The organism is Micromonospora sp. NPDC049114 (assembly GCF_040648635.1).
In the GTDB taxonomy this organism is placed as follows: domain Bacteria; phylum Actinomycetota; class Actinomycetes; order Mycobacteriales; family Micromonosporaceae; genus Micromonospora.
In genome coordinates this window covers 701-42,186 of the sequence record NZ_JBEZEA010000023.1, presented here as the reverse complement: position 1 = coordinate 42,186, position 41,486 = coordinate 701, and the positions used below count along the sequence as shown (strand labels likewise).

At 71.9% G+C, this 41,486-nt stretch carries 38 protein-coding genes and 1 pseudogene; 7 read left to right on the top strand and 32 right to left on the bottom strand.

Features of this window, described 5'->3' with window-relative positions:
* Positions 1-131: 131 nt before the first annotated feature.
* The 19 genes from AB0B39_RS32365 to AB0B39_RS32275 all read right to left on the bottom strand — a co-directional run bounded on the left by AB0B39_RS32365 (position 132) and on the right by AB0B39_RS32275 (position 18,676).
* On the bottom strand, positions 132-1,199 hold the full coding sequence (locus AB0B39_RS32365; protein ID WP_357496343.1) for a polyprenyl synthetase family protein: 1,068 nt from the start codon (positions 1,197-1,199) through the stop codon (positions 132-134).
* A complete protein-coding gene (locus AB0B39_RS32360) occupies positions 1,196-2,611 on the bottom strand; it encodes a nucleotide pyrophosphatase/phosphodiesterase family protein (protein WP_234584382.1) in 1,416 nt (471 codons plus the stop codon). The genes AB0B39_RS32365 and AB0B39_RS32360 overlap by 4 nt, the downstream gene beginning before the upstream one ends.
* Positions 2,608-3,807 (bottom strand): metabolite traffic protein EboE, encoded by a 1,200-nt coding sequence (eboE, locus tag AB0B39_RS32355; protein WP_357576179.1) that lies wholly within the window; start codon positions 3,805-3,807, stop codon positions 2,608-2,610. Before eboE ends, AB0B39_RS32360 begins: the two co-directional genes overlap by 4 nt.
* Complete coding sequence (locus AB0B39_RS32350; RefSeq protein WP_234584380.1) at positions 3,807-4,661, bottom strand: TatD family hydrolase; 855 nt, start codon at positions 4,659-4,661, stop codon at positions 3,807-3,809. Before AB0B39_RS32350 ends, eboE begins: the two co-directional genes overlap by 1 nt.
* Positions 4,662-5,270, bottom strand: a complete 609-nt coding sequence (locus tag AB0B39_RS32345; RefSeq protein ID WP_357496337.1) for an EboA domain-containing protein — start codon at positions 5,268-5,270, stop codon at positions 4,662-4,664.
* Positions 5,271-5,343: 73 nt separating this feature from the next.
* Positions 5,344-6,423 (bottom strand): sugar phosphate isomerase/epimerase family protein, encoded by a 1,080-nt coding sequence (locus tag AB0B39_RS32340; RefSeq protein WP_357576178.1) that lies wholly within the window; start codon positions 6,421-6,423, stop codon positions 5,344-5,346.
* Positions 6,420-7,412 (bottom strand): SCO3242 family prenyltransferase, encoded by a 993-nt coding sequence (locus AB0B39_RS32335; RefSeq protein WP_357576177.1) that lies wholly within the window; start codon positions 7,410-7,412, stop codon positions 6,420-6,422. Before AB0B39_RS32335 ends, AB0B39_RS32340 begins: the two co-directional genes overlap by 4 nt.
* Positions 7,396-8,562, bottom strand: coding sequence for an inositol-3-phosphate synthase (locus tag AB0B39_RS32330; protein ID WP_357576176.1), 1,167 nt, complete (start codon positions 8,560-8,562; stop codon positions 7,396-7,398). The genes AB0B39_RS32335 and AB0B39_RS32330 overlap by 17 nt, the downstream gene beginning before the upstream one ends.
* A 620-nt stretch (positions 8,563-9,182) precedes the next feature.
* The gene (locus AB0B39_RS32325) at positions 9,183-10,391 is read right to left on the bottom strand and encodes a Gfo/Idh/MocA family oxidoreductase (RefSeq protein ID WP_234588915.1); all 1,209 of its coding nucleotides are present in this window, start codon (positions 10,389-10,391) and stop codon (positions 9,183-9,185) included.
* 20 nt (positions 10,392-10,411) lie between these two features.
* On the bottom strand, positions 10,412-11,464 hold the full coding sequence (locus AB0B39_RS32320; protein WP_357576175.1) for a substrate-binding domain-containing protein: 1,053 nt from the start codon (positions 11,462-11,464) through the stop codon (positions 10,412-10,414).
* A 119-nt stretch (positions 11,465-11,583) separates the two neighbouring features.
* The gene (locus AB0B39_RS32315; RefSeq protein WP_234588911.1) at positions 11,584-12,708 is read right to left on the bottom strand and encodes an ABC transporter permease; all 1,125 of its coding nucleotides are present in this window, start codon (positions 12,706-12,708) and stop codon (positions 11,584-11,586) included.
* Positions 12,705-14,342, bottom strand: a complete 1,638-nt coding sequence (locus AB0B39_RS32310; protein WP_357576174.1) for a sugar ABC transporter ATP-binding protein — start codon at positions 14,340-14,342, stop codon at positions 12,705-12,707. Before AB0B39_RS32310 ends, AB0B39_RS32315 begins: the two co-directional genes overlap by 4 nt.
* Entirely contained in the window at positions 14,339-15,517 is a 1,179-nt protein-coding gene (locus AB0B39_RS32305; protein WP_357496324.1) for an ROK family protein, read from the bottom strand. Before AB0B39_RS32305 ends, AB0B39_RS32310 begins: the two co-directional genes overlap by 4 nt.
* Positions 15,518-15,749: 232 nt before the next feature.
* Positions 15,750-16,022 carry a hypothetical protein gene (locus AB0B39_RS32300; protein ID WP_234588906.1) on the bottom strand — a complete coding sequence of 91 codons (273 nt, stop codon included), beginning with the start codon at positions 16,020-16,022 and terminating at the stop codon, positions 15,750-15,752.
* A gap of 29 nt (positions 16,023-16,051) precedes the next feature.
* Positions 16,052-16,405 (bottom strand): hypothetical protein, encoded by a 354-nt coding sequence (locus AB0B39_RS32295; protein WP_357576173.1) that lies wholly within the window; start codon positions 16,403-16,405, stop codon positions 16,052-16,054.
* A gap of 35 nt (positions 16,406-16,440) precedes the next feature.
* On the bottom strand, positions 16,441-17,028 hold the full coding sequence (locus AB0B39_RS32290) for a hypothetical protein (protein ID WP_234588902.1): 588 nt from the start codon (positions 17,026-17,028) through the stop codon (positions 16,441-16,443).
* 82 nt (positions 17,029-17,110) lie between these two features.
* Positions 17,111-17,428 carry a hypothetical protein gene (locus AB0B39_RS32285; RefSeq protein WP_234588899.1) on the bottom strand — a complete coding sequence of 106 codons (318 nt, stop codon included), beginning with the start codon at positions 17,426-17,428 and terminating at the stop codon, positions 17,111-17,113.
* 70 nt (positions 17,429-17,498) lie between these two features.
* Positions 17,499-18,044, bottom strand: coding sequence for a hypothetical protein (locus AB0B39_RS32280; RefSeq protein ID WP_234588897.1), 546 nt, complete (start codon positions 18,042-18,044; stop codon positions 17,499-17,501).
* Between the two features lie 35 nt (positions 18,045-18,079).
* A complete protein-coding gene (locus AB0B39_RS32275; protein ID WP_357576172.1) occupies positions 18,080-18,676 on the bottom strand; it encodes a MauE/DoxX family redox-associated membrane protein in 597 nt (198 codons plus the stop codon).
* A 145-nt stretch (positions 18,677-18,821) separates the two neighbouring features.
* Here AB0B39_RS32275 and AB0B39_RS32270 point away from each other — a divergent pair, with 145 nt between their 5' ends.
* Complete coding sequence (locus tag AB0B39_RS32270) at positions 18,822-19,592, top strand: AfsR/SARP family transcriptional regulator (protein WP_234588893.1); 771 nt, start codon at positions 18,822-18,824, stop codon at positions 19,590-19,592.
* On the opposite strand, the gene AB0B39_RS32265 is transcribed toward AB0B39_RS32270, so the two are convergent.
* The 5 genes from AB0B39_RS32265 to AB0B39_RS32245 form a co-directional block, all read right to left on the bottom strand.
* The gene (locus AB0B39_RS32265) at positions 19,558-20,568 is read right to left on the bottom strand and encodes a YihY/virulence factor BrkB family protein (RefSeq protein ID WP_357496316.1); all 1,011 of its coding nucleotides are present in this window, start codon (positions 20,566-20,568) and stop codon (positions 19,558-19,560) included. The two genes, AB0B39_RS32270 and AB0B39_RS32265, sit on opposite strands and share 35 nt — an antisense overlap.
* Positions 20,569-20,632: 64 nt before the next feature.
* Positions 20,633-21,442, bottom strand: a complete 810-nt coding sequence (locus AB0B39_RS32260; RefSeq protein ID WP_357576171.1) for an ABC transporter permease — start codon at positions 21,440-21,442, stop codon at positions 20,633-20,635.
* Positions 21,443-21,451: 9 nt separating this feature from the next.
* Positions 21,452-22,249: an ABC transporter permease gene (locus AB0B39_RS32255; protein WP_357576170.1), complete on the bottom strand. Its 798-nt coding sequence runs from the start codon at positions 22,247-22,249 to the stop codon at positions 21,452-21,454.
* Between the two features lie 247 nt (positions 22,250-22,496).
* Positions 22,497-22,688: a DUF397 domain-containing protein gene (locus AB0B39_RS32250; protein ID WP_357496310.1), complete on the bottom strand. Its 192-nt coding sequence runs from the start codon at positions 22,686-22,688 to the stop codon at positions 22,497-22,499.
* Positions 22,679-23,482 (bottom strand): helix-turn-helix transcriptional regulator, encoded by an 804-nt coding sequence (locus tag AB0B39_RS32245; RefSeq protein WP_357496308.1) that lies wholly within the window; start codon positions 23,480-23,482, stop codon positions 22,679-22,681. Before AB0B39_RS32245 ends, AB0B39_RS32250 begins: the two co-directional genes overlap by 10 nt.
* A gap of 254 nt (positions 23,483-23,736) precedes the next feature.
* Between AB0B39_RS32245 and AB0B39_RS32240 the strand changes: the two genes are divergently transcribed.
* Entirely contained in the window at positions 23,737-23,973 is a 237-nt protein-coding gene (locus AB0B39_RS32240) for a flavin reductase (RefSeq protein WP_357496306.1), read from the top strand.
* A 65-nt stretch (positions 23,974-24,038) separates the two neighbouring features.
* Here AB0B39_RS32240 and AB0B39_RS32235 read toward each other — a convergent pair whose 3' ends face one another.
* Positions 24,039-24,578 carry a hypothetical protein gene (locus tag AB0B39_RS32235; protein ID WP_357496304.1) on the bottom strand — a complete coding sequence of 180 codons (540 nt, stop codon included), beginning with the start codon at positions 24,576-24,578 and terminating at the stop codon, positions 24,039-24,041.
* A gap of 131 nt (positions 24,579-24,709) precedes the next feature.
* The gene (locus AB0B39_RS32230; RefSeq protein WP_357576169.1) at positions 24,710-25,642 is read right to left on the bottom strand and encodes an ABC transporter ATP-binding protein; all 933 of its coding nucleotides are present in this window, start codon (positions 25,640-25,642) and stop codon (positions 24,710-24,712) included.
* Between the two features lie 122 nt (positions 25,643-25,764).
* Between AB0B39_RS32230 and AB0B39_RS32225 the strand changes: the two genes are divergently transcribed.
* Positions 25,765-28,008: a TRAP transporter fused permease subunit gene (locus AB0B39_RS32225; RefSeq protein ID WP_357576168.1), complete on the top strand. Its 2,244-nt coding sequence runs from the start codon at positions 25,765-25,767 to the stop codon at positions 28,006-28,008.
* Complete coding sequence (locus AB0B39_RS32220; RefSeq protein ID WP_357496300.1) at positions 28,005-29,024, top strand: TAXI family TRAP transporter solute-binding subunit; 1,020 nt, start codon at positions 28,005-28,007, stop codon at positions 29,022-29,024. Before AB0B39_RS32225 ends, AB0B39_RS32220 begins: the two co-directional genes overlap by 4 nt.
* A 7-nt stretch (positions 29,025-29,031) precedes the next feature.
* Here AB0B39_RS32220 and AB0B39_RS32215 read toward each other — a convergent pair whose 3' ends face one another.
* Both AB0B39_RS32215 and dnaG read right to left on the bottom strand, forming a co-directional pair.
* Entirely contained in the window at positions 29,032-29,568 is a 537-nt protein-coding gene (locus AB0B39_RS32215) for a hypothetical protein (protein ID WP_357496298.1), read from the bottom strand.
* A pseudogene (gene dnaG / locus AB0B39_RS32210) lies at positions 29,569-31,474 on the bottom strand (DNA primase).
* A 114-nt stretch (positions 31,475-31,588) separates the two neighbouring features.
* Between dnaG and AB0B39_RS32205 the strand changes: the two are divergent.
* The gene (locus tag AB0B39_RS32205) at positions 31,589-32,791 is read left to right on the top strand and encodes a low temperature requirement protein A (RefSeq protein WP_357496296.1); all 1,203 of its coding nucleotides are present in this window, start codon (positions 31,589-31,591) and stop codon (positions 32,789-32,791) included.
* 3 nt (positions 32,792-32,794) lie between these two features.
* Here the strand turns inward: AB0B39_RS32205 and AB0B39_RS32200 are convergent, their stop codons facing one another.
* Genes AB0B39_RS32200 through AB0B39_RS32190 form a run of 3 tightly spaced genes read right to left on the bottom strand, consistent with a single transcriptional unit; the run spans position 32,795 to position 35,237 of the window.
* Complete coding sequence (locus AB0B39_RS32200; RefSeq protein ID WP_357496294.1) at positions 32,795-33,625, bottom strand: siderophore-interacting protein; 831 nt, start codon at positions 33,623-33,625, stop codon at positions 32,795-32,797.
* Between the two features lie 14 nt (positions 33,626-33,639).
* Positions 33,640-34,893, bottom strand: coding sequence for a deoxyguanosinetriphosphate triphosphohydrolase (locus AB0B39_RS32195; protein WP_357496292.1), 1,254 nt, complete (start codon positions 34,891-34,893; stop codon positions 33,640-33,642).
* A complete protein-coding gene (locus AB0B39_RS32190; RefSeq protein WP_357496290.1) occupies positions 34,890-35,237 on the bottom strand; it encodes a VOC family protein in 348 nt (115 codons plus the stop codon). The genes AB0B39_RS32195 and AB0B39_RS32190 overlap by 4 nt, the downstream gene beginning before the upstream one ends.
* 249 nt (positions 35,238-35,486) lie before the next feature.
* Here AB0B39_RS32190 and AB0B39_RS32185 point away from each other — a divergent pair, with 249 nt between their 5' ends.
* Positions 35,487-35,987 (top strand): roadblock/LC7 domain-containing protein, encoded by a 501-nt coding sequence (locus AB0B39_RS32185; RefSeq protein WP_357576167.1) that lies wholly within the window; start codon positions 35,487-35,489, stop codon positions 35,985-35,987.
* 115 nt (positions 35,988-36,102) lie between these two features.
* Here AB0B39_RS32185 and ppdK read toward each other — a convergent pair whose 3' ends face one another.
* Positions 36,103-38,811, bottom strand: coding sequence for a pyruvate, phosphate dikinase (gene ppdK / locus AB0B39_RS32180; RefSeq protein ID WP_357576166.1), 2,709 nt, complete (start codon positions 38,809-38,811; stop codon positions 36,103-36,105).
* A gap of 259 nt (positions 38,812-39,070) precedes the next feature.
* On the opposite strand from ppdK, the gene AB0B39_RS32175 reads away from it, so the two are divergent.
* Positions 39,071-40,792: a beta-N-acetylhexosaminidase gene (locus AB0B39_RS32175; protein ID WP_357576165.1), complete on the top strand. Its 1,722-nt coding sequence runs from the start codon at positions 39,071-39,073 to the stop codon at positions 40,790-40,792.
* Positions 40,793-41,486: the final 694 nt, after the last annotated feature.

Sequence of the window (41,486 nt, the reverse complement as noted above, 5' to 3'; positions counted from 1 at the left end):
TGCCGAAGAGCCGACGGACTTGTTGCTGGACCATGTGGTCCTGTTCCTCAGACGCCGCTGCCGGCGCCGGAGGGGTCAGGCCGTCGCCCGCTTGGCGCACGCACCGAGGGGCGGCACGCGACGCCGACACGTCAGGACTGCCGACCGGTCACCTGACTGGCCAACCCCACCAACGCCGCCCGTACCGAATCCGGGAGCGGGACCGCCGCCAGCGCTCCCGTCGCGGCTTCCTTACGAATCCTGATCATCTGCTCGATCCGGTCCCGCGCGCCGGTGGCCTCGATGATCTCGCGCAGCTCGACCGCGCCGTCCGCGTCCAACTTCGGATTGCCGAACAGCTCGCGCAGCCGGACGGTCTGCGACCGGTCGGCGGCGCTGCGGGCCAGCGCCATCATCACCGTGGGCTTACCCTCGCGCAGGTCGTCCAGGACCGACTTGCCGGTGACCGCCGGATCACCGAAGACGCCCAACACGTCGTCGCGGAGCTGGAACGCGTCGCCCAACGGATCACCGAACTCGCCGAGAGCCGCGATCAGCTCCGGCCCCGCCCCGGCCAGCGCCGCGCCGATCTGCAACGGCCGGGTGACCGTGTACCGGGCCGCCTTCATCCGGATCACGGTGAGCGCGCTGGCCACCGAACCGTCACCCACCCCGGAGACCAGGTCGAGGTACTCCCCCGCGATCACCTCGGTACGCATCAGCGCGAACACGGCGTAGCCCCGGTGCACCTGCTCGGTGGCCAGCCCGCACTCGTGGAACATCTGATCCGACCAGGCCGCGCAGAGGTCCCCGCAGAGCAGGGCGGTGTTGCGCCCGTACGCCTCGGGGTCGCCACGCCACGACGAGCGGGCGTGCAGGTCGGCGAAGAGGCGGTGCACCGACGGTTCGCCCCGGCGGCGGTCGCTGCCGTCCAGGATGTCGTCGTGGATGAGCGCGAACGCGTGGAACAGCTCCAGCGCCGCCGCGGCCACCACGATCGGGCGGCCGTCGGCGGCCCCGGCAGCGCGCCAGCCCCAGTAGCAGAACAGCGGACGCAGCCGCTTCCCGCCGGCCAGCACGAACCGTTGCAGCGCGGTGAACACCCCGCGCGGCGCTCCGTCGGGCCAGTCGGGGCCCTGCCGTTCGAGGAAGGCGGCCAGCTCCGCGTCGAAGCGCGCCCGCAGCCTGCTCGCGTCCGCCGGAGCGACGGTGGCCGTCACGATCCCACCCCGGACCGGCCACCGTCACCGTTGGCCAACCCGGCCAACTCCAGCAGCAGCGCCTTCACCTCGGTGGCCGCCACCCGGTCCCGGGCAGCGGACCTGTCGGAACAGAGCAGCACCGGGGCGTCCGCCGGGTCGCTGGGCAGCCGCCCGTGCGAGCCGCGCACCGCCCGGGCGCCGGCGTCCAGGCCGACGGCGCTCATCAGGTAGCGCATGCCGAGCTTCTTGCGGGCCAGCGCCACCCCGGCCCGAGCCTTCGCGGCGCCGGGGTTGGCCGGGTCGAAGAACAGCTCGGCGGGGTCGTACCCCGGCTTGCGGTGGATCTCGACCAGCCGGGCGAAGTCCGGCGCGCGGGCGTCGTCGAGCCAGTAGTAGTAGGTGAACCAGGAGTCCGGCTCGGCCACCAGCACCAGCTCGCCGGCGCGCGGGTGGTCCAGCCCGTACGCGGCCTTGCCGTCGGCGTCCAGCACCTCGGCCACCCCGGGCAGCCCGGCGCAGAGCTTCGCCACCGCCGGCACGTCGGCCGGATCCTTGACGTAGACGTGCGCGACCTGGTGGTCGGCGACCGCGAACGCCTTCGACGTCCACGGGTCGAGGTACTCCATGCCGGCCTGGGTGTGCACCCGCAGCAGCCCTTCGGCACGCAGCAGCCGGTTGACGTCCACCGGCCGGGACACGTCGGTGATGCCGTACTCCGAGAGCACCACCACTGTCGCGTCGCGGGCCCGCGCGGCGTCCAGCAGCGGGCCGAGCACCGCGTCCAACTCGGCCGCGGCGGCGGCGGCCTGGGCCGACGAGGGGCCGAAGCGTTGCAGGTCGTAGTCCAGGTGGGGGACGTAGACCAGGGTCAGGTCGGGTGACACGTCGGCCAGGATCTGCTCGGCCGCCTGGCAGATCCACTTCGACGACGGCAGCCCGGCGGTCGGCCCCCAGTAGGTGAACAGCGGGAAGGTGCCCAGCCGCCCGGTGAGCGCGTCGTGCAGCTCCGGCGGGTCGGTGTAGCAGTCCGGCTCCTTGCGGCCGTCGGCGTAGTACACCGGTCGCGGCGTGACGGTCCAGTCGACGTCCGCGCCCATGGCGTACCACCAGCAGACGTTGGCCACCGTGTAGCCCGGTTCGGCCCGCCGCGCCGCCTGCCAGAGCTTGTCCCCGCCGACCAGCGCGTTGTGCTGGCGCCACAGGAACACCTCGCCCAGCTCCCGGAAGTACCAGCCGTTGCCGACGATCCCGTGCCCGCTGGGCTGTTCGCCGGTGAGGAAGGTGGACTGCACCGAGCAGGTCACCGCCGGCAGCACGGTGCCCAGTTCGGCCCGGAAGCCGCCGTCGGCGACACCGCGCAGCCGAGGCATGTGCGCCAGCAGGCGGGGGGTCAGCCCCACCACGTCGAGTACCACAAGTCGTCGGCTCATCGCGTCTCTCCCGCGCTCACTGTGCGTTCCGGGGTCAGCCCGAGGCCGACCAGTTCGTCTCGGGCGAAGGCCAGCTCGGCGGCGATGCCGGCGGCCAGCTCCGCGTCGGTGCCCGGCCGCCGCGCGGCCGGTAGAACCCCCCAGGTGTACGTCTCGACGTCGAGGTGGTCGCACCCGGCGGTCGGCCCGCTGTAGAGCGCTCTCAGCGCGGCGCGCAGGACGGGCAGGGTCGAGCCGAGCGGTTCCTCCGGTGGGGCGTGCAGCGGCACGTGGTAGTGCACCCGCCACGGGCCGGGCAGCGCCCGGTCCAACGCCTCGTCCAGGTCGTCGGCCGCGTACGCCGCGTCGGCCGGGTCGGCCAGACCGGCGCAACCGGCGCTCCGGGTCTGGTGCAGGAAGCGCGGCTCCACCCAGCGGCGCAGCGCGTCCGCGCCGCCGGCCGGGTCGGCCGCCTCGACGGCGGCGGAGACCTGCACCTTCACCACCGGCAGCCCCGCCGTCCGCAGTCGTTCCAACGCCTCGGCCGGCTCCTCCCAGGCGCACGCCAGGTGGGCCAGGTCGACGCAGACACCCAGCCGGTCGGTGTCGATGCCGTCCAACAGCGCGGCCGCCTGCCCGGTGCTCTCCACCACGCAGCCGGGCTCCGGTTCGAAGGCGACCCGCACCTCGCGGCCGGTGTCGCGCTGCACGGCGGCCAGACCGGCGGCGAGCTGGTCCAGCCGACGGCGGGCGGCGTCGGCCCGCCCGGTGTCCCAGGGCCGCCGCCAGGCCAGCGGCAGGGTGGAGATCGAGCCCCGGGCCGCGTCGTCGGGCAGCAGGTCGGCGAGCACCCGGGCCAGATCCAGCGTGTACGCCAGCCGCTGCTCGGTGGTCCAGTCCGGGTGGTACACGTCCTGCTTGACCACCGGCGCCTGGAAGGCCGCGTACGGGAAGCCGTTGAGGGTGACCACCTCCAGACCGCGCGCGTCCAGCTCGGCGCGCAGCCGCAGGCGCAGCGCCGGGTCGGCGGCCAGCTCGGCGGCGACCGGGGCGGCCAGCCACAGGCCCAGGCCGAGCAGGTCGCTGCCGAGCGCCTCCCGCACCGGCACGGCGTACGTGTCCAGTTGACCGAGGATGCCGGCGAGGTCCTCGGCGGGGTGCACGTTGGTGCAGTAGCCGAGATGGACGGTGTCGCCGCCGGAATGTCGCAGCCGCATCAGCTGCCGCCGCGCAGGATCGAGTTGCCGGTCTGCGGGTCCACGGCGGTGACGTCGAGGTCGCTCAGGTCGAGCCGACCGGACTGGCCGTAGAACTCCACGGGGTTGCGCCACAGCACCCGGTCGACGTCGTCGTCGCTGAACCCGGCGAGCAGCATCGCCTCGCCGGTTGCCCGGGTCAACAGCGGATCGGAGCGACCCCAGTCGGCTGCCGAGTTGACCAGCATCCGTTCCGTGCCGTACTCGCGCAGCAACTCGACCATCCGCTGCGGCGTCATCTTCGTGTCCGGGTAGATGGAGAAACCCAGCCAGCAGCCGCTGTCCCGCACGAGCTTGACGGTCACCTCGTTGAGGTGGTCGACGACCACGCGACCGGCGTCGATGCCGGATTCGGCGACCACGGCGAGGGTGCGCTCGCAGCCGCGCGCCTTGTCCCGGTGCGGGGTGTGCACCAGCGCCGGCAGGTCGTACGCCACGGCCAGGGCGAGCTGCGCGGCGAACGCCTCGTCCTCCTCCGGGGTCATCGAGTCGTACCCGATCTCGCCGACCGCCACGACCGCGTCCTTGTCCAGGTAGCGGGGCAGCAGGTCGAGCACCGGGCGGCAGCGCGGGTCGTTGGCCTCCTTGGGGTTGAGCGCGATGGTGGCGTGGTGCCGCACCCCGAACTGCCCGGCCCGGAACGGCTCCCAGCCGATGAGCGAGTCGAAGTAGTCGACGAACGAGGCGGCGCTGGTGCGCGGCTGGCCCAGCCAGAACGCCGGTTCCACCACCGCGCGGACCCCGGCGGCGGCCATCCGTTCGTAGTCGTCGGTGGTGCGTGAGGTCATGTGGATGTGGGGGTCGAAGATGCGCATTCACGCCTCCCGGGGCAGTGCGGCGGTGAGCCGGTCGAGCAGGTCGGTGGCGTCGGCGGGCATCTCCCGGCCGGCGGCGTGCCGCTCGGCGGTGAGCGCGGCCAGCATCGCGGCCAGCTCCCCGTCGGCGCGGGTCTCCAGGTCGGCGACCACTGCCAACGGCACGCCGCTGAACACGCACTTGAGCACCGCCTGCCGCCAGGCGGCCTCATCGAGGTGCCGGGCGTACGGGCCGAGGGCGGCGGCGACCAGCCGGGTGTCGTTGGTCCGGATCGCGTCGTGCAGCAGCGGCACCCCGGCGGCGCCGATCGGCAGCAGTGGCAGGGCCCGCAGCACGGCCCGCCGCTCGGCCGCGTCACCGTGCTGGTAGAGGTTCTCGGCGTACGAGGCGTGCTCGCCGGGCAGGGCGGTGAGCAGCAGCACCCGGGCCGCGTCGTCGGCGGTCCAGCCGGGGGCGTCGGGCAACGCGGCCCGACCGCACCGCCGACCGACGGCGGGAAAGAGCCGGGCGATCGCGGTGGGCTCGGCCGCGACCTGCCGCAGCGCCTCGTCCAGCCAGTCGGGATCGGGTACGCCCCGCAGCGCGGCCCGTAGTGAATCCGGTGTCATCCCGTCTCCTCCCCTTGTGCTGCTGGTCCCCTCGTGTGGCTGACGGGCACCCTGGCACACCCTTTGCTCTGCTTCACTCCACGCGACGGTCGGTGTCCGGATATCGGACGCCCGCTGTCGCCTCCGTTGAAGCAGAGCAAAGGGCGTCGGCGGGTGCCTCGTCCTCGACGCGCCGCGCGCCGGTCTTTGCCGCGGCGGTGGCGGCGGCGCGCAGGAACTCGATCGAGCGGGCGGCGACCGCCGGTGCGGCGTGCGAGTCGCGGGGCAACTCGACGGCGACCAGCCCGCGGTAGCCGGCCTCGGCCAGGGCCGCCAGCACCGGCGGGAAGTCGATCTCACCGGTGCCGAACTCCAGGTGCTCGTGCACACCCCGGCGCATGTCGTCGATCTGCACGTTGACCAGGTGGTCGGCCACCTCGGCGACGCACCGCGGCACCGGCCACGGCTCCAGGCACCGGCAGTGGCCGATGTCGAGGGTGATGCCGAAGCGGGCCGGCGCGTCGAGCGCCGCGTGCAGTCGACGCCAGTCGGTGATGCTCTCGACCAGCATGCCCGGCTCCGGCTCGAAGCCGAGGGTGACGCCCGCGCTGTCGGCGGCGTCGACCACGCTGGCGCAGCCGGCGACCAGCCGGTCCCAGGCGCACTGCTGTGACACCGTCTCGGGCCGCACACCGGCCCAGAACGAGACCGCCTCGGCTCCCAGGTCGGCGCCGATCCGCACCGCCCGGCGCAGGAACTCGATCCGCCGGGTGGGGTCGTCGTGCAGCAGCGTCGGTGCGTGCTTGTGCCACGGGTCGAGCAGATAGCGGGCACCGGTCTCGATCACCACCCCCAGACCCAGCGCGTCCAGCCGCCGGGCGACCGCCGCGATCCGGCGGGTGAGCCCGGGTGCGAACGGGTCCAGGTGGTCGTGGTCCAGCGTGAGCGCCACGCCGTCGTAGCCGAGGTCGGCGAGGACGGCGAGCGCGTCGTCGAGCCGGTGGTTGGCGAAGCCGTTCGTGCCGTACCCGAGGCGCAGCGCCGTCGCGTCGGCGCTCGACGGCTCGACAGTCCAGTTGCCGGACTGCGCGGTTCCGGGCTGCGCGGTTCCGGGCTGCGCGGTCTCGGGCTGCGCGGTTCCGGGCTGCGCGGGTCGGGGCCGGGGCACGGTCATGTCGGGGAGACCTTCCGGGCCAGCCGACGGCCCAGCGGCGCCGCCGCCGCGACGGCCAGCCCGAGCAGACTGGCGCCGCCACGTGCGGTAAGCGCCCCCTGCAGGGCGGGCAGGCCGGTGATCCCCGCGCCGACGGCCGCGCGGACCTTCCCGGCCGAGGGATCCCGGACGACCTGGGCCTGGGCGGCGCCGTAGCGGGCGGCGTACCACCCGGCCAGCAGCGCGGGCAGTGCGGCGGCGACTCCCGCCGCCCGGGCCCGGCCCGCGCTCACCTCGGCCCGCCCGTCGGCGCTGGCAGCACTGGCAGCCCCGCCAGCGCTGGCAGCTTCGGTGCCGGGGACGGCAGCGCGACGGGCGCCGGGGACGGCAGCGCGACGGGCGCCGGGGACGGCGACGGCGGCGCTGGCGGCGACCAGGGCGGTGCCGGCCAGTGTGCGCATCGGCAGGGCCGCGTCCGCGCCGGTGACCTCGCGCCGGGACAGGGTGGTGACCGTCCAGGTGTGGGCCGCCACGGTCGCCGCCGAGGGAAGCGCCCGCCACAGGTGGCCGCCGGAGGCGCCCAGCAGCACGTCCAGCCCTCGGCAGGCGGCCATCACGGCGGGGCCGGCGGCGGTGTTCTTGGCCAGCAGGTCGTACCCCCAGATGCTGGCGGCCAGCGGCACCGCGAGCGCGGCCGCGCGGCGACCGCCCACGGCGGCGGCCAGGCCCACGCCGGCGGCGGTGAGGCCGGCCGCGAGGCCCAGCGCGGCGGCCGGGGTGACCCGGCCGCTGGGGATCGGTCGCTCGGGGCGTTCGACGGCGTCCAGCTCCCGGTCGGCCCAGTCGTTGGCGGCCATGCCGGCCCAGTAGAGCAGCACCGACGCGCCGGCGAGGGCGGGGGTACGCGGGCCCAACGCGCCGGCGGCCGCCGCGCCGGCAACCACGTCACCGGGGACCGAGAGCGCTGCCGGTGCCCGGACCAGCTCGGCCACGTCAGCCAGCGTGGTCATGGCCACCGTCCAGGCCGGCGTGCAACCGCTGGGTGAAGTCGGTCAGCCGGGCCCACTGCTCGGCCAGCGAGTGGGTGGGCGCACCGAGCGGGTCCTTGAAGAAGAAACCCAGGTCGGCCAGCGGCCCCACCTGCCCGGCGGCGTGCGCGGCGGCGGTGAGCCGCGCCAGGTCGAGCACCAGCGGCGCGGCCAGCGCGGAGTCGCAGCCGTGCCAGGTGAACTCCATCCGCATCCCGGTGCCGAGGAAGCCGGCGAACGTGATCAGATCCCAGGCGGTCTTGAAGTCGCCCAGCTCCTCGACGTACTCGATGCGGGTGTTGCCCTGCGGGACGTAGCCCAGCGTCTCGCCGAGCACGCGTTGCTTGCTCTGCACCTTGGCCGCGTTGGCGGCCGGGTCGGCGAGGGTGGCGCCGTCGCCGCCGCCGAGCAGGTTCATCCCGGACCAGGAGCGCACCGCGAGGTTGCGCATCGCGAACATCGGCGCGAGGACCGACTTGACCAGGGTCTCACCGGTCTTGCCGTCGTGCCCGGCGTACGGCAGGCGCAGCTCTTCGGCCAACGCGGCCAGCGCCGGCAACCGCAGCCCGGTGGACGGGGTGAAGTCGACGTACGGGCAGTCGGCCAGCAGCGCCGCGTACGCGTACAGGGAGCTGGGCGGCAGCACCTCGTCCGGTCCGGCGAGCGCGGCGCGCAGCGCGACCGGGTCGGCGTGCCCGGGGTGCGGTCGAGGCGCTGGTTCGGTGGCGGAGACGTTGACCACGACCACGCGGTCCAGACGGTTGCGCTCCCGGAAGGATGTGAGGTCACCCACGGTGGTCGCGACCCGGTCGGCCTGGGTGCCGCCGAGCGGGGCCGGACGCAGTTCCTGCTCGACGGCGGCCAGCTCGTCGGGGAGCGCGGCGACCAGCCGACCGGGTATCACACCGGTGTCGGCGAGGGCCTCGGCGCGCTTGCTCAACGGGGTGGAGGCCACGTCGTGGCCTCCGAAGACCAGGTCCGCGAAGGACGGGAGGGCGGGACCGCGCAGATCCGGCAACTCGGTGACGCAGCCGGTCGGCCCGGCCAGGCCGGCCCGCAGCGCGAGCCCTCCGACGATGCTGGTGGTCGCGACCGAACCGCGTGCTCCTACCAGCCAGACACCCGTTCGCATGGTGCTCCTTCCCATCCAGGAGGAACCGTCGGTTCGATTTAAATATAGGAATATCAGAATATTTTTCGAAAAGCTACGGCCTTGAGCGGATGGGCCCCGCCCGCCCGACCCGTACCGGAACGACACCGGATCCGGCGTCGGCGTCGGCGGCGACGACGACGGACCGGTTACCGGTACGGGTGCGGGCAGACGGGGCTGGCAGGCAGGGTCGGTCGGCGTCTCGACCCTGCCTCCCCCGCATCCGACTGGGGCGTTGGCGTGCCCCGACCGGACGTCTCAGGTTGCCGTGCCCACCGGATCGTCGACCGAGGTGCGGTCCGTCGCAGGGCGGCGTACCGAGGCGGGACGGGTGGGGGCAGCGGCGGGCGGTGTCATCGGGTCCTCCGGATCGCCGGGGATGGTGGCGGTCCTCCGGTGCGGCCGGGGAATCCCGGTCCGGTCGCACCGGACGACCGTCCTGCTCGTGCGCCACCGGGCCACACGGCCCGGCTGCACACTCTCCGGAGCCGACCTCGTCCCGACCGCGGGGCGCAAACCGCTGTCGGTCCCTCGCCGGTCGGCTCCGGAAAGCCGGTCGGGCGACGGCGGCGCGAGCACCGCCGTCGCGGATGGTCAGGGGGTCAGACGGCCACCGCGGTCAGCGCCGGTTCCACGTCGGTCCAGGAGGAACCGACGTCCGCCGAACGGGTCACCGCGTCCAGCACGAGCTGAACCTGCAACGCGTCGGCGAAGGAGGGCGCCGGGTCGGTGCCGGTGGCGATCGCCTCGATGAGATCGCGCATCTGGTGGGTGAAGGAGTGCTCGTAGCCGATGATGTGGCCGGGCGGCCACCACGCCGACATGTACGGGTGGTCGCCCTCGGTCACCAGGATCCGGCTGAAGCCCTGTTCCAGGGTAGGCCGGGTGGCGTCGTAGAACTCCAACTCGTTGAGACGCTCCAGGTCGAAGACCACGCTGCCCAGCGAGCCGTTGATCTCGACTCGGAGGGCGTTCTTGCGGCCCGTGGCGAAACGGCTCGCCTCGTACGTCGCCAGGGCGCCACCGTCGAGCCGGGCCACGAAGATCGCGGCGTCGTCGACGGTGACCGGCCCGGTGGGCGCCGAGCCGCCGTCCACGGTGGCCGCGAGACCGCTCGACTCGGCCGGCAACGGCCGCTCCTTGACGAACGTCTCGGTGACCGCGCTGACGCCGGTGATCCGCTGGCCGACGACGAACTGCGTCAGGTCGATGATGTGCGCACCGATGTCACCGAGCGCGCCGGAGCCCGCCCTGTCCTTCTGCAACCGCCAGACCAGCGGGAACTGCGGATCCACGATCCAGTCCTGCAGGTACGTCGCTCGGACGTGCCGGATCACCCCGAGTCGTCCGTCGGCGACCATCTGGCGCATCATCGTGACCGCGGGGACCCGGCGGTAGTTGAACCCGCACATCGAGCGCACCCCGGAGGCGCGGGCGGTGTCCGCCGCGGCGGTCATCGCCCGTGCCTCCGCCACTGTGTTGGCCAGCGGCTTCTCGCACAGGACGTGCTTGCCGGCGGCGAGTGCGGCGAGGGCAATCTCGGCGTGACTGTCGCCGGGTGTGCAGATGTCAACCACGTCGATCTCGTCGGAGTTGATCACGTCGCGCCAGTCCGTCGTGTACGCGTCCCAGCCGAGCCGGTCGGCGGCCTCGGCCACCTTCGGTGTGTCGCGGCCGCAGATCAGCGACATCCTGGCTCGTGCCGGCAGGTCGTAGACGCGGTTCACCGTGCGCCACGCCTGTGAGTGCGCGGCGCCCATGAACGCGTATCCGACCATGCCGATCCGCAGTTCTCTGTCTGTCGTGGACAAGGTGGGTCTCCCCCCGTGTATCAGAACCCGAGCTTGAGGTAGCTGCTCGCGTTCTCCTTCGTGATCGTCTCCGAGGCGAGCACGATCTCCTTGGGCACCTGGAGTTCCACCAGGTCGGACATGCCCTTGCCCTGGCCGATGAGGCGGGCGAGCGAGATGGCCGAGGAGGCCATCGACGGGCTGTAGGTGACGGTGGCCTTCAGCACGGTGTTGTCCGCCTGGATGTCCTCCATCGCCTTCTTCGAGCCGGCGCCGCCGACCATGAAGAACTCCTTGCGGCCGGACTGGTTGATCGCGGCCATCACGCCGACGCCCTGGTCGTCGTCGTGGTTCCAGATCGCGTCGATCTTCGGCAGGGCCTGGAACAGCCCGGTCGCGGCCTGCTGGCCGGAGTCGACGGTGAATTCGGCCGGCCGGCGGTTGGCCACCTTGAAGCCGCTCGCGGCGAGCGTGTCGTTGAAGCCCTTCGACCGCTCCTGGGTCAGCTCCAGCGCGTCGATGCCGGGGATCTCACCGATGATCGGGTTGCTGACGCCCTTGGCCTTGAGCTGCGCGATGATGTACGTCGCCGCGGCGACGCCCATGCCGTAGTTGTCGCCCTTGATCTGCAGGCGGTACGCCCGGGCGTCGGGGAAGGCCCGGTCCAGGTTGACCACCGGGATGCCGGCGGTCATGGCCTCCAGGCCGAACGCGTTGAGCTCCTTGCCGTCGTGCGGCAGCACCACGATGACGTCGGGCTTCTGCGACACCAGGGTGGACAGCGCCGCCCGCTGGGCCGCCGGGTCCGCACCCGCCGCGACGGGCTTGAGCTCCACGTCGGAGTACGCGCCGGCCTGCGCCTTGGCGTTGTTGGTGATGGCGGCGATCCAGCCGTGGTCGTCGGCGGGGGCGGAGAAGCCGATGACCACCTTCTTGCCGGGCTCGTTGTTGACGCCGGTCGCCGCCGCCTTGGTCTGCGCGGTGGTGGGCGACGACTCGTTGCTCGTGCAACCGGCCAGCAGTACGCCGGCGCCGACCGCGACCCCGCCGAAGAGCATTCGGCGGCGCGACAGGTCGGGACTGTGCTGGGTCATGACGACCTCCTGTGTTCGCAGGTGGTGGGATGAGTGGAGGGTGCGTGGTATCCGGTCACCGTCGATGCTCGGGTGACCCTGCGGTGGTGCGGCAAGGTGGTGCGGGTGCTGGTGGTTGGTCAGCTGCTGGTGAGCCTGTTGCGGCCCAGGAACTGGGTGATGCTGCGGAACTGCACCTGCTGGACCAGGACGGCCGCCACGATGATGCCGCCCTTGACCATGTTCTGGGCCTCGCTGGAGAGGCCGTTGATGGCGAAGAGGTTGGTGATGGTCGAGAAGATGATCACGCCGAGCAGGGAACCGATGATCGTGCCCCGCCCGCCGCTGAGCAGCGTGCCACCGATGATCGCGGCGGCGATCGCGTCCAGCTCGTAGAGGTTTGCCGTCGCCGCCTGGGCCGAGTTGGCCTGCGCGGTGAGCATGATGGCGGCGATGCCGCAGCAGAGGCCGGACAGCGCGTACAGCAGCAGGGTGTGCCGCCGGACGTTGATGCCGGCCAGCCGGGCCGCCTCGGGGTTGCCTCCGACGGCGACCGTGCGCCGGCCGAAGGTGGTGCGGTTGAGCAGCACCCAACCGGCCGCGACCACCGCGGCGAGGATGTAGACCAGCAGCGGGATGCCGAGCACCTTCTCGCTGGCGATGTTGTTGATGAAGGTGTTGTTGGACAGCTGGGTCTGCTTGTTGGAGATCTCCGCCGCCAGACCGCGGGCGGCCACCAGCATCGCCAGGGTGGCGATGAAGGGCACCAGCCGGCCGTACGAGATGAGGATTCCGTTGACCACGCCTACCGACAGCCCGACGACCAGGGCGGTGAAGATCATGCCGCCGGCGCCGTAGCTCTGCGTGGCGACAGTGGTGGCCCAGACCGCGGAGAGCGCGACTATCGCGCCGACCGACAGGTCGATACCGCCGCCGATGATGACGAAGGTCATCCCGACGGTGACCACGCCGACCACCGAGGCCAGCTTGAGGATGGTGAGGGTGTTGTCCCACACCCAGTCCGGGTTGGAGTAGAGGTCCCACCGGCTCACGGCGCCGATGATGACCAGGACCACCAGCACCCCGATGAGGCCGAGGTTACGGCGGGCACCTTCGCCGCTGTCACCCCGCCACCACGAGAGCCGGTTGCTGGTCGTCGCCGCCTCGCTGGCCACCGCCGTCTCGGCGGGATCCACCGGCGGCGACTGCGCCGGCAGCTGCGGGCGCTCCGGGGTCGCGGTGGGGGTGGGAGTCGCGTCGCTCATGCCGGTGCGCCTTCCATCAGGGACCCCGCCATCACGAGGTCGAGCACAGTGTTCTCGTCGAGTTCGCCGGCCAGGGCCTCGCGGACCACCCGGCCCTCCCGCATCACCAGGACCCGGTCGGCCAGACCGAGCACCTCGGGCACCTCGCTGGAGACCAGCAGGACCCCGACGCCCTGGGCGGCCAGACCCCGGATCACCTGGTACAGCTCAGCGCGGGCACCGATGTCCACGCCTCGGGTCGGCTCGTCCAGGAGCAGCAGTTTGGTGTCGCCGAGCAGCCACCGCCCCACCACCACCTTCTGCTGGTTGCCGCCGGAGAGGGTGCGCACCGGGCGGCGGACGTCGCGGGGGCGCAGTTCGAGATCGTTGGCGATCCGGTTCGCCTCGGCCTGCTCGGCCGCCACGTTGGTGAAACCGAACCGGGCGTACCGGCTGAACGTGGAGAGGGTGACGTTGCGGTAGATCGGCTCACCGAGCAGCAGCGCCTGACTCTTGCGCTCCTCGGGCGCCATGCCCATGCCGGCCCGGACCGCCGCGCCGACACCCGCGCGCAACGCCCGGCCGGACATCCGGACCGTGCCCGCGTCGGCTCGGCGGGCGCCGTAGATGGTCTCGAGCAGCTCGGAGCGGCCCGAGCCGACCAGCCCGGCGATGCCGACGATCTCACCGGCCCGGACATCGAGCGACACGTCGGCGAACTCGCCGGCCCGGGTCAGCCCCTCGACCTGGAGCAGCTCCGCGCCGGCCGGACCGGCCGCCGGGCGCTCCGGGAAGACGTACTCGATGCTGCGGCCGGTCATCCGGCTGACCAGGTCGCGGGTCGGGGTGTCGCGCGCCGGCAGGTTCGCCGCGGTGGTCCGGCCGTCCTTGAGTACGGTGACCCGGTCGCCGATCTCGCGGATCTCCTCCAGGCGGTGGGAGATGTAGATGACGGCGATGCCCTGGGCGGTCAACTCCCGGATGATCCGGAACAGGTTGCCCACCTCGTCGTGCGCCAGCACCGCGCTCGGCTCGTCCATGATGATCAGTCGCGCCTCGTGCGACAGCGCCCGGGCCATGCTGACGATCTGCTTGCCGGCCGCCGGCAGCGCGCGGACCATCCGCTTGGGGTGGATCTCGCCGTGCCCGAGCCGGCCGAGGATCTGGCGGGTTCGTCGGACCATTTGCCCGCGACGGACGAAGCCCAGCCGGCGCGGCTCGTGGCCCAGGAACGCGTTCTCCCCCACCGACAGGTCCTCGACGAGGTCGAGCTCCTGGTAGATGGTGGCGATGCCGGCGCGCATGGCAGCCTGCGGGTTGGCGAAGCTGGTGGGCTCGCCCCGCCACTCGATGAGACCGGAATCCGGTTGGTGCACCCCGGCCAGCACCTTGATCAGGGTGGACTTGCCGGCGCCGTTCTGCCCGAGCAGGCAGTGCACCTCGCCGGCACGCACCTCCAGCTGCACCCCGTCGAGGGCGCGTACGCCGGGGAAGGTCTTGACCACGTCGGTGAGGCGCAGGACCACCTCGCCGGCGACGGTGTCCGCGGGGGCCTCGACCAGCGACGCCCCGGCGACGGCGGCGTTCTCCTCGGGCTGGGCCACAGTCTCCTCCTCGCTCACGGTGGGTTTCGCGCCTGACGACCGCAGGTTCATGAGGCCTCGCCGAAGGCGACGTCGCTGGCGAGCACGGCCGCGCCGGCGACGCCGGCCCGACCACCCAGCTCGGACAGCACGACGGGCAGGTTGCCGGTGGCCAGCGGCAGTGACCGGCGGTAGACCACGCTGCGGATCTCGGCGAGCAGGATGTGCCCGAGCTGGGCCAGCCCACCACCGATCACGATCATCGACGGGTTGGTGAAGCTCACCAGGCCGGCGAGGACCCCGCCGACCCGCCGCCCGCCGTCGCGGATCAGCTGGATACAGGTCACGTCGCCCTCGACCGCGCCCTCGGCGACGTCCAGAGCGGTCACCACGCCCCGCAGGCTCATCCGCTCGGCCAGTGCCGGCGACGCCCCGCTGCGGGCGGCGGCGGTCGCGTCCTTGGCCAGCGCGGCGCCACTGAACAACGCCTCCAGACATCCGACGTTTCCGCACGAGCACATCGGCCCGTGCGCGTCGACCTGGATGTGGCCGATGTCCCCGGCGCAGCCGTCGGTGCCGCGGTAGACGTCGCCGGTCAGGTAGATGCCGCAGCCGATGCCGGTGCCGATCTTCACGAAGAGGAAGTCGTCCACCGAGTGGGCGACCCCGCCGTGCCGCTCGCCGATCGCCATGATGTTGACGTCGTTGTCGACCACCGCCGGGCAGCCGTGCTCCCGGCTGAGCAGTTCGCGGACCGGAAACCGGTCCCAGCCCGGCATGATCGGCGGCGAGACCGGGACGCCGTCGCGGAAGCTGACCGGGCCGGGAACACCGATGCCCACCGCGTCCAACCGCTCGTACGCGCCGTCGACCCGGGCCTTGTGCAGCAGCTCGTTGACCCGTTGCAGGGTCACTTTCGGTCCATTGCGGATGTCGGCCGGCTCGGCGTAGTGGGCCACCGGTTCGAGACGGCCGTTGACCACCTCGACGTCCATCGAGCTGGCGCCCAGGTCGACTGCCGCGAAGCGCAGTTTCGGGTTCAGCTCGACCAGGGTGGAGCGACGCCCGCCGCGGGAGGCGGCGAGCCCGGCCTCGGCGACGTAACCCAGTGCGACCAGCCGGTCCAACTCGGCCAACAGTCGCGGGCGGGGCATCTGGAGGCGGTCACCCAGCTCGGCCCGGGACACGGCCCCCTCGTCGCGGAGCAACCGCAACAACCGGACGTGCAGGGGCTCAACGGTCCGCACCGGGGAGTTCACCTCTTCATCGAACTCGTTCACATCGACGCAACGCCGAGGTGTTGTGTCCGACACAGTAGGAGCGTTCCGCACCGCCTGTCCAGAGCTTCAACCGTTCCGGTGGCAACTTTTGTCCGTAAGAGCAAAAGCTAATAGTGGATCAAGAAAAGGGCCTGCGGAAACGAACCGGGGGCGGGAGCGCCTCGCGCTCCCGCCCCCGGGCGGTGTCGGACGATCGGACCTACATGCGCCGTAGGTCGGCCGTCGCATCCAGGGCACGGATCTGTACGGCGTTGCCGCTGTCGTACACCTCCACCGGCTCGGTCGTGAACTGACCGTGCTCCCCCGCGCTCAACCGCACCGCGGGATCCACCACGATCTGCTTCGGCGCGACGTGCATGGCGTACACCCCGTCGATCTGACCGTCGGTGATGCTGGTGCCGACCATGACGGCGGTACGACCGCGGGCGTCCTTGGTGATCGCCACCAGGCCGCGGTCCGTGGGAATGGGCATGACTACCTCCTTCTGACTTCCGTTCGTGATCAGTCGTCCCGCACGCAGTCGTGCAGGGGTGAGTGCGCGGCGACCGGCGAGCCGAACATGATCTGCCGCCAGTCGCCGGTGAAGGTGAAGAAGCCGGCAGTGGTCCGCACGCCGAGGCGGCCCGGGATGCGCGACCCGGAGACGTGCTCCGGCACCGACCCCATCCCGTACACGCTCTCCAGGGACGGCCACACGGAGATGCTCAGCAGCGTCCGGGTGCCCCAGTCGACGATCAACCGGCTGCCGACCAGCTCGGGCAGCCGTCGCCGGACCGCCCGCTTGATCCGCAGGTGCAGCACCACCAACCGCAGCAGGACGAGCCGCGACGGGCACTCGAACCGCGTGATGACCACCTGCCCACCGGCCGGATCTGGCCGGAAGACCGGGGTCACCCCCAGCTCAGCAGCGATGCCTGAGCCACGGCCGCGACCAGCAGCGTCGCGCCGGACCACCGGCGGATGATCCTCTGCCAGTCCTGCCATCTCCGTCCCTTCTCCTCGTCGATCGGCGTCGTCGTCGGCTTACGGATGCTCAGCGCCACCATCGACAGCACCGCCAGGACTGCCACCACGACCAACGTCGTCGGCAGCGCCGCCGGACTCAGCAGCACCAGCGCGGCCAGGGCCACCCACAGGAACGAGGTGGTCTTCTGGGTGGTGAACAGCAGGGCCAGGTCGAAGCCCCACACCACTCCCAGCGAACCGGGAGGCAGCGTCCGGGCCAGCGACTGCGGCACCTGCCGCCACACGTGCGGAGTGCGTTGCCGCAGATCCGCCACACCGAAGCCCAGCGCCACCACGATCACCAGTCCGACCCGCACCGCTTCCGGCAGCACCGCGGTGATCCCGCTGGCGAGCAGGTAGAACGGGACCGCCAGAACCGCCGCGCCGAAGATCCCACCGACCAGCAGGCCGAGCAGGAACCGACTCCCGCCCCACCGGTCGTCCCGCAACATCGGGCCGGCGACCCCGGCCATGGAGACGCCTCAAGGGCTGTAGCCCTGCAGGATCGCCCCCAGCAGGGCGACGCCGATCCAGACCTCCATCCCGGTCAGGCCGTCAGCAGTTCGAGGTGCAGGTGCACTTGCCGGCGGAGGCGTTGTACGAGCCGTCGGAACGCTTGCGCTCGCAGCACTGGCAGCGGTAGATCGGTCCCACCGTGCCGAACGTGCAGGTCCACACGTAGTGGCTGGCCGCCAGGCAGGTCGACATGCTGATGTTCGGTGGCACGTACTCGAGGCTGCAGCAGTTCCAGTTGGCCGCCTGGGCCGGCGACCCCTTGGCGAAGACCGCGACGGCGGCGGCCAGTCCGCCGGCGCCGATCCCGCGCAGCACGCCCCGTCGTTTGACCGAGGACTTGGGGACAGCAGTGGTCATGACACCTCCTGTGTGAGATGGGCTGCCGGGTCGCGTGCCTCGTCGCACGCCACCCGGGGTCCTGGCGCGCTCACGCCTCCTGGGCGGAGTGGGCGGAGTGCAGGTGGCCGGTGGCGGCGAGGGCGCTGTCGAGCGTCCAGAAGAGCAGCGCGGTGTCCAGCCGACCGTGCCGGAACAGCAGGGCCGCCGGGCTGGAGTCGATGTTGAACTCCCCGGTGCTCCAGGCGCCGCCCTGGTCCAGGTACGGCCGGGCCCGCTCCAACTCGTGCCGGCGGATGAAGTCCTCGCCGCGCTCGCGGACCCCGCAGGAGACCACCACGCTGAGGTCGACCCCACGGTCCAGCGCGCCCGGCACCTGGGCGGCGATCTGCTCACAGCTCGCACACGAGGAGCTGAGCACCAGCACCAGGGCGCGCTCGCGGTCGCGCAGGTGCGCCAACTCCGCCGGCCAGTTCAGCGACTCGGCGCCCAACCGGGCGTTCTCCAGCGGTTCGACCTGGGCCGACGGTTCGTTGCTCTGCTCCGGCAATCGCGCCGCCAACTGACCGAGCATCGCGAAAAACAGCACCATCGTTCCGGCGAGAACCAGCAGGACGAAAGCAAGGAACATGGTCATGGCGTTCATTACCCTTCGTGGTGGAGAAGCGCCCGTCACACCCGGTCGGATTGCGGGAACAGCGGTCGTACGATCGGGAGAATCCAGCGACGGTTGGCGTAGAGCGACAGCAGCAGCGCGGCGAGCGCGGCACCGATCACCGGCCCGGCGGGCTGGTTGGCGGCAGCGTCGACGACGGCCAGGTTGCCCACCGCGACGGCCAGCAGACCGACACCGATGGCGATGTTGACCGGTCCGAAAGGAGCACCCTCGGTGCGGCCGAAACACCCGCACGGCTCCTCGCTGCCCCGGACCGCGCCGACCAGACCGACCACCGCGAACGACAGTCCCAGCGCCGCCACCAGCAGCGCACCCGCACGTCGAGTGGGCTCCACGACCAGGGCCACCGCGGCGCACAGTTCCAGCAGGGCCACCAGCCGCACGAGGCCGGACCCGGACGCCCAGGGCAGGCCGATCTCGGAAAGAGCACGTCCCAACTGCGTGCCGTCCACGGTCTTCGCGGCGGCAGCCTGCATCAGCAACGCCGCCGCCACACAGTTGACGAATAGGATGCCGACAATGGATATTGAAGCCACAACGGGCTCCTTCCCCGCTATTAGCGGAAGCGCGTCGTTACTGGCACTCTGACCCATCGGCTCATTCGTACGGCACATCCCCGGCACCGCGACCGCACGGATCCGTCATCGTCATGTCATCGGCGGGCATGACTCGGCCGACGACCGTGCCGTGAGCCTTGGCACGGCTCTGCGGGCCACCCGGCCCACCGAACGGAGAAACGTGGAATTCGCCATTCTCGGCCCGCTGGAGGTTCGCTCTTCAGGCACGCCGGTGGATCTGCCCGCGCCCCGTCAACGACGGATCCTGGCCGCGCTCCTGGTCGCCAGCGAGGGTTGGCTGTCGGTCAACCGCCTGATCGAGGCATGCTGGGACGACGCGGGGCCGTGGACCGCCCGCAAGCAGGTACAGAACCAGGTCGGGGCGCTGCGGCGGCACCTCGTCCGACACGGCGGTGACGCCAACATCGTGGTCACCCGCCCCGACGGCTACCAACTGGACGTGTCCGACGCGTACGTGGACGCGCGGGAGTTCGCCGAGACCGTCCGGCGGGCCCGGCAGGCCGCCGAGGTCGACACCGCCCGCGCGGTAGCCCTCTACCAGGGCGCGTTGACCCTGTGGCGCGGTCCGGCGCTGGACGGGCTGAACAGCCCCGCACTGGAACCCGCCGCGGCGCGACTTGCCGAACTGCGGCTGCTCGCCGCCGAGGAGCGCTACGACCTGGAGCTGCGGCTCGGCCGACACCGCCAGGTGCTGGCCGACCTGATCGAACTGGCCGCCGAACACCCCTCCCGGGAGCGCCTACAGGCGCTGCTCATGCTGGCGTTGTACCGGGAGGGGCGACAGGTGGAGGCACACGGCGTCTACCGGCGTCTGCACGACCACCTCGCGGAGGAGCTCGGAACCGGGCCCGGTGGCGAACTCCGGCAGCTGCGCGAGCGGCTGCTGTGCGATCAGGTCAGCGCTTGGCAGCCGAATTCCGCTTCTTCCTGAGCTTGCGGTCGTCGCGCAGCTCCAGGTACGGCTCGTCGTCGACAGCGTGGCCGGCCGAGATGGCCCGGCCGCGCTCCAACTCCGCGTCGAACTCGGCGCCCAGCAGGATCGCGATGTTGCTCAGCCAGAGCCAGACCAGAAAGACGATCACGCCGGCCAGCGCACCGTACGTCTTGTTGTACGAGCCGAAGTTGCTCACGTAGAGGGCGAAGAGACCGGAGATCACCAGCCAGATCACCACGGCGAGCACCCCACCCGGGCTGACCCAGCGGAACCCGCCGTGCCGCGCGTTCGGCGAGGCCCAGTAGAGGATCGCGAACATCAGGCTGACCAGGAGCAGCAGCACCGGCCACTTGGCGATGTCCCACACCGTGACGGCCGTCGAGCCGAGGCCTACCGCGTTCCCGACCAGTTCGGCGAGTCGGCCGGTGAAGACCACGATCACCGCGCAGGCCAGCAGGAGCACGCCGATCACGGCCGTCACGCCGACCCGGATCGGCAGGGTCTTCCAGATCGGCCGACCCTCCGGCACGTCGTAGATCGTGTTCGAGGCGCGCATGAACGCGGCGATGTAACCCGACGCGGACCAGAACGCGGCCAGCAGACCGATGATCGCCGCGACGCTGGCCAGCCCTCCGCTGCCCTGCGCCTGTTGGATCGCATCCTCGATGATCTTCTGGATGCTCTCGTTGGGCACCGCCTGGTTGACCGTGTCCTTGACGCCCTCGGTGGCGCTGGTGCCCAGCAGGCCGAGGATGGAGATCAACACCAGCACGCCCGGGAAGATGGACAGCACTCCGTAGTAGGTCAGCGCCGCCGCCCAGTCGGTCAGACTGTCGTCCTGGAACTCGGCGACCGTGCGGCGCAGCGCTGCCTTCCAGCCGCTGCCGGGCAGGTCGGTGGGGCTGTCCGGCCCGGCGTCGGGCCCGACCGGCCCGCCGCGCTCACGGTGGTCGGACGTCTCGTCGGAGGCCATCGCCCCTCCTCTTCGTCGGCGGTGTCGCCCGAAGGACATGCCCCACGAACAGCGGCGATAACCCCTACGGGTAGAGCAACCTGCCCATCCGGCGCGACGCCACGAAAAGGCCGACCGCCAACAGCGCCAGCAGATAGAACACGTCGAGCAGCCAGAGCCAACCCCCGGTGCCCAGCGCGACGCCGCGAATCAGGTGCACGGCCCGGTACAACGGGGTGACCTCGATCAGCCAGTGCAGCAGGGTCGGGTAGGCCTGCGCCGGCACGAAGGTGCCGGAGAAGAGGAACAGGGTGAACTGCGCGGACGCCACCAGGTCGAAATCCTGCCAGCTGCGCATGACTGTGGAGACCGCCATGCCGAGCGCCCCGAACGCGAACCCGACCAGCACCGCAGCGGGCAGCGCGGTGACCGCGTGGACGACGCTTGTCAGATCCAACGCGACCATCACCCCGAGGAACGCCGCCGAGTAGGCGCTGCCCCGCAACATCGCCCAGCTCAGCTCACCGAGGGCGATCTCGAACGGCCGTACCGGGGTGGCGATCATCCCGTCGTACAGCTTCATGTACTTCATCTTGCCGAAGAAGTTGAAGGTGGTCTCGGAGAGCGCCCCGGTCATCGCGGAGGCGGCCAGCATCGCCGGAGCCACGAACGCGGCGTACGCCACCAGCCGCCCGTCGGGCAGCGGCAGGTCGCCGACAAGCGTCCCGACACCCACGCCGATGGAGAGCAGGTAGAGCAGGGGCTCCACGAAGCCGGAGAGCAGCAGCAGCCAGTAGACCGACTTCAGCGCGGCGAGATTGCGCTCGACCACCGACCCCGACCGCCGGGAGGCGGCGGAGACGTCGACCAGCCGGGGCAGCACCAGCGTGACCACGAGATCTCCCTAGACGACGAGCTTGCGGCGGAAGGCGCGCAGCGCCAGCAGCCAACCGACGGCCGCCCAGGCAGCCAGGTAGAGCAGGTGCCCGGCGACCGACCACTGTGGGGCGACCCCGAGCGTCGCCGCCCGGCAGAGATCGACGGCGTGCCACAGCGGAGTCGCGTACGCCAGCCAGCGCAGCGCCTCCGGCAACGACTCGACCGGGAAGAACACGCCGGCGAACAGCGTCATCGGGATGACCGCGAACCGGAACAGCATCGCCAGCCAACTGTCACTGGACACCACCGCGGCGTACGCGAACGTCGGCGTGGCCCCGGCCAGCGCGAGCAGCGCCACCACCGGCAGGGTGGCCAGCGCCCACGGCGAGCGCAACGCCCCGAACAACCCGGTGACCAGCAGGAAGGCCGCGATCGTCGTGAGCACCCGGAACAGCACGAAGGCCAGGTGCCCGGCCAGGATGTCGGCCACGCGCAGCGGCGACGCCGTCTGCGCGAAGTAGGTCTTGATCCACTGGAAGTTGCTGAACACCGGCCACGTCGAGTCGCCCACTGTCACCTGGAGGGCCGTCGAGGCGATCAGCCCCGGGACCAGCCAGTCGAGATAGCGCACCCCGTCGACGCCCTGGTCGATGTACGCGCCGACGCCCAGCCCGAAGCCGAGCACGGTGAGCACCGGCAGCAGGAACGACGAGAACACCCCGGCCCGCCAGGTGCGCCGAAGACCCACCAGGTAGTGCTCGAACACCGCGTACGCCGGCACCCAGGGCACCCGCCTCGGCTGCGCCACACTCACCATGACCACCCCCGTCCCCGACCTTCCTACCCCCGGGGTACGACAGGCCGCCGGTCACCCTACGGCGACCCCGTCGACGTGTCGCCCGGGTTTCGACCTGCCGTGCGCCACACCGGCGGCGGGCCGGCGCGATGATCGACTCGGGTTCGCGGATTCCGGGGTGTCCCGGCCCCGCGGATGCCCCGGTTTACAGGAAGCCGAGTGGACCTTGACGGTGCCGGCACCGAGCGGGCGGGCTGCGCGACCGTCCGGGGACCTACCGCCGGACGGCGTCGGACCCGACGAACGTGCGCCACGCGTCGGGCGTGAAGACGAGCACCGGGCCGCCCGGATCCTTCGAGTCACGAACGGCCACCAGCCCCGGAAGGCTGTCGGCCACCTCCACACAGGCACCGCCGCTGCCGTTGCTGCGGCTGCTCTTGCGCCACCGGACGTCGGTCAGCTCCATGTCTCCGCCACTTCCGCAATCAGGTCGAGGGACTGCTGCTGCGATAGTGCCTCACCCCGGATCGATTCCCACACCTCGACCATCTGCCGGACGTACTCGGGGCGGTCGATCACCTGACCGTGGCGCTGCCCGTCGAGGTAGACGACATCCTCACCGGAGGATGCGGTGGCGATCACGAAGGGACCATCGAGCCCAGCGTACGCACCGGCGATGAGCGGCACGACCTGGATTCGGACCCGGGGCAGGGCCGAGCCGAGCTTCACGAGGTGACGCAACTGCTCGCGCATCACCTCCGGGCCGCCGACACGACGGCGCAGCGTGTACTCGTCGATGACCACGCTGAGCAGCGGCGGCCGGTCCCGGGTGAGCACGCCCTGCCGGTCGAGCCGAGCGGTCACCTGCTGTTCGACCTCGTCCGCCGCGAAGAGCCCGGCACCGGCCAGGATGGCGCGGGCGTACCCCTCGGTCTGCAACAGGCCCGGCACGTAGACCGGCTCGAACCACCGCAGCGCGGTGGTCTCCTGTTCGACGCCGGCCCAGTCGCGGAACCACGGCACAACGGCCTCGCGGCTGATCCGCCGCTGGATGCGCTCGAAGCGCCCGTCGGTCGCGAACACGGCGTCGCACCGACGCGCGAAGTCCAGGCTCGGCCGGCGCTCGGAGGTCTCCACCTTGGCGACAAGTGCCCCGGAATAGCTCAGCGCTTCCGCCAGCGTCGCCTGGGACATGCCGCTGGCTGCCCGGGCCAGCCGTAGCTCCTCCGCGAAGTGCTCCAGCATGGACGAACTCTCCACGGACAGCCTCCGTACATCTTCGTACCGTGCCGGGCCGATCACCGTACGCCCTGGTCGTCGGCGCGCGGAACCTCCCACGGTAGTCGCGTCCTCAGCAGACTGTCACGCAGCGGGACCGCTCACGGGGTCGGACGGCGGGCGGAACCAGGCCGGGGGGCGTTCCGTGACCGCACACGGTCCGGGACGCCCCCACCCACCCGATGGAGGTTCCCGGTGCGACTCGCCTCGTCAGCTCGCGACCACGGAGGGCTCTGATGCCTCGCTACCGCCCGCACGTGGCGGCGCGTCCCTCCTGGCGCTGCCGGGTCTGTGGTGCGGCGTGGCCGTGCTCGCCAGCGCGTCTGGCGTTGCTGGGCGAGTACCGCGAGAACCGGGCCGGCCTGCTGATCTACCTCGCCACGCTGCTTCAGGAGGCGGACGGGGACATCGGCGGCAGCACCGCGCCTGACCTGCTCACGAACCGCTTCCTGACCTGGGCCAGAGCCCGCTGACCCACCGGCCGACCGGCGCGTCAGACCGGCCGGCGGACCGGGTCGGGCCGGTCGGCAGGGACGGGTCAGGCCGGCCGGTACGCGCGGGCCAGCGCCTGCACGGCGTAGCCGAGCAGCAGTACGCCCGCACCCGTGCCGATCACCAGGCCGGGGGACACCGCCGAGGCGAGCCCGACGACGAGACCCGCCACCGCCACCACGCACAACGCGACACCGAGCGGCCGCAGCAGTGGGTCCCCCAGCAGCGGGGCGAGGGGAAAGAAGTGCAGTCCGACGATCAGGCAGACAAGCACCGGCACGTACGCGGACCAGCCGGCAGCGACCAGCACTGCCGCTCCCAGCCCGGCGGCGACGAACTCGGCGACGACGATGAGCAGGTAACGGCGGTCGGTGGCCCGGTTCCGCGGGCCGACCGCGCCCCGGGTGCGTGCCGACAGCACGCCGCCCAGCACGGCGGTCAGGAGTGCGGCGACGCTGCCCACCACAAGCAGGGCGCGCAACGGCTGCTCGGCCGCCGGCACGCTGAACCAGACCATCGCGAAGATGCCCAGGTAGAGAGCGGTCAGCCCGGCCTGGTGGCGGCTGCTGGTCACCAACGCGGACATGGAACCTCCCCTGATCAACCCGCGTCAGGCGGATGCGTCGACCGGGCCCGCCGATGGTACGCAAGATCATTCACGCCCGCACTTCGCAGCGACCACGGGGATCGGCACGCCCTGAAGGATCGCGTCCCCCGTCAGTCGACCAGGGTGCGGCCGGTCAGGTGCAGGAAGACGTCCTCCAGGCCGCTGCGCCGCACCAGGACGTTGGCCGGGTTGAGCCCCAGCGCACCGACCTCGGCGACGGCCGCGTCGCCGTCGGGCACATAGAGCAGCACCCGGTCGGGCAGCACCTCGACCCGCTCGCCCACACCGTCGAGCTTGCCGGCGAACGGCTCCTGCGACTCGGCCGCGAAGCGCAGCTCGACCACCTCGCGGGTGGAGTGCTCCTCGATCAGCGCCCGGGGTGAGCCCTCGGCGACGATCCGCCCGCCGTCCATCACCACCAGCCGGTCGCAGAGCTGCTCGGCCTCGTCCATGTAGTGCGTGGTGAGCACCAGTGTCACGCCCTGCTGCTTGAGCCGGAACAGTCGCTCCCACACCAGGTGCCGCGCCTGCGGGTCGAGCCCGGTGGTCGGCTCGTCGAGCAGCACGATCTCCGGATCGTTGACCAGGGCGCGGGCGATGGTCAACCGGCGCTTCATGCCACCGGAGAGCGGCTCGACCTTACTGTCGGCCCGCTCGGTGAGCTGGACGAAGTCGAGCAGCTCGGCGGCCCGTTCCCGGGCGGCCCGGCGGGAGATGCCGAAGTAGCGGGCGTACACCGTGAGGTTTTCCCGGACGGTCAGCTCCGGGTCGAGGTTGTCCATCTGCGGGCACACGCCGAGCCGGGCCCGGATCGCCGGCCCGTCGCGGACCGGATCCAGGTCGAGGATGCGCAGCTCGCCGCCGCTCGGCGGGGAGATGCAGCCGACCATCCGCATGGTGGAGGACTTGCCGGCGCCGTTGGGCCCGAGGAAACCGAACGCCTCACCCGAGCGCACCTCGACGTCGATGCCGTCGACGGCGGTGAAGTCGCCGAACCGCTTCACCAGCCCACGAGCCTGAATCAGTGGTCGCCCCGAAGTCACCGCCCGACCCTAACCGCCGGGTCCGACACCCCTCCACGCAAATACGCACGCGCCCGACCCGCCGGAAGCAAACGCCGCTCAACGCCCCACTACGACGGGCAATCGACAGGTATCGTCCTCACGTGTCGCCCGCCAGCTCGCCCGATGGTCCGCCGTCACCCGCCCGGCCAGCCAGCTCACCCGGCGACCGGCCTGCCACGAACGCCGCCGACGGGCCACCCCGACCACGTCCAGCAGCCGAGACCGCAGACCTGGCCGGGAGCGCAGACGCAGCCGGACCAACCGGCCAGACCGCGACCACAGAACCGGCCGGACCGGCCAGCGCGGCCGAGCGGGCGACCCGGGACCTGGCGGCCCAGTTCGAGGACGAGAAGCCCGGTCGGGTGCTGTCCGGGCCGGCAGCTCTGCTCCTCGGCACGGTGGCGCTGGCGGTCGGCGCGCTGGCTCTCTGGCAGGTGTTCCGCCCACTCACGCAGGGCAGCAAGTACTACCTGATCATCTTCTTGGCCGGCGTGCTCCCCCTGGTTTTCCTCGCCTACCCGGCCGGCCTACCGCGCTGGGCCCGCCCGCGCCGACGCAGCGACAACGGCGACATCGCCAGGCCCACCGTCACCGACTGGGTGCTGGCCGCCCTGACCGTGGCGGCCTGCCTGTATCCCGTCCTGCCGATCCACATCGGTACGGGTGGCGGCGGCTACAACGCGTTCCTCGACCGGCAGGGACTGCTCGCGCCGAGCGACCTGGTGCTGGGTACGGTGCTGCTGCTCCTGCTGCTGGAGGCGTGCCGCCGCACGACAGGTTGGATCCTGCCGGCCGTCTGCCTGCTGTTCCTCGGGTACGGCTACTACGGCGGGTTGCTGCCGCAGTCCTGGCCGGTCGCGCACGCCGGGCTCGACTTCAGTCAACTGGTCGACGCGTTCTACAACTCCGACAGCGGTTTCTACGGCACCCCGTTGGACGTGGCCGCCTCGTACATCGTGCTGTTCACCATTTACGGCGCGGTGCTGGAACTGTCCGGGGCCGGGCGGTTCTTCGTCGACCTGTCGGCTGCGGCGTTCCGCCGCTCCCGTACCGCCGCCGGCCGAACTGCGGTGGCCTCGGGCTTCCTGCTCGGCACCGTGTCCGGCTCCGGCGCGGCGACAACTGTGAGCATCGGCGCGGTCACCTGGCCGCTGCTGCGCCGCGCCGGTTATCCCCCGGAACGGGCCGGCGGCATGTTGGCCGCGGCCGGGGTGGGCGCGATCCTCTCCCCGCCCACTCTTGGTGCGGCGGCGTTCATCATCGCCGAGTACCTGGGCGTGTCCTACCTTCAGGTGCTGGGCTGGGCGACGATACCGACGGTGCTCTACTACCTGGGCATCCTGCTCGCCGTGGAGATCGACGCCCGCCGGTCGGGCGTACGCCCGGTCGTCCTCGACGTCGACTCGCCGTGGCGGCTGCTGGGCCGGCTCGGCTACCACTTCGCGTCGCTGATCGCGATCATCGTTCTCCTCGCGGTAGGTGTATCCGCGACGAGGGCCGTCGTCTTCGCCATCGTCCTGGCCGCCGCGCTGTCGTACCTGGACCGCACGCACCGGCTCACCCCGACCCGGCTGGCGACCGCGCTCGTCACCGGCGTACGCGGGGTCCTGGCCGTCACGGCGGTCTGCGCGGCCGCCGGCATCATCACGGCGACCACCACGAAGACCGGTCTCGGGCCGCAGGCGGCGGCGCTGCTGATCGGCGGGGCGCAGGCGGCCACCTCGGACCCGACGCTGGTCCTGGTGCTCACGGCGCTGCTCGCCGCCGTCGCGCTCACTCTCTTGGGCCTGGCCGTGCCGGTTACCGCTTCGTTCGTGATCGGTTGGGTGATCGTCGGCCCGGCCCTGCTCGACCTGGGCGTGACAGCGCCCGCCGCGGCGATGTTCGTCTTCTACTTCGCCGTGCTGTCCGAGGTGTCTCCGCCGACCGCGCTCGCCGCGGTCGCCGCGGCCGCCGTCACCGGAGGCCGGCTGGTGCCGACCATGTGGCAGACCCTGCGGTACGCGCTGCCGGCATACCTGATCCCGATCGCGTTCGTCATCACCCCCGCCGGGCTGGGCCTGCTCGGCATCGGCGGTGTCCAGCGGATCGTCGTCGCCGTCCTGGTCACCGCGCTCGGCGTGGCGGTGCTCGCTGTCGCTGCCGGTGGTTGGCTGCCCGGCGTGGGTCGGGCCGGCGCCCCGGAGCGGGTGCTCGGCGCTCTCGGCGGCGTCACACTGCTCTGGCTCGAACCCGTGCCGGTCGCCCTGGGCACGACGCTGGCCGCCGTCGCGGCGACGGGTGTGTTCCTGCGAGGCCGATCCGCCAGTCGACAACCGACCAACCCTGTCAAGGAGAGACCGTGAGACGAATCGACGTACGGCTCGCAGCGGGCCTGAGCGTGCTCGCCCTCGTCACGACGGGCGTCACCGGCTGCGGAGGCCAGCAGGGCGGCGCGGCCAAGGACGACACGGCCAGCGAGGTCACCTGCGAGGTGACCCGGGAGACGCGCGTGGGCATCGCCACGGGCAACGCGACAGGTGTCTACTACGTGGTCGGCAACGCCCTGGCCGGCCAGTTGTCCGGGGCGACCGGCGGCAAGCTCACCGGCACCGCCGCCGAGACCGGCGCCTCGGTGCAGAACGTCGAGCAGTTGGTCAGTGGCAAGTACGACGTGGCGTTCTCGCTGTTCGACACGGCGGTCAACGCGGTCGAGGGCAAGGGCAGCTTCAGCGCGCCGCAGCCGGTGCAGGCGCTGGCCCGTATCTACGACAACTACACGCAGGTGGTGGTCCGTAAGGACTCCGGAATCACCTCGGTGGCCGGGATGCGCGGCAAGCGGATCTCCACGGGCTCCCCGAAGTCCGGCACCGAGGCGATCGCGAACCGGCTGCTGGAGGCTGCCGGCCTCGACCCGGCCAAGGACGTCCGGGCCCAGCGACTCGACCTCGCCAAGACCGTCGACGGAATGAAGGACGGCAGCATCGACGGGTTCTTCTGGTCCGGTGGCCTGCCCACCGGCGGCGTGACGGACCTGTTCACCACCGCCGGCGACACTGTGGCGTTCGTCGACATCTCGGCGCTGCTGCCGAAGCTGACCGCGCTGAGCCCCGGCTACCAGTCCGGCACGATCGGTCGGGACGTGTACCGGACGGCGTCCGACACCCCGACCATCGTCGTACCCAACGTGCTGCTGGTCCGCGAGGACCTGGACGCCAACGTCGCCTGCGCGATCACCCGGACGGTGTTCGACAAGCGCGACGTCCTGGCCCAGGCCAACCCGGCGGCCAAGGGGATCTCGCTGGAGAAGGCCCGCAGGACCCTGCCGGTGCCGCTGCACCGCGGCGCCGAGAAGGCGCTGACGGACCTCGGCGCGAAGTGACGGCCGGTCAGCTGTCGGCCGGGGCGGTGGCGGCGCGGGCCGCGCCGACCAGGCGGTCGGTCTCGGCGAGCAGGGCCTCGTCGTCCGCCGGTGTGCCGGGGTCGAGGCGGACCGTCCAGGTCAGACCGTCCACGCCGGCCACCCGCCGGGCCGCGACCCGCGCCGCGCCGCCGGGCACCGGGTGGTGTTCGGTGTACGCGACGGAACGGGTCACCCGTGCCCGCACCTGGTGCGGCAGCTCACCCGGGTCGAGCAGCAGGTACGTCTCGGCCGGCCCGTCGACGACCACTGTGTAGCCGTCGCGCTCGACGACCGTCTCGGCGGGCGTGACGGTCAGCTCCCGACCGGACCAGACCGCCTTGAGGACGTCGTGCCAGCCGATGCGGTGCCCCCGACCGGGCAGCCACAGCCCGAGGTTGCTGGCCACGACGACCCCGTCGCCCTCGCCGTTGCCCGCCGCCGACCAGGCGAGCACCCGCTCGTCGGCGGCCAGCGGTGGCCGGTCGGCCGGCGGCAGCTTCGGCTTGCGGCTGAACAGTCCCATCTAGAGCCCTCCCGCGGCCTGCTCGCGCAACGCCCGGGCATGCTGCTCCAGCGACAGCAGTTCGCCGAAGGCCGCGAAGTACTCGTCCTTGTTGTTGACCGGGTTGATCCGCTGGATGCGCGACTTGAGGTCGCGGATGCGGGCCGTCACCGACCCGAACTGCACCCGGGCCATGGTGATCGACACGTAGCGCGGGTCCGGTTCACCGTCGATCCGCAGCGGCTCCACGGCCAGCTCGCCGACCAGCGCCGCCGAGGCCAGGTCGTCGCACGCGTCGCGGACCTTCTCGATCCAGACGGCGCCGCCGGTCGCCGACACGGCCCCACCGGCCTGCGCGACGGCAGTCCGCACGCCGACGTGCACCGGGTTGCGGTATTCGGTCGCCTCGACCGCGTCGAACATCGGCCCGGCCAGCACCGGCTGTTGCAGGGCGAGCTTCAACGCCTCGCGTTCGACCATCGACTGCGGGCTGTCCACTGCCGGTTCGGGACGGGCCGGGGCGGGTCGTGGGGCGGGTGCGGCGTCCCGCCCGCCGCCGGACGGCGGAGTATTGGCGGCGGCGAGCACCGCACGCTGCACCGGCTCGATCTCCATGCCGAGGTCCATGGCGAGCTTGCGGACGTACTCCGGGCGCTTCTCCCGGTCTTTCAACTGCGCGACAAGCGGCGCGGCCCGGCGCATCGCCTCGACCCGGCCGTCGACGGTGTCCAGGTCGAAGCGGCTGATCTCGTGGCGCAGCGCGAAGTCGACCAGGGGCTCGCGCCGGGCGACCAGGTCGCGGACCGCCAGGTCGCCCTTGGCCAACCGCAGGTCGCACGGGTCCATGTTGTCGGGGCTGACCGCGATGAACGTCCGACCCACGAAGCGCTGGTCGTCGGAGAAGGCACGCAGCGCCGCCTTCTGCCCGGCGGCGTCCCCGTCGAAGGTGAAGATGATCTCGCCGGCCACCGAGTCGGTGTCCAGCAGGAGCCGGCGCAGCACCCCGATGTGGTCCGCGCCGAACGCGGTGCCGCAGGTCGCCACCGCCGTCGTCACCCCGGCCAGGTGGCAGGCCATCACGTCGGTGTACCCCTCGACGATCACCGCCCGACCCTGTTTGGCGATCTCCCGCTTGGCCTGGTCGATGCCGTAGAGCACGTGCGACTTCTTGTAGATCGGCGTCTCGGGGGTGTTCAGGTACTTCGGGCCGTCGTCGTCGTCGAAGAGCTTGCGCGCGCCGAAGCCGATCACGTCGCCGCCGAGGTCCCGGATCGGCCACAGCAGCCGGCGCCGGAACCGATCGATGAGCGTGCCCGAGCGGGCTTCCCGGGACAGCCCGGCGGTGACCAGTTCCTGATGGGTGAAGCCCTGCTGGCGCAGGTGCTTGGTGAGCAGGTCCCAGCCGTCCGGCGCGAACCCGCACCCGTAGCGCTCGGCGGCGGCCCGGTCGAAGCCCCGTTTCGCCAGGAACTCCCGGGCCGGCCGCGCCCCGGCGGTGCTGAGTTGCGCCCGGTAGAAATCGACAGCGGCGGCGTGCGCGGCGACGAGGCGCTGCCGTTGGCCCTGCTGCGGGCGGGGACGCGGGGTGCTCCGGTCGTCCTCGACGTAGCGCAGCTGGATGCCGGCACGCCCGGCCAGCCGCTCGACCGACTCGACGAAGCTGAGGTGCTCCGCGTCCATCAGGAACTTGATCGCGTCGCCGCCGGCCCCGCAGCCGAAGCAGTACCAGACGTTGCGGGCGGGCGAGACGTTGAACGACGGGCTCTTCTCGTCGTGGAACGGGCACAGGCCCTTGAGGTTGCCGCCGCCGGCGGACTTCAGGGTGACCGTCTCGGAGATCACATCCCCGATCGAGGTGCGTTCCCGGACCAGTGCGATGTCCTCGTCCCGGATCCGCCCAGCCATGCGCCACCCCCTCGGCGTACATCCTGCCCTGCCGGACCGATGACACGCCGGCCGGGGGACACCGGTGTGGCGGGGGCCGCCGTCGGGCTCGCCCGTTCCGGCCCGGCCGCCGGGCCCGCGCGGGGACCATGACCAGATGCGGAGGGTACGCGGTGACGGCGCCCGCCGGCCGCGCCGGATCCTCGGCCGGCTGGGGCTGCCTGGCGTGGCGCCCGCCCAGGACGAGGCCGGCCACCGGCACGCCACCTGGCTCGAACTCTTCCTCGACCTCATCTTCGTGTACGCGCTGGCGGCCGTCGTACGTCGGCTCGGCGACGACCCGACCCCGGCGCCGACGGCCGTGCTGGCCGTGATCGGGCTGTTCCTGGTGATCCAGTGGTGCTGGCTGGGGCAGGTCTTCTACGACAACCGGTTCGACCCGGACGACGCGCTGCACCGGCTGCTGGTGCTGGTCGCCCTGGTCGGCGCCGGCGCGATGACGCTCGGCGTCGACGAGGTGCCCGAGAGCGTGCTGCTTCCGGTGGGATACCTGATCGTGCGGGGTGTGCTGCTCCTGCTGTATCTGCGGGCCCGGCCGACCAGCCCGATGGCCCGGACCGTGACCACGATCTACCTGCTCGGGTTCGGGTCGGGCTGGCTCATCTGGCTGGCCTCGCTCGTCGCACCCACCGGGTCGCGCCCGACGCTGTGGATCATCGCGATGGTCATCGAGCTGGCCACCCCCTGGGTCGGCCGGCGCTGGCTCAACGATTGGCCGGTGGACAACCGGCACCTGCCCGAGCGCATCGGCCAGTTCACGATCATCGTGTTGGGCAGCGCGATGGCCAACCTGCTCTTCGCGGTGCCGGATCACCCCCCGCCGCACATGATCCTGACGGCCGGGCTGGCCTTCCTCATCCCGGCGGCCGTCTGGTGGGCCTACACCGCCTTCGTCACCACCCGCGTGCTGCAGAGCCGACTGCGCGGCGGGCAGGCGTACGGCTATCTGCACTTCCCGCTCGGCGGTGCCCTGTTGCTGCTGGGCTGGGCCCTCGGTCAGGTGGTCCGACTGGTCGACGACAACGTGGCCCGCATGCCGCTCGAACTGCGACTGGCGCTGGCCGCCTCAGTGATCGTCTGGACGTTGTGCGGCCTGGCCCTGTCCTGGCTGTGGGCCCGGCCGAGCGCGGGCCGGCTGGCGATCACCGGCTACGGGATCGTCTCGGTCGGCGTGGTCACCACCTGGGTGCGTGAACCGCGGCCGATGCTGCTGCTGCTCGCGGTGGCGATCGTCGGGTACGCCGTGCTGCTCAGCCGGGCCCTCGGCAAACTCGACGAGGACCCGGCAGCTGGCGCCTGACGGTCAGGCCGCGGCCGGCTCCTCGGCGGCGACCTGCCGGTTCCAGTCCGCCTTGCTCGAGCGCCAGCCCTCGTCGTCCATGCCGCGCCGCCAGTAGCCGGAGATGGAGAGCCGGTCGGCCGGCACGCCGCGCTCGCCGCGCAGCAGTCGGCGCAGCTCCCGGACGAACGTCGCCTCGCCGTGCACGAAGGCGTGCACCGAACCGGGCGGGAACTCCAGCTCGCGCACCGCCGCCACGAGGGCGTCGCCCACCGGTCGGTCACCCCGGTGCAGCCAGGTCAGCTCCACGGCGCCGGGGCTGAGCAGCTGCTGCTCCTCCGCCGGGTCGGCGATCTCGACGAGGACCCGGGCCGCAGCGCCCAACGGCAGCCGTTCCAGGGCGGCGGCGATCGCCGGCAGGGCGCTCTCGTCGCCCACCAGGAGGTGCCAGTCGGCGTCCGGGTCCGGCGCGTACGCCCCGCCCGGGCCGACGAAGTGCACCGGGTCGCCCGGGCGCAGCGCCGCGGCCCACGGGCCGGCCAGCCCCTCGTCGCCGTGGTGCACCACGTCCACGGTCAGCTCCCCGGCGAGGGGGTCCCACCGCCGCACGGTGTACGCGCGCAGCCGGGGCCACTGCTCCCGGGGCAGGTCACGGCGGATCGCGGCGAGGTCCAGCGGCTGCGGGTACGCGACGCCGGGCACCGGAAAGACCAGCTTGATGTAGTGGTCGGTGAACTCGCCCACCGGCAGCCCGGTCAGCTCGTCCCCACCGAGGACGAGCCGGATCAGGTGCGGGGTGGGTCGCTCGGTGCGCAGCACCTGGACCGAGGTGACGTTCCTTGGGCGTTCCGTCATGCAGTTAGGTTAGCCTAAGTTGCCGCGTCCGCCTCGGGCGGTGCGCCGCCGCCGGCCAGACGGGCGTGCCAACTCATCGCCCCCGGGTCGGTGAGCGAGGCGATCTGGTCGATCACCACGCGCAGCCGGGCCGCGTCGTCGGGCGCGGCCCGCCACAGCGGGGCGAACACCGGGTCGAGCCCGTCCGGGGCCCGTCCGACGAGCGCCGCCGCCAACTCGGCAAGCATCGTCCGCTGCCGCTCGTAACGGCCCCGAAAGCCGGTGCGTCGCATCACGTAGCGCAGGGCGATGCCCTTGAGCAGCGCGCACTGCGCCCGGACGCGTCTCGGCACCACCAGATCGGCGGCGTAGCGGCGGTGCGGCCCGGGCCCGTACCGCTCCTCGGTGGCCGTCACCGCCGCCGACACGAACCGACCGGTCAGGCCGCTCGTGGTGGCCTTCAGCGCTACCTGGGCGCGGTGGCTGCCGTCGTACCCGGCGAGCGGGGCGAGCAGCGGGTCAGCCAGCAGCTCGACCAGCACCTCGGCCAGGTCGGCTGGCGACTCCCCGGAGTAGGCGGCGGCCACGTCGGCACAGAGCGCGGCCCGCTCGTCGGCGTCCACGAGCAGCGGGCGCAGCCCGACGTACCCGCCGTGGATCCCGTCCTCCACGTCGTGCACCGAGTACGCGACGTCGTCGGCCCAGTCCATCACCTGCGCCTCCAGGCAGCGCCGGTCGCCGGGCGCACCGGCCCGGATCCAGCCGAAGACCGCCGCGTCGTCGGCGTACACCCCGAACTTTCGCTGCCCGTCGCGGCGCGGCCAGGGATACTTGCCGATCGCGTCGAGCGACGCCCGGGTGAGGTTCAGCCCGGCCGACGAACCGTCCGGGGCGAGCACCTTCGCCTCCAGGCGGGTCAGCACCCGCAGCGTCTGCGCGTTGCCCTCGAAACCGCCGCAGGGCGCGGCGAGCAGGTCCAGAGCTGCCTCGCCGTTGTGCCCGAACGGCGGGTGCCCGAGGTCGTGGGCGAGCCCGGCGACGTCCACCACGTCCGGGTCGCACCCCAGCCGGGCGCCCATCTCCCGGGCGATCTGGGCCACCTCCAGCGAGTGGGTGAGCCGGGTCCGCAGGAAGTCGTCGGTGCCGGCGGTGTGCACCTGGGTCTTGGTGGCCAGCCGGCGGAACGCCGCGGAGTGCAGCACCCGGGCACGGTCACGCTCGTACGGTGAACGGCGATGCCCGGTGTCCTTGGGCGGCTCCTCGACCAACCTGGCGTCGGCGCGGTTCACTTCTGGCGCAGGACGCAGAACTCGTTGCCCTCCGGGTCGGACAGGACCGTCCAGTCGACGTCACCCTGACCGATGTCGACGTGCCGGGCGCCCATGTCGACAAGACGCTCGACCTCGGCCTCCTGGTCGGCCGGGCGCAGGTCGAGATGCAACCGGTTCTTGCGCTCCTTGGCGTCGGTCACCGGAACGAAGACCAACCCGGGAAGGCGGTCGGCGGACTGGCGGATCTCCACCTCGTCCGGTCTCTCGGTGACGACCTGGTATCCGAGCGCCTCGGCCCACCAGCGGGCCAGTCGGGCCGGATCGCGGGCGTCGATGGTCAGGTTCTCCCAGACGCTGGTCATGCAGCCACCTCTCCCGTCGACGGCGGACACAGCCGGCCGTGTGTGAGCGAGCCAAGGTTACGCCCGCCGATGCCGCTCGACCTGCCCGCGACGCAGCACCGGTGCGCGCGCAACCGCCGATCGGCCCCCAGTTGCCGACCGATCGCCGTGGGTTACGGGCTCGCGGGTACACGTGGCCACCGGTAGCGTTCCCAGCGCGGAACGTGACCAACCGATCGAGGCGCGGAGCCGACCGGCAGGGAGACGCTCGTGGATGCAGGCATGGTGGTGGGCAACGAACTGCTCGGGCTGCGGCGACGCCGACCCGAGGTCGCCGGCGCCGTACTGGCCGGCACCGACGGGCTGCTCATCTCCAGCGACCTGCCGAGCACCGACGCCACCCACCTCGCCGCGCTCGCCGCGGCCAGCTACGGGCTCGGTCACCGGGTCGCCGACACGGTCCGGCGGGGTGAGTTCCGCGAGTCGGTGGTGTGCATCTCCGACGGCTGCGTGGTCACCTACCCGGCCGGGCGCAGCGCCCTGCTGACACTCGTCACCGGGTCGGCGGCAAACGATCTGGACGGGCTGCACGAGGAGGCCCGGGCGGTGGCGCACCGGGCCGGCCGCGTGCTGGACACCCGCGGTGGCGGGATCGGCGCCACAGCCGTGCCCGACGCGCACGCGCCGCTTGCCGTGCGTACACCGATGGCGACCCTGCCGGCGCAACTGCGCCGCTCGGCCCGACCCACCTGGCGTCGCCCGCCGATCTGAGCGCCGTCGACGGCCCGGCCTGCCGCCGGTGTGGGCGCTGGCGACGCGTCGGCCCGCCGCCGGTGTGGGCGCGCTGGCGGCGGCCCGGTCGTTCGGGCCGCCGCCGGCGCCCGCGTCAGCGGCTGTCCGACCCGTCGGTCTCCACTGCCGCCCGGCCGGCCTCCAGGCGGGCCACCGGCACCCGGAACGGCGAGCAGGACACGTAGTCCAGGCCGACCTCGTGGAAGAAGTGCACCGAGTCCGGGTCACCGCCGTGCTCGCCGCAGACACCGAGCTTCAGCCCGGGCCGGGCCGCCCGCCCCTCCTCGGCGGCGATCCGCACCAGCCGGCCCACGCCGTCACGGTCGATCGACTCGAACGGCGAGATGCCGAAGATGCCCAGCTCCAGGTAGCGCCAGAAGAACGCGCCCTCGACATCGTCGCGGGAGAAGCCCCAGCCCATCTGGGTCAGGTCGTTGGTGCCGAAGGAGAAGAACTCGGCCGCCTCGGCGATCTGCCCGGCGGTCAGCGCCGCCCGGGGCACCTCGATCATGGTGCCGATCAGCACCTCGACGCCGCTGTCCCGGACCACCTCAGCGATGATCTTCTCGGCCTCGGCGCGGACCGTCTCCAGCTCCTGCACGGCTCCGACCAGCGGCACCATGATCTCCGGCTTGGCCACCCGACCCTCCCGGGCGCAGGCCACCGCCGCCTCCGCGATGGCCCGGACCTGCATCGCGAACAGGCCGGGGATGACCAGTCCGAGGCGGACGCCGCGCAGCCCGAGCATCGGGTTCTCCTCGTGCATCCGCCGGACGGCGGCGAGCAACGCCTCCTCCTTGGCCACGTCCTCGCCACGTTCCTGCGCGACCGCGACGTTGACGGCGAGCTGCTCCAGCGGCGGCAGGAACTCGTGCAGCGGCGGGTCGATCAGCCGGACGGTGACCGGCAGCCCGTCCATCTCCCGGAAGATCTCCTCGAAGTCGGCCCGCTGCAACGGCAGAAGGGCCTCCAGCGCCGCCTCCCGCTCGTCCGCGGCGCGGGCCAGGATCAGCCGCTCGACCAGCTCGCGCCGGTCACCGAGGAACATGTGCTCGGTGCGGCACAGCCCGATGCCCTCGGCGCCGAAGCGCCGGGCCCGGGCGGCGTCCGCGCCGGTGTCGGCGTTCGTTCGGACCGCCAGCCGCCGCTTCCCGTCGGCGCGCGTCATGATCCGGTGTACGGCCCGGACCAGCGCGTTGTCGATGTGCTCGGGGTCGAGGCTGCCCTCGAAGTACTGCACGACCTCCGACGGCATGACCGGCACCTCACCGAGGTACACCTTGCCGGTGGTGCCGTCGATGGACACGACGTCGCCCTCGTTGACGGTCTGCCCGGCCACGGTGAACTGCTTGGCCGGCACGTTCACGTCGATCGCGTCGGCCCCGGAGACGCAGGTCTTGCCCATGCCCCGGGCCACCACTGCGGCGTGGCTGGTCTTGCCGCCGCGCGAGGTGAGAATGCCCTTCGCGGCGATCATGCCGTTGAGGTCGTCCGGGTTGGTCTCCCGGCGGACCAGGATCACCGACTTGCCCTCGGCGGCCAGCTCGACGGCCCGCGCGGACGTGAAGACCACAGTGCCGGACGCCGCGCCCGGTGAGGCGCCGATGCCCGTGGCGACCGCCTCGAACTCGTGGTCGAGCTGGAAGCGGGGAAACATGAGCTGGGCGAGCTGCGCGCCGTTGACCCGGTGCAGCGCCTCGTCCTCATCGATCAGGCCCTCGTCGACGAGCTGCCCGGCGATCACGAACGCGGCGGCGGCCGTCCGCTTGCCGACGCGGGTCTGCAACATCCACAGCTTGCCGCGTTCGATGGTGAACTCGATGTCGCACAGATCCCGGTAGTGCTCCTCCAACCGGGCCATGATGCCGAGCAGCTCGTCGTAGGACGACTTGTCGAGCTGCTCCAACTCCTGCAACGGCACCGTGTTGCGGATGCCGGCGACCACGTCCTCGCCCTGGGCGTTGGCCAGGTAGTCGCCGTAGATGCCCTGCGCGCCGCTGCCCGGGTCGCGGGTGAAGGCGACCCCGGTGCCGGAGTCGGGGCCGAGGTTGCCGAAGACCATGGTCACCACGTTGACCGCGGTGCCGAGGTCGGCCGGGATGCGCTCCTGGCGGCGGTAGAGCACCGCGCGCTCGGCGTTCCACGACTCGAACACCGCCCGGATGGCCAGGTCGAGCTGCTCACGCGGCTGCTGCGGGAACTCCCGACCGGTGTGCTTGGCGAAGATCTTCTTGTACGCGTCGACCAGCCCGCGCAGGTCGTCCGCGTCCAGGTCGAGGTCGTTGTGCGTGCCCTTGGCGCTCTTGGCCTCGTCGAGGGCGTGCTCGAACTCCTCGCCCGGCACCTCGCAGACGGTCTTGCCGAACATCTGGATCAGCCGACGGTAGGAGTCCCAGGCGAACCGGTCGTTCCCGCCGGCCTGGGCGGAGAGCCCCACCACGCTCTGGTCGTTGAGGCCGACGTTGAGGACGGTCTCCATCATGCCGGGCATGGAGAACTTGGCCCCGGAGCGGACGGACACCAGCAGCGGGTCCTGCGGGTCGCCGAGGCGCTTGCCCATCGCCCGTTCCAGCGCCTCCAGGTGCGCCTCGATCTGACCGGCGAGGCCGTCCGGCTCCCGCCCGGTCGTGAGGTACGCCTGGCACGCCTCGGTCGTGATGGTGAAGCCGGGCGGGACGGGCAGGCCGAGGTTGGTCATCTCGGCGAGGTTCGCGCCCTTGCCGCCGAGCAGGTCCTTGAGATCCTTGTTGCCCTCGGAGAAGTCGTAGACGTACTTGTGTTCGTCGGTCTCTTGCGCTGCCACCAGAGCCTCCCACGCGCGCCGGATTGACACTTAACGAAGGTTCAGGGCGAAGGTTAAGCGAAGATCGGGTGGCCTGGGACCGTTCGGTGACAATAGGCACAGCCATCACGACTATCCGCGTTCGTACCGGTTTTTGGGAACGCTTCCACGCGCACGATCACGCAATATCCCCGGTCCTCGTATTGTTGACGCCACTGGTTCTGCCGAAGCTCGCTTTTGCCATATCCGACGCGAAATAACCCCTTCCGGAGCCGTCGTCGTGTCCTCCCTCCCGATCTCCTCCCCCACCCCCGAGCCGTCCGCCGCCGCCGACCCGGTCGCGCTGCCCGCGCACCAGCCGGAGGCCGCGGACCTGGCCGCGCTCGCCGCGCGCACGGCCGGCGACGACCTGCTCGCCCCCGCGGTACGCCTCGACGACGTCGTACCGGCACCGGAACGGGTCGAAGCGGATCCCACCGCGTCCTTCGTGCTCACCGCGGACACGGCCATCCGGGTCACCGCCGACCCGGGCGCCCGCGCGGTGGCCGACCACCTCGCCGAGCTGCTCCGACCGGCAACCGGGTTCCTCCTGCCGGTAGCCGACGACACCCGTACGGACGGGCCGACCGGCACGCTGACGCTCACCCTTGCCGCCACGCCCGCCAGCCCGGCCCCCGCCACCGAGCGACCAACCACGGACCTCGGGGCCCAGGGCTACCGGCTCGACGTGACCGCCGCCGCGGTACGCCTCGTCGCCGACACCCCGACCGGCCTCTTCTACGGCGTCCAGACGATCCGGCAACTGCTCCCCGCCGCCGTGGAGAGCCCGACCCCGGTGACCACGCGCTGGGCGCTGCCCGGCGGCACGATCCTGGACCGCCCCCGCTTCCCCTACCGGGGCGCGATGCTCGACGTCGCGCGACACTTCTTCACCGTCGAGGACGTCCTTCGGGTGATCGACCACCTCGCCCGCTACAAGCTCAACCACCTGCACCTGCACCTCACCGACGACCAGGGATGGCGCATCGCCGTCGACTCCTGGCCGAAGCTGGCCACCGTCGGCGGGGCGAGCGAGGTCGGCGGCGGCCCCGGCGGGCACTACACCAAGGCGGACTACCGGCGGATCGTCTCCCACGCGGCCGCCCGGCACGTCACCGTCGTCCCGGAGATCGACCTGCCCGGCCACACCAACGCGGCACTCGTCGCGTACCCCCAGCTCGCACCGGACAAGCTCGCGCCGCCGCCGTACACCGGCACCGAGGTCGGCTTCAGCTACGTCGACCCGGCCGACGAGCAGACGTACGACTTCATCGCCGACGTCCTCGGCGAGGTGGCCGCCCTCACCCCCGGTCCGTGGCTGCACATCGGCGGCGACGAGGCGTTCAAGGTCAAGGGTGCGGTCTACACCGATTTCGTGGAGAGGGCGCAGCGGATCGTCGCCGACACCGGCAAGGCCGTCGTGGGCTGGCACCAGCTCGCCCCGGCGGCGCACCTCGACGGGCGGGTCCTGCAATGGTGGGGCACCGACGCCGAAGATCCGACCACTGCCGACGCGGTCCGGCGGGGCGCCCGGCTGATCCTCTCCCCCGGCAACCACGCCTACCTGGACATGAAGTACGCCGAGGACACCCCGATCGGGCACGACTGGGCCGGCCTCATCGACGTACGTCGGGCGTACGACTGGGATCCGGGCACGCACATCGCCGACGTGCCCAGCACTGCCGTGCTCGGCGTGGAGGCCCCGCTGTGGACCGAGTCGGTCACCTCGCTCACCGACATCGAGTTCATGCTGTTTCCCCGGCTGCCCGCCATCGCCGAGCTGGGCTGGTCACCCCGCGCCACGCACGACTGGGCCGGGTTCCGCGAGCGCCTGGCCGGACACGGCCCGCGCTGGTCCACCGCCGGGATCACCTTCCACCGCTCCCCCGAGATCCCCTGGCCGGCGACCCCCACGGTCCCCCGACAGAACCGCGCACCCCGGAACGACACGGAATCCCACTGAAGCACGACAGACCGCAAGGTCGCGCCCTCCGGTCCGGTGGGCAGTTTGTCCGGTGGCGTGAGAAGTCGAGTCGATCAACCCGGACGGTCGTCGGATGCTCGGGTCCGGTTGGTGGTTTGTCCGGTGCCGGCGGTGGCCTGATCCCCAGGTCGCCGTGTCATGGGGTGCCGGCCCCGGCGTCGGACACCGCTGGCGGCGGGCGTTTTGCCGTCGGACACCGCTGGCGGCGGGCGTTTCGGCGGGCCTGGTCGTGCTCGATCCGTGGATTAGTGGCCTCGCCCGCGTCGCGAGGGCCGTGTTTCCCGGATCGAGCGCGATCATCCGGTTGGGCGTCTTGCCGCCCCGGCTTGATCGACTCGGGTTCGGCGGTGTCGCGGTATCCGGGCGTCCGGATACCGCGACTTCAGCGAAGTCGAGTCGATCAACCGCCGCCGGTGATGGATGTCCGTGTTTCCCGGACCGAGCACGATCACCCGGTTGGGCGCAGGTCCCGTACGGGGGTGATCGACTCGGGTTCGGCGATGTCGGGGTGTCCCGGGCGTCCGGATACCGCGACTTCAGCGAAGTCGAGTCGATCAACCGCCGCCGGTGGTGGACGTCCGTGTTTCCCGGACCGAGCACGATCACCCGGTTGGGCGCAGGTCCCGTACGGGGGTGATCGACTCGGGTTCGGCGATGTCGGGGTGTCCCGGGC

Excerpts from the sequence above, each read along its gene's own strand:
- AB0B39_RS32360 (WP_234584382.1), bottom strand. The coding sequence starts at position 2,611 with ATGAGCCGACGACTTGTGGTACTCGACGTGGTGGGGCTGACCCCCCGC.
- eboE (WP_357576179.1), bottom strand. The coding sequence starts at position 3,807 with ATGCGGCTGCGACATTCCGGCGGCGACACCGTCCATCTCGGCTACTGC.
- AB0B39_RS32350 (WP_234584380.1), bottom strand. The coding sequence starts at position 4,661 with ATGCGCATCTTCGACCCCCACATCCACATGACCTCACGCACCACCGAC.
- AB0B39_RS32345 (WP_357496337.1), bottom strand. The coding sequence starts at position 5,270 with ATGACACCGGATTCACTACGGGCCGCGCTGCGGGGCGTACCCGATCCC.
- AB0B39_RS32340 (WP_357576178.1), bottom strand. The coding sequence starts at position 6,423 with ATGACCGTGCCCCGGCCCCGACCCGCGCAGCCCGGAACCGCGCAGCCC.
- AB0B39_RS32335 (WP_357576177.1), bottom strand. The coding sequence starts at position 7,412 with ATGACCACGCTGGCTGACGTGGCCGAGCTGGTCCGGGCACCGGCAGCG.
- AB0B39_RS32330 (WP_357576176.1), bottom strand. The coding sequence starts at position 8,562 with ATGCGAACGGGTGTCTGGCTGGTAGGAGCACGCGGTTCGGTCGCGACC.
- AB0B39_RS32320 (WP_357576175.1), bottom strand. The coding sequence starts at position 11,464 with ATGACCCAGCACAGTCCCGACCTGTCGCGCCGCCGAATGCTCTTCGGC.
- AB0B39_RS32315 (WP_234588911.1), bottom strand. The coding sequence starts at position 12,708 with ATGAGCGACGCGACTCCCACCCCCACCGCGACCCCGGAGCGCCCGCAG.
- AB0B39_RS32310 (WP_357576174.1), bottom strand. The coding sequence starts at position 14,342 with ATGAACCTGCGGTCGTCAGGCGCGAAACCCACCGTGAGCGAGGAGGAG.
- AB0B39_RS32300 (WP_234588906.1), bottom strand. The coding sequence starts at position 16,022 with ATGCCCATTCCCACGGACCGCGGCCTGGTGGCGATCACCAAGGACGCC.
- AB0B39_RS32290 (WP_234588902.1), bottom strand. The coding sequence starts at position 17,028 with ATGGCCGGGGTCGCCGGCCCGATGTTGCGGGACGACCGGTGGGGCGGG.
- AB0B39_RS32285 (WP_234588899.1), bottom strand. The coding sequence starts at position 17,428 with ATGACCACTGCTGTCCCCAAGTCCTCGGTCAAACGACGGGGCGTGCTG.
- AB0B39_RS32280 (WP_234588897.1), bottom strand. The coding sequence starts at position 18,044 with ATGACCATGTTCCTTGCTTTCGTCCTGCTGGTTCTCGCCGGAACGATG.
- AB0B39_RS32275 (WP_357576172.1), bottom strand. The coding sequence starts at position 18,676 with ATGGGTCAGAGTGCCAGTAACGACGCGCTTCCGCTAATAGCGGGGAAG.
- AB0B39_RS32265 (WP_357496316.1), bottom strand. The coding sequence starts at position 20,568 with ATGGCCTCCGACGAGACGTCCGACCACCGTGAGCGCGGCGGGCCGGTC.
- AB0B39_RS32250 (WP_357496310.1), bottom strand. The coding sequence starts at position 22,688 with ATGGAGCTGACCGACGTCCGGTGGCGCAAGAGCAGCCGCAGCAACGGC.
- AB0B39_RS32240 (WP_357496306.1), top strand. The coding sequence starts at position 23,737 with ATGCCTCGCTACCGCCCGCACGTGGCGGCGCGTCCCTCCTGGCGCTGC.
- AB0B39_RS32235 (WP_357496304.1), bottom strand. The coding sequence starts at position 24,578 with ATGTCCGCGTTGGTGACCAGCAGCCGCCACCAGGCCGGGCTGACCGCT.
- AB0B39_RS32215 (WP_357496298.1), bottom strand. The coding sequence starts at position 29,568 with ATGGGACTGTTCAGCCGCAAGCCGAAGCTGCCGCCGGCCGACCGGCCA.
- AB0B39_RS32205 (WP_357496296.1), top strand. The coding sequence starts at position 31,589 with ATGCGGAGGGTACGCGGTGACGGCGCCCGCCGGCCGCGCCGGATCCTC.
- AB0B39_RS32200 (WP_357496294.1), bottom strand. The coding sequence starts at position 33,625 with ATGACGGAACGCCCAAGGAACGTCACCTCGGTCCAGGTGCTGCGCACC.
- AB0B39_RS32190 (WP_357496290.1), bottom strand. The coding sequence starts at position 35,237 with ATGACCAGCGTCTGGGAGAACCTGACCATCGACGCCCGCGATCCGGCC.